The sequence below is a fragment of the Sphingobium cyanobacteriorum genome, from assembly GCF_030580935.1.
Classification (GTDB): Bacteria; Pseudomonadota; Alphaproteobacteria; order Sphingomonadales; family Sphingomonadaceae; genus Sphingobium; species Sphingobium cyanobacteriorum.
The window spans coordinates 1-57,671 of sequence record NZ_JAUQOM010000010.1 but is presented as its reverse complement, the minus strand read 5'-3'; the positions used below and the strand labels follow the sequence as shown (position 1 = coordinate 57,671).

Here is a 57,671-nt window from a genome sequence, read left to right as displayed (position 1 = left end):
AGCGCCAGCGCATGGGCCGCCCGCTCACCCTCCACCCGATTGTCGGACGGGTGCAGGACCAGCCCTGCGCGCGGCGCGACCCGCGCGACATAGGGGATGTAGCCGACCACATCGGTCGCCTGCGCCAGCGCCACCGTCACCTCCGGCGTCACCAGCGCTTCGTCGCCCGGTCCCAGCCCGGCAATGGCCAGCCAGCCGCTCATGGCCGCCGCCCCTGACCATGGATCAGCAGGATCGAGAAATAGGGGGTCACGCTGTCCGCCTTCAGCAGCGGCGTCACCTTCTGTTCCGGCATGGCGGCATGTTCGACCAGCCATGCCTCCCCCTCGCGCCCGGCGGCGGCCACCGCACGGCGCAGCTTGGGCAGGTTGCGGCCGATCTTCATCACCACCAGCGCATCGGTGTCGGCGATGCGGCGGACAAGATCGGCTTCGGGCAGCGTCGCCATCAGCACCGTCAGCACATCGTCGCCCCATGTGATCGGCGCGCCGCTGGCGGTCCAGGCACCGGCCATGCCGCTGATCCCCGGCACGATCCGCACCGGGACCACGCCGGTCAGGCGGCTGTGCAGGTGCATGAAGGAGCCGTAGAAAAAGGGATCGCCCTCGCACAGCACGACTACATCTTCTCCGCCTTGCGCCAGGGCGCTCAGCCGGTCGGTGCAGTCCGCGTAGAAGGCGGACAGGGTGGCATTGTAACGCGGATCGCGCAGCGGGATTTCGGTCGTCACCGGATATTCCATGGCGATCTCGACCGCGTCCGGCCGCAGCATCCCCTCCACGATGCGGCGCGCCTGGCCGGGGCGACCAGCCTTGCGGAAATAGGCGATGTGGCGCGCGCCGCGCACCAGCCGGTCGGTGCGCACGCTCATCAGATCCTGCGCGCCGGGGCCAAGGCCCACGCCATGGATGGTGCCGGGCATGATGCTCATTCCGCGTGGCTCGCCAGTGCATTGATCGCCGCCACGGTCATGGCGCTGCCGCCCAGGCGGCCTTCGACGATGCAGCAGGGAACGGGCTGCGCTTCCCACAGCGCGGCCTTGGATTCGGCAGCGCCGACGAAGCCGACCGGGCAACCGATGATGGCGGCGGGGCGCGGGCAGCAGGGCTTCGCCAGCATGTCGAGCAGATGGAAGAGCGCGGTCGGCGCATTGCCGATCGCCACCACCGCACCGGCCAGATGCGGCCGCCACAGGTCCAGCGCGGCGGCGGAACGGGTGGTGCCCAGGGCGCGCGCCAGTTCGGCCACCGATGGCGCGCCCAATGTGCAGATCACCGGATTGTCGGCGGGCAGGCGCGCCCGGGTCACGCCCTCCGACACCATGCGCACGTCGCACAGGATCGGCGCGCCCTGCGCCAGGGCGCTGCGCGCAGCCGACGCGAAGCCAGGGGAAAAGCGGATATGCGGGGCCAGGTCGACCATCCCGGCAGCATGGATCATGCGGACCGCGACCGGCTCCTCCTCCGGCAGGAAGCGGTCCAGTGCCGCCTCCGCCCGGATGATGGCGAAGGACTGGCGATAGATCGCCGCCCCGTCGCGTTCATAGACATGCGGCATCGGGCACTCCCAGAAGATCGAGGATGGCGGATCGGTCAAGACCCGCCTGTTGCGGTGGCGCGGCGGCGCTGGCGTTGCGGGCAAGGTCGTAGCGGCCCTCGCGCCCGGTCAGGCAAAGATCGGCGGGGGCTGCGCGCGCGCAGCCCTTGGCGCAGCCGGAGACGTGGAGACGGCCGGAAACATGCGGCGCAAGGCTGCGCGCCAGTGCGCGGGTTTCGACGGTGGCTTGCGGGCAACGGGGCTGGCCGGGGCAGGCATCGACGCGCAACAGGGGATCGCTGGCGTCGCGCAGCAACCCGTCGATCGCGTCGCCCGCGCTGCCTTGCACAATCAGCGTCCGCCAGGGCGTCAGGCGCAGGGCATGGGGGGCAAGCCGGGCCAGCGTCGCTGCCGCGACCTGGCCAAAGGGCGCGCCATAGACGAAGCCGAGCGGATGGCGGCCCGGTCGAACCGGCGCGGTCGCTGAGGCGGGTGCGATGTCACCCTGCGCCCAGTCGGGCAAGGGCGCGGCGTGGCGGGCCATGCGCCCCGCTTGCGCGCCACCGCTGGCGACGAACCAGTGCGCCAGCGCGATCAGCGCGTCGACGGCTTTGTCTCGCGTTACGGCTATGCCGGTGGAGCGACCGTCAGCGCGCAGGATCAGCCCGCCCGTTGCGCTGCGTTCGATGCGGAAATCGCCTGCTTCTCCGGCAAGGCGACGCGCCATGCCGGCGTCGATCAGAAAGCCCGTCTTGGCCGGCAGGTCGGGCAGTTCCGCCAGCCGTTCCGCCAGTTCCCCGGCGATCCGCGCACTATCGTCGCCCGATTGCCAATCGGGCGCGATCAATAAGGCACGGCGCGATTCCAGCACGGGATCGGCATGGACAAGGCCCAAAGCGAACAACCGCGCAATCAGCGACTGCCAGCCTTGCGCGCTGACACCGCGAAGCTGGAGATTGGCGCGGCTGGTGAGGTCGATCAGGCCATTGCCATGTGCCATCGCCGCGTCGCACAGGCCCGCCAGTTGCCCGCCATCGATCCGCCCCAATGGCGGGCGCACCCGCACCAGCAGGCCATCGCCCGCCGTCATCGGATGCCAGGCGTCGGGGCACCAGCCCTTGATCAGGCTCATGGTGCGGGCTCCAGACTGGCGAGGATCGAGTTGCGCCGGGTCCGCCAGAGGCCGGCGGCGTGGAGCGCGGCGAAGCGCGCCTCCATCGCCGCCAGCGCGCCGGGATTGGCATCGGCAAGGAAGGCGCGCACATCCGCGCGGCCCAGCGTCGCGTCATGATAAAGGTCGAACAGATGGCCGGGCACCCCGCCCGCCAGATGCGCAAAGGCGCCCAGATGGTCGAGCGTCGCCGCCAGTTCGGCGCCACCCCGGAAACCATGGCGCATCATACCCGCCACCCAGCCGGGATGCGCCGCACGGGCGCGGACGATGCGGGCGAGCTCCTCGTTCAACGGCCGTGCCACCAGCCGCGCGGGATCGCGCGCGTCCAGGTGATAGAGCGCCGCCTGGCCACCGACCACCGCCTGCGCTGCGGCGAAGCCCGCTTCATGCGCGGCATAGTCGGCAGCCAGCAGCAGGTCGGTTTCGGGCAGATCCTGCGCATGGACGAAAGCGTCGGCCGCCGCGACCCGCGCGCGCAGGCCGGCTTCGTCCCGCTTGTCGACATCGACCGCGTGACTGGAAGCCGCGAGCCAGGCGTCTCCTGCCGCGCGGCGCGCCTGTGCCGTGTAGATTTCGGCCGCGTCACCCATGTTGAGGCCATAATCGCCCGGCTGCGGGCCATAGACGCGCGCGGTCGGCGCGGTGCCTGCGAAAGGATTCCAGTCGCGCGGCTCATCGCGGGCGCACAGGGCGCGAACCGCCTGGCCGAACAACAGCGGCAGCATCGGAAAGGCGTCGCGGAACAGACCGGACACGCGCAGCGTCACATCGATGCGCGGCCGGTCAAGCATCGCCAGCGGCAATATGTCGATCCCCGTCACCCGTTCCGACGCATGATCCCAGACCGGCTGCACCCCCAGCAGATGCAGCGCCATGGCATAATCCTCGCCCGCCGTCCGCATCGTCGCCGATCCCCACAGGTCGACCACCAGGCCCCTGGGATAGTCGCCCTGATCCTGCAAATGGCGGTGGAGCAGTTCCTCGGCCAGACAGATGCCCTGCGCATGGGCGGCGCGGGACGGGACGGCGCGCGGATCGACCATGTAGAGGTTGCGGCCGGTCGGCAGGACATCGGCCCGGCCGCGATGCGGCGATCCCGACGGGCCGGGCGCGATCCGTCGCCCGTCGAGCGCCGCCAGCAGCCCGGCCCGTTCCGCCACGCCCTGCGCACCCCGGCCGAAAATGTGCAGCCCATCGCCATATTGGCTGTCCTTCACATCGCACACGAAGCGGTCGATCCGGCTGATCGCTTCGGCCGGCGAAAGGGCATCGTCCAGCGCCAGTTCGGTATCCAGACCAAGCGCATGTGCTTCGTCCTGTATGTCCGTCTGCAACCGCAGGCGCCGGGCCGGGTCGAGGCCATCGGCATTGGAAAATTCGTCGAGCAGCGCCTCGATCCGGCCCAGACCCGCGCCCTGCCGGGCGGGGGCGAGTGGCGGCGGGGCATGGCCGATCGTCACCGCGCAGATGCGCCGCTTGGCCTGGGCCGCTTCGCCCGGATCGTTGACGATGAAGGGATAGAGGAGCGGCGTTGGCCCGATCAGCGCTTCGGGCCAGCATTTGTCGGACAGCGCGACCGCCTTGCCCGGCAACCATTCCAGCGTGCCATGCGCGCCCATATGGACCAGCGCGTCGATGCGCTGCGCGCGCAGCCAGAGATAGAAGGCGACATAGGCATGGCGCGGGCAGCGCGACAGGTCGTGATAGCCGTCCGCCCGGTCATGGTGCAGGCCCCGTTCGGGCTGGAGCGCGACGATCATCGCGCCGCGCCGGATGGCCGCGAACCGAAAGATACCATCGCACGCATCGGGGTCTTGTTCGGGCGGCCCCCATGCGGCGTGCAGATCCTCCTGCAAAGCGGCGGGCAATGAGAGCAGCGCGCGGCGATAAGCAGTAACCGGCCAGTGCAGATGCGTCGTCTGGAGATCGGCAACCAGATCGCCCGCAGGCGCGACCGCATAGCCGGCGTCGGCCAGATCGTTCAGCATCGCTGCGGCTGATGCGATCGCGTCCAGCCCGACCGCATGGGCCATCTGATGCGCCTTGCCGGGGTAGGTGGACAGGATCAGCGCCAGTCGCCGCGCCGCCGCCGGGCGCTGGCGCAGGGCCACCCACCCGGCGACCCGCTCCACGATCGCGGCGATCCGCGCCGGATCGGCCCGGTGCGCGCCGCGGGAAAATTCCAGCGCCGGGTCGCGCGCCTGCGCTTCCTTGAAGCTGGCGACGCCTGCGAACAGCCGCCCGTCGACTTCGGGCAGCACGACATGCATGGCAAGGTCAGCGGGCGACAGGCCGCGCGCGGATTCCTGCCAGGCCTGCTGCCCCGATGTCGCCAGCGCCAGTTGGAATACCGGCACGCCCGCGCCATCGAGCGGCGTCGCGCCATCCCCGCCCCGCGCCGAAAAGGCGGTGGCATTGACGAGCGCGGCGGGCGCAAGCGCCTGTACCCAGCGCGCGATCCAGCCGCGTATCGCGTCAGGCTTGAGCGAAGGCGCGAACAGGCCGAGCAGGTCGAAGCCGCGCGCGGCAAAAGCGTCGCGCAACGCCTCGAACGGCCGGGTGTCCATGGCAGTGAGATAAGAGCGGTAGAAAATCAGCAGGATGCGCGGCCGCTTTGCCGTCAGGGCGAAGGCCGCCGGGCAGGTCATGTCGCCATCCCACGCCCCGATCATTGGCAAGGGCGCGACCGGGGCGGCCGGCCCGTCCAGCCCCGCCGCGCGCGCCAATACGCCCAGCGCCGCCTGCGCCGCACCCGCGCCGCCCTCGTCACATAGTCGCGCCAGTTCCCGCAGCGTCGCGACCGGCACGGTGGAGGCCGCATCCAGCCGCGCATCAGGCCGACCGTCGCCCGGCAGCACCGCCAGCGCGATGCCATGCGTGCGCACCAGCGCCTCGACCTGTTGCAGGCCATAGCTCCAGTAGGACGCCCCCCCGATCAGCCGGATGAGGATCGCCTTCGCGCCGCGCAGCGTCCGGTCGATATAGGTGTCGACCGACAGCGGATGCGCCAGCGCCGACAGGTTGGCGAGGCGCAGGGTCGGCAGCGCGCCCCGCGCCTCATGCCATCCGGCCGCACATGCCGCCAGATCGCTGTCCGAAAAGGACAGCAGCACAAGATCGGCGGGCGCCTGCCCCAGATCCTGCGGGGCAGACGCTTCCTCGATCCCGTGGGTTTCGCGGAAGATGACGTGCATGCCCCGGTCAGCCCTCCAGCGCGGCCCGGATCGCAGTGGCGTCGATGCGGCCCTGCTCGGCGATCACCACCAGCGCGGTGGCGCGCGCTTCGCCGGCACGCCAGGGCCGGTCATATTGGTGGCGCACCCGCGCGCCGACCGCCTGCACCAGTAGTCGCATCGGCTTGCCCGCGACGGCGGCATAGCCCTTGACCCGCAAAATCTGTCGATCGCGCGCCAGTCGCTCGATCCGGGCAGCGAGGGCAGCGGGATCGGCGATCTCGCCCAGCGTCAGGACGATGCTGTCGAAATCCTGATGCTCATGATCGTCTTCGCCGTCATGATGGGACGGGCGGGCCGCCAGATCATCCTCCGCCGCCGCGCCCAGTCCCAGCAGCACCCGCGGGTCGATCACGCCGTCGACCAGTTCGATCACCGGCAGCGGCCGGGGGGTTTCGGCGGCGATCACCGCGCGGGCGGCGGCAACGCCCTGCGGCCCGGCGAGGTCCGCCTTGGTCAGCAGAACGATGTCGGCGCAGGCAAGCTGGTCCTCGAACACTTCCGACAGGGGCGTTTCATGGTCGATGCCGGGATCGGCCAGACGCTGTGCCGCCAGCGCATCGAGATCGGGGGCGAAGCGGCCGTCCGCCACGGCCTCCGCATCGGCGAGCGCGATCACGCCATCGACGGTGATGCGTGACCGGATCGCCGGCCAGTCGAACGCCCTGAGCAGGGGCTTGGGCAGCGCCAGCCCGGAGGTTTCGATCAATATATGGTCCGGGCGCGGCTCCAGCGCCAGCAGCGCCTCGACCGTGGGGATGAAATCGTCGGCGACGGTGCAGCAGATGCAGCCATTGGCCAGTTCGACGATATTGTCCGCCGGGCAATCGGGGATGGCACAGCTTTTGAGGATATCGCCATCGACCCCCAGCGTGCCGAATTCATTGACGATCACCGCCAGCCGCCGCCCACCGGCATGGCGGATCAGATGGCTGATGAGCGTGGTCTTGCCCGCGCCCAGAAAGCCGGTGACGATCGTGACCGGCAGCTTGGCCAGATCGGCCATATCCCTATCTCCCGCGCGCCGAGCGACGACAGGCAGGGGCTTGCCGACGCCCCTTGCAGGGCGCCAGCCGGCGCGCGACGACGGGCGGGCGCGACGGCGCCCGGCATCCGCGACCGTGCAGCCCCAGCCGCACGATTTCGTCGCTCAGACGGAAGAGTTACCGTGCCGCGGCCATCCCCTGGACCAAGGCAAGAGCGACCAGACGCCGGCAGGTCTCCTGGCTCGCGGGTCAAGGCTTGATGCACGCCTTCCCAGACCTGACGGTCCAGTGGCTGCCCTTCCCTATGGAAGAGCCTGTGCATCGCGCTCGCCGCTTACAGTTGCAGGGACAGCCGTGGAATCGAGGGGGCAGGCCCCTCTCACCACATTCCCATTGAAGCCCCTTCCGGGGCACCGGCGCGATCTATGGGCACTGCCCTAGAGCAAATGAAAGCGGAAGCCAATGGCGTTCATGCGGGCATCCGCACCTCGATCTCGTCGAAGCGTTTCCAGCGGTAGATGGCGAAGCTCAGCAGCCAGCAGAGGATGAACAGGCCGATGATGGCAAAGCCCAGGCTGTTGAAATGCGCACCCAAATCCGCCGCGATCCGCCAAGGCGCGCCCTCCAGCTCCAGCCGTTCGCCGATCAGCGCCATCGTTTCGATCCCGCCGATCAGGATCGCGACCAGTGCGGAAATGAGGGTGATGGTGATGTTGTAATAGAGTTTGCGGATCGGCCTGACGAAGGCCCATTCATAGGCGCCCAGCATCACCACCCCATCGGCCGTATCCACCAGCGCCATGCCGGCGGCGAACAGGGCGGGCAGCACCAGGATCGTGCCGATGGCCATCCCGTCCGCCGCCTGGGCGGCCGACAGGCCCAATATCGCCACCTCCGTCGCGGTGTCGAAGCCCAGCCCGAACAGGAAACCGAGCGGCGCCATGTGCCAACTGCGACTGACCAGCCGGAACATCGGCCGGAACAGGCGGGCCAGCAACCCGCGACTGCCAAGCAGCAGATCCAGATCCTCCTCGACATAGGCGCCGCCCGCGCGGACATGGGCGAAGCTTTTCCACACCGACCGCAGGATCATCAGGTTCATCGCGGCGATGGCAAAAAGGAACAGCGCCGATATGCTGGTGGCGATCAGGCCGCCAATCTGGCGATAGTCATCGAAGCGCGCCAGCGCGCTGGCGGTCAGGGCAATGGTGACGGAGGCGATCGCGATGATCGCCGAATGGCCGATCGCGAACCAGAAGCCCACGGTGATCGGCCGCTGCCCATCCTGCATCAGCTTGCGCGTCACATTGTCGATCGCGGCGATATGATCGGCATCGACCGCGTGACGCAGCCCCAGCCCCCAGGCAAGCAGGGCTGTCCCCAGCATCAAGGGCTGGGCATGGAAGATCGCGATGGCCCAAAGCCAGATGGCGATATTGGCGGCAACCAGCGCGGCCATCAGGCCGGTGATGCGGCGGCGCAGGCGCGGTGCTGGTGTGGCAGAAAAATCAGTCATGGCCATATATCCCGGCGTCTTGCGACAGGACGGGGGCAGCGCGCATCGACCGGACGCCATCGGCGGCCGACGCACGGGTGCAAGGCGGCCCCCGCCGCTCCTTCGTCGCTCAGACGGAGTTCACCGTGCCGCGGCCATCCCCTGGACCAGGGCAAGAGCGACCAGACGCCGGCAGGTCTCCTGGCTCGCGGGTCATCGCTTGACGCATGGCCTTCCCAGGCCTCGCAGGATTTAGCGTCCGGCCCAGTGGCTACCTTCCTTCTTTCAGAAAGGCGTATGCGTCGCGCTCACCGCTTACAGTTGCAGGGACAGCCGCGGATTTGGGCCTTGGGAAAAGCCCGCACCGCATTCCCGTTTTCAGCCCCTTGCGGGGGCACCGGCGCGATCGATGGACGACAGGTGAAACCCGCCGTCCGTCGATCCGCATAGCGTCGCCGCGCAGGCCTGCCAAGCACTCTTCCCTTCGGCCCCGCACGGCCCTAGGCTGGGTGGCAAGGCGAAGAGGAGCGGATATGAAGGCGATGCTGGGGGCGATTGCGGGCCTGTGTCTGGGCCTGGGCCTGTTGCCGGTGCTGGCGGAGGCGAAGCCCGTCACCGATTGCCCGCTGCGCGATGCGCCTTTTTCGATCCGGTCGCCGATCATCGACATTTTGCTCAGCCCGGCCGCGAAGGCGTTGGCGGAGCAGAGCGTGCCGGAAATCTACACATCTCTGCCACCGCACTTCTTTTCGACCCAGACGCCGACGTTCGCATCGATCCTGACAATGGAGGCGGTCGCGCGGCGCGAGCGACTGCCGGCCGATCGCATGGCAAGACTGGACGCGGCGTTGCGCATGCTGCCTGTCGGCGCGGCCGACCGGCGCGCGCGCTGCGCCCGCTATGATGACGATCGCCCGGCCTTCACCCTGCCCAAGGGTCAGCCACGCCTGCTGCTGTTCGAAAAGATCACCGGCTTCCGCGACGGCCCCTCGGTCGAGGCGGCGCGCGCCGCATTTCAGGCGATGGCGCAGCGCAAGGGCTGGGCACTGGTCGTGACCGACAAGGGTGGCGCGATCAATCGGGCGACGCTGGGCCGGTTCGACGCGGTGATCTGGAACAATGTCAGCGGCGACGTGCTGACGCTCAGGCAGCGCGCCGCGCTCAAGGGCTTTGTCGAGCGTGGCGGCGGCTTCGTCGCCATGCACGGGTCGGCAGGCGATCCGTCGACCTTCTGGGACTGGTATGTCGACGGGCTGATCGGCGCGCGGTTCGCCGGCCATCCGATGAAGCCGCAATTTCAGGATGCCAAAGTCGTGATCGAAGCGCGCGACCATCCGATCGCGGCGGGGCTGCCCGCCGACTGGGTGATGAACGACGAGTGGTACAGCTTCACGAATAATCCGCGCGCGGGCGGCGCGCATATCCTCGCAACGCTGGATGAGCGCAGCTATGCGCCCGGCGCGGACCTGACCATGGGCGATCATCCGATCGCCTGGACCCGCTGCGTGGGCAAGGGGCGCATGTTCTACGCAGCGATCGGCCATCGGCCCGAAACCTATGCCGATCCCCATTATGGGGCGATGCTGGACAATGCGGTCGGCTGGGCGACGACGCGCAAGGGCGCCTGCTGACCCGGTCAGCGATCCGCGTCGGGCTGCGCCGCAGGATGGGCGGCGGCGAAGGCGGCAAGCGCACCAGCCGCCGCCCCGGCCGCGACCAGCGCAGGATAGGGCGTCAGGTCGAGTGCGAACCGCTGGGCATTGTAAAGCTGGGGCACCAGATGGCAGTCGGCGACCGTGGGCGTGTCGCCAAAGCAGAAACCCCGGCCGTGGCACGCGACCATCTGTTCCAGCGCGGCGAAACCATCGCCGATCCAGCGGCGGACCCACTGGTCGATCTCGTCCTGGCTGCGCCCCATGGCCTTGAGCGCGCGCAGCACCCGCAGGTTGCACAGCGGATGGATGTCGCAGGCGATGATCGCCGCCATCGCGCGGACAATGGCGGCATCGGCGGGATCGGCGGGCAACAGCGCCGGGGCGGGCCAGCGCATCTCGATCCATTCGATGATCGCCGGGCTTTCGATCAGCACCTGCCCGTCAGCCTCCAGTGCCGGCACCAATCCATGCGGTGCGATCGCCAGATAGTCCGCCGCCCGCTGCGCGTCCTGGCGCAGGTCATGGCTGACCTGTTGATAAGCGATACCCTTCAGGTTGAGCGCGATCCGTACCCGATAGGCAGCGGAGGAACGCCAATAGCCGTGAAGGACAAGGCCGCTCATGCCGGCATGATCCGCGCGTGACATGCGCCAAAGCCGATCGACGCAAAGCCCGGTGCACTGGCGCTCGCTTTCAGGATGATCTCGTCGCCATCCTCCAGGAACGTCCGCGTTTCGCCGCCTGGCAGGGTAAGGGGTTCGCGCCCGCCGGCCGACAATTCCATCAGGCTGCCATAGCCGTCCCGCTCCGGCGCGGAGATGGTGCCGGTGCCGAGCAGGTCGCCGGGATTGAGGTTGCAGCCATTGGACGCATGATGGGTGACGATCTGATGCACGGTCCAGTACATGTTGCTGGCGGGGCCGATACTCAGGCGATGGGGCGCATCGCCCCGATCCCGCATCGCCGCGGTCAGGATCGATACCTCCAGCGTCAGCGCCAGCGCGCCATGGCCCTGATCCGCTTCGTCCCACAGATAGGGCAAGGGCGCGGGATCGCCCTGCGGCCGGGGGGGCTGGGCCAGGCGGAAAGGCGCCATCGCTTCGGCTGTCACCACCCAGGGCGAAATGGTCGACTGGAAATTCTTGGCGAGGAAGGGGCCGAGCGGCTGATATTCCCAAGCCTGGAAATCGCGCGCCGACCAGTCGTTGAGCAGGCAGAAGCCAGCGACATGATCGGCCGCCTGCCCGATCGCAATGGGATCGCCCAGCGCATTGCCGGTGCCGATCCACACGCCCAGTTCCAGCTCATAGTCGAGCCGCGCCGACGGACCGAATAGCGGCGCATCGGCCTCCGGCGGCTTGCGCTGTCCCCTGGGGCGGCGAACCGGCACGCCCGATGGACGGACGGAGGACGCGCGGCCATGATAGCCGATCGGCACATATTTATAATTGGGCAGTAATGGATTGTCGGGCCGGAACTGACGCCCGATATTGTTCGCATGATGGATGCCGACATAGAAGTCGGTATAGTCGCCGATCCGGGCGGGCAGGTGCAGCGTGCACTCCGCCGCCGCATGGAGAAAAGGCGTCAGGCGATCAGCATGGGCGGGATCGGACAAAAGATCGCTTAACCGGCGGCGCAAGGCCTGCCGGTCGATCGTCGGCAGCGCCATCAGGGCATTGAGCGTGTCGCCCGAACAGGCGGATGCAGCCACGTCCGGCAGCATCCCGGCGCCCGCACAGGCCGCCAGATCCAATATGGCATCGCCGATCGCGACGCCGGGGCGCGGCGCCGTTCCCGTGGGCGAGAAGATACCGAAAGGCAGATTCTGGATCGGGAAATCCGCATGGCCGTCAGCACCCTCGACCCAACTGGTCCGCGCCGGATCATGGGTTTCGTCCGTCGTCCACCAGTTCATGCGTCGCCCTCCGGCAATTGTGCCTTGACGAAACCCGCCCAGCATTCATCATAATCCGCCTGCAACAAGGGCGTCGCCATCGCCCAGTCGCTGGCGACGAACGGCAGGCGGCTTTCGAACATGAAGGCCATCGTCGCCTCGATCTTCTGCGGTGTCAGCGCGGCCGCGACGGCCCGGTCATGGCTCGCCACATCGGGACCATGCGCCGCCATCATATTGTGCAGGCTTCCCCCGCCCGGCGCGAAGCCACCCGCCTTGGCATCATAGTCGCCGGTGATCAGGCCCATATATTCGCTCATGATGTTGCGATGGAACCAGGGTGGCCGGAACGTGTCCTCCGCCACCATCCAGCGCGGCGGGAAGATCACGAAATCGATATTGGCGGTGCCGGGCGTGTCGCTGGGCGCGGTCAGCACGGTGAAGATGGACGGATCGGGATGGTCATAACTGACCGTGCCGATCGTGTTGAAGCGGGTGAGATCATAACGATAGGGCGCGACATTGCCATGCCATGCCACCACGTCGAACGGGCTATGATCCAGCGTCGTGGTCCAGAGCCGGCCCTGAAATTTCTGGATGAGTTCGCACGGACGGTCGACATCTTCGAACACGGCGACCGGCGCCTCGAAATCGCGCGGGTTAGCGAGGCCGTTGGACCCGATCGGCCCCAGGTCGGGCAGACGGAAAAGCGCCCCGTGATTTTCGCAGACATAGCCGCGCGCCGCCCCGTCAGGCAGTTCGACCCGGAAGCGCACGCCACGCGGGATCAGCACGATGTGCAGCGGCGACACGTCCAGCACGCCCATTTCGGTCACGATCCGCAGCCGCCCGCTTTGCGGCACGATCAGCCATTCGCCGTCCGCGCTGACAAAGGCGCGATTCTCCATCGACCGGTTGGCGGCGTAAAGATGGACGCCGCACCCTGCCACCCCCGCGACATCGCCATTGCCAACACAGGTGACAAGGCCGTCGATGAAGTCGGTCGGCTGGCCTGGCAGCTCCGCCGGGTTCCAGCGCAGCCGATTGGGCGACGGCACCACCCCGGCAAAAGGCGCTGACCGCAGCAGGGGGTTGCCGTCATAGGGCCGGAACGGCGCATGACCCGCGCCCGGCCGCATCCGGTAGAGCCAGGTCCGCCGGTTTTCCGCGCGCGGGGCGGTGAAGGCGGTTGCGGACAGTTGCTCGGCATAAAGGCCAAAGGGCACGCGCTGCGGCGAATTGCGCCCGACCGGCAGCGCGCCGGCCACCGCCTCGCTTTCATGATGATTACCAAAGCCGGTCAGCATCGACGCTACGCTCCCCTTGCCTTCAGGCATCGACGCTGATGACGCCGCGCCGGATCTGGTCCAGCTCTATACTTTCGAACAGCGCCTGGAAATTGCCGTTGCCGAACCCCTCATTACCCTTGCGCTGGATGATTTCGAAGAAGATCGGGCCGAACATGTTTTCGGTGAAGATTTGCAGCAATATGCCTTCCTGCTCGACATCGCCGTCGATCAGGATGCGGTTCGCGCGCAGCCGCTCCAGATCCTCGCCATGGCCGGGCACGCGGCTGTCGACCAGTTCATAATAGGTTTCGATCGTGTCCTGCAACCGCACGCCGCGCGCGCGCAGCTTCTCGACCGTCTCGTAGATATTGGCCGTGGTCATGGCGAGATGCTGGATACCTTCGCCATGATAGTCGCGGATGAACTCCTCGATCTGGCTCTTGTCGTCCTGGCTTTCATTGAGCGGGATGCGGATCGCGCGGTCAGGGGCGATCATCGCCTGGCTGGTCAGGCCCGTCGCCTTGCCCTTGATATCGAAGAATTTCTGTTCCTCGAAACCGAACAATGTGCGGTAAAATTCGCTCCATACCCGCATCTGGCCGCGCCGTACATTGTGGGTCAGGTGGTCGAGCAGGTCGAGGCCCACATTGTTCGCCGCCTCCGCTTCGCGCCAGCCGGGAAATTCGGCCCAGTCGGCATAGGGGTCCGCGCCGTCGGCGATGAAATAGAGATAGGAGCCGCCAATCCCCTGGATCACGGTGTCGTCCTCCTGCGTCCGCTGCGCGCCATGGGCCAGCGCCCAGTCCATCGCGGCGACCGGATCGGCAACGCGAAACGCCATGGCGCTGGCCGACGGGCCATGAACGCCGCGAAATTCCGCCACTCGCCCGGCATCGTCGCGATTGAGCATCAAGTTGATGCGGCCCTGCTTGTAGCGGGTGATGTTCTTGCGCGGATGGCGGTGGGTGGGCACGAAACCCAATTGTTCGAACTGCGCCGCCATCGCCGCCGGATCGGGCGAGGTGAATTCGACAAATTCGAAGCCATTGAGGCCCAATGGATTATCGGTTGCGACGGTCATGGCAGTTCCTCTTGCATTTTATTCTGGGCATAGGCCTGTGTTCCGCGCGTATAAACGCGGTCGCCGGGCAGGATGGTGTCAGTGTCGAGATCGGGCAGGCCCTCAAGCCCCGCATAGAGCGGCGCGAAATCGGCTTCGATGGTGGCGCGCAGCAGATCTTCGAAACTGTCGATGACGAAATAGCTCTGCTGGTAATCGTCGATGCGATAGCGGGTCCGCATCAGTCGCCGGAGGTCGAATCCCAGCCGGTTGGGGGATGGATCATCCAGCGCGAACAGCGATTCGCCGTGCGAGGACACGATGCCCGCGCCATAGAGTTTCAGCCCGTCGGGCTGGGCGATCAGGCCGAATTCGACCGTGTACCAGTAGAGCCGCGCCAGCCGGTCGATCGCGCCCAGCGCGTCGGCGCGCAACCCGCCCTGACCATAAGCCTGCATATAATCGGCAAATATCGGGTTGGCGAGCAGGGGCACATGACCGAATACATCATGGAACACATCGGGTTCCTGAAGATAGTCGATCTGTTCGGGCGTGCGCAGGAAGCGGCCGGCAACGAAACGGCGATTGGCCAGATGCTCGAAAAACACGCGGTCGGGCACCAGCCCCGGCACCGCCACGACCTGCCAGCCGGTGCGCGCCATCAGCCGATCGGACAGTTCGGCAAAGTCGGGAATCCCCGGCTTCGTCATCCGCAATATCTCCAGCCCTTCGAGAAATTCGGGGGCAACCCGGCCGGGCAGCAGGGCGGACTGGCGCGCGAACAGCCGGTCCCACAACGCATGTTCCGCCGCGCTGTAGGATGCCCAGTCCTGGGGGACCGTCCAGTCTGCGGCAGCGCCGTCCGGGGCAAGGAGATCAGTAAGGGCCATAGCGGCATGATGCCATGCTGGCACAGAAATTACGTTTCAATCTTCACGAATTTTTCGCTATAAACGGAATATATCGATCAATTTTAGAGAATATATGAAACAGGAACGTCAACTGGATGAAGTCGACCGTCGCATCCTTTCCGCGCTTCAGGTGGATGGATCGATCAGTCATCAGGATCTGGCCGAACGGGTCGGCGCGTCGAGTGCGTCCTGCTGGCGACGGATCAAGGCGCTGGAAGCCGCCGGCATCCTCACCGGCACGGTGCGGCTGGTCGATCCGGCGCAGGTCGGGCGCGGGGTCAATGTGCTGTGCAACATCAGGATGCGCAGCCACGCGCTCGATGCGCGCAGCGCGTTCGAACGGTTCGTGGACGACCGGCCGGAAATCGTGGAATGTTTTTCCATGTCCGGGGAGTGGGACTATCTGATGCGTGTCGTGGTGGCGGACGTGGCCGACTATAACCGCTTCCTGATGCAGATTTTACTGGGCCACGCCTCTGTCGCGGGGGCCGCGTCGCATTTTGCCCTGTCGATGACGAAATATACGACCGCGATCCCGCTATAGGGTCATTCGTGGCGGAACAGGGTAACGATCTGGGCCGCGATCGCGGCGATCGAAAGACGGCCGGGCCGATACCAGTCGGCCGCATGATTAAGCTGGGACAGGAGAAGATTGCGATAGAGCGAGCGGTCGATGGCCGGCGGCAGGGGCAGTTGCGCCACCAGCGACTGGAACACCCGTTCGAACCGGTCGCGTCGGGCGATAAGCTGGTCGCGCACCGTTTCGGGCACTTCGCGAAAATCGTTCATCATCGGCAGCGTCAGCGAATCGGGCGCGAGCTGGATATCGAGCAGGGTGGCGCAGGCCGCTTCCAGTTTCGCCCAGGGATCGGCCTGCGCGGCGATCGCGCGGACGATCCGGTCCTCCGCAGCGTCGAGCGCGGCATTGTGCAGTTCTACGAACAGCGCATCTTTCGACTTGATATGATGGTAAAGCGAACCGCCGAGCACGCCGGCCTGTTCGCCAATGTCGCGCATCGACGTGCCGCGATACCCCTTGCGCGCGAACAATTGCGCCGCAATTTCGCATATCTGGCGACGGCGGCTGGAGCCTTCATCGCCAGCGGGAAGAGGGGCTGTGCTGTTGGTCATCGCGACAGGCGCTAGCATATCCCGAACCGGAATATCAGCCGTTTCCGGCAGACAACAACCGCTGGGCCTGCACCAGATGCGGGCGATCAATCATCTTGCCGTCCAGTTGCAGCGCGCCGGCGTCGGGATGGGCGGCAAAGGCGGCGACCACGGCGCGGGCGTGGGCCAGTTCGTCCGCGGTCGGGGTGAAGCCTGCATTGATCGTGGCGACCTGCGCCGGGTGGATCGCCATCATGCCGGTAAAGCCGTCGCGCCGCGCGCGGACGACATAATCGGCCAGAGCATCGGGCGCGTCGATGCGCGGGAAGACGGTTTCGATTGCGGGCACACGGGCGGCATGAGCGCCAAACAGGGTGAGCGAGCGGACCAGTTCATAAGGCGCCGTGTAGCGGCCATCCTCCTCCCGCGCGGTCGCCGCGCCAATTGCGGCGGGGAGGTCTTCCGCGCCCCAGGTGAGGCCCGCGAGATCGATACCGACGGCGGCGTAGCTGCCTAGCTGAAAGATGGCGGCGGGGGTTTCGGTGGCGATGGGCAGGATCGGCGGCGGACGGTCGCCGATCAGCGCCAGCAGCGCCATGACACTGGCCGCCCCTTCCGCCTTGGGCAGGACGATCCCATCGGGTCTGTGCGGCAGGATGGCGGCAAGATCGTCGGGCGTCAGGCCGGTATCGAGCGGATTGACCCGGACAAAGGCGGGCAAGATGCGTGGCCCGGCCAGCCATTCGGCAAGGGCTGTGCGGCCGCACGGCTTGCGATCGGGCCTGACCGAATCCTCCAGGTCGAGGATCAGCGCGTCGGCGCCGCTGGCCGCCGCCTTGGCGAAGCGATCGGGCCGGTCGCCCGGCACGAACAGCAGCGAGCGCAGCCTCATGCGTCGGACCGTTTGAGCAAGGCCATGCGCAGGCATTGGCAGACGATTTCGTCGCGCTGGTTGATGAGGCGATGGGTGAAGGTGACGATGCCGGCACCCGGCCGCGACTTGCTGGGCTTGAGGTCGGTAACTTCGCTTTCGCAGCGCATCGTGTCGCCGATGAAGACCGGATGGGGCATGACCAGCTTGTCATAGCCCAGATTGGCGACCAGCGTGCCCAGCGTCGTGTCGCCCACCGACAGGCCGACCATCAGCGCGAAGGTGAAGGTGCCGTTGACGAGAATCTGGCCGAATTCGCTGGCCTTGGCGGCTTCGACATCGAGATGCAGCGGCTGGGGATTGTGGGTCATCGTCGTGAAGAGAAGATTGTCCGTCTCCGTCACGGTGCGGCGGATGTCGTGGGCGATCGTATCGCCGATGGTCCACTGATCGAAATAGCGTCCGGCCACCCGTAACTTCCCTTCCCGAACTTTGCGCATATGCGCAGTATGAATTCTTCGAAAGTCCCGCGATTACAGCCCATTATAGCTGCCGAAACTTCTGTAGGACAGCGTAAAGGCGGGTTTTCAGTCCTCTGTCCGGTCGATCCGGGCAAGCAACGCGCCTTCGCTCACCTGCCCGCCTTCGGCCGCATCAAGCTCGGCGACCGTGCCGTCGAAGGGCGCGACGAGGCTATGCTCCATCTTCATCGCTTCGAGGGTGAGGAGTTTCTGCCCCTTGGTCACGCTGTCGCCCGCCGCAACCGCGACCGCGATGATGCGGCCGGGCATGGGCGAGAGGATCGCGCCGTCGGAGGCGGCGGCGCTTCCTGCGCCATCGGTGCGATCCAGTGATATGCCTAGGCTATGCCCCTTCTCCGTAACGAGAATGACGCTTGGCGCAGCTACCGACGCATAGATATCCTCCCGATGGCAGGGCGGGATAGCGACCTCATATCGCTCCCCGGCGGCGCGGAGCCGGACCCGCTTCTCTGGACCGGCATTGAGACGAAGTCCGTTCAATCCTTGCAGCTTGCCGCCGCTTTCCGCCAGCATCAGGGCCGCTTGCTCCAACATCGCGCGTGATGGTTCTGACGGAGGGACAAGATCATCCAGATGATCCGCGATGAAGGCGGTCGTCACGGCCGCTACGGCAAAGTCGGTATTCGTTACGCAGCGATGAAGGAAACCGGCGTTGGACTTTACCGGCCAAACTGCCAGCCCTTCCAGCTTCTGTGCCATGAGGGCAATCGCATTGCTTCTTGAATCGGCGTGCGTGATAATCTTGGCGATCATGGGGTCGTAAAATGATGAGATGACCGACCCCTGTTCCACGCCCGTTTCAATGCGAACATAGTCTTCGGGAAAGTTGCATTGCTCAAGGCGCCCGGTGCTGGGCAGGAAGCCGGATGCAGGATCTTCGGCATACAATCGCGCTTCCATTGCCCAGCCATTGATCGACAGATCTTCCTGCGCCAGCGGCAGCGGTTCGCCCGATGCGATGCGCAACTGCCATTCGACCAGATCGACGCCCGTGATCTCCTCCGTCACCGGATGCTCGACCTGAAGCCTTGTGTTCATTTCCATGAACCAGATGCGGTCGGCGCGCAGTCCTTCCGATCCGTCGGCGATAAATTCGATGGTGCCCGCGCCGACATAGTCCACCGCCTTGGCGGCACGGACGGCGGCGGCGCAGATCGCTTCGCGGGTGGCTTCGTCCATGCCCGGCGCAGGGGCTTCCTCGATCACCTTCTGATGGCGGCGCTGGAGCGAGCAGTCACGTTCGAACAGATGGACGACATTGCCATGGGTGTCGCCGAACACCTGCACTTCGATATGGCGTGGATTGGTGATCCATTTTTCCAGCAGGACATGGTCGTTGCCGAAGCTGGACGCGGCTTCGCGCCGGCAGGAGGCCAGCGCGTCGGCGAAGTCGGCGGGGCTGTCGACCTTGCGCATCCCCTTGCCGCCGCCGCCCGCGACCGCCTTGATAAGGACGGGGTAGCCGATGGCGTCGGCTTCGGCGGTGAGGCGTTCGAGGCTCTGGTCGTCGCCCAGATAGCCCGGCGTGGTGGGCACGCCAGCGGCCTGCATCAGTTGCTTGGCGGCGTCTTTCAGCCCCATCGCGGTGATGCTGGACGGATCGGGACCGACCCAGATGAGGCCCGCGTCGATCACCGCCTGGGCGAAGGCGGCGTTTTCGGACAGGAAGCCATAGCCCGGATGGATCGCCTGTGCGCCACTGGCCTGGGCGGCGGCGATGATGCGGTCGCCGACGAGATAGGATTCGCGCGCGGGGGACGGGCCGATATGGACGGCGTCGTCGGCGGAACGGACATGGAGGGCGTTGGCGTCGGCGTCCGAATAGACGGCGATGGTGCGGATGCCGAGCGCGCGCGCCGTGCGGATGATGCGGCAAGCGATTTCGCCGCGATTGGCGATGAGGAGGGACTGGATCATGGCCTGGCTCCGATCATTCCTCCCCGAGCTTGTCTCGGGGAGGGGGACCATGCGAAGCATGGTGGAGGGGTATTTGTCTGATGTTCAAGGATTCCGCGCCGAAGGCTAAAACAGGGACGACGCGAAAAGCGCGACAGTTGCGTCGGACGATGACCTTGCCAGAGGTTTTGGTATGGCAGGCTTTGCGGCAACGCCCATCGGGATTGAAGTTTCGCCGACAACATCCAAGTGGCCCCTACATTCTCGACTTCTATTGCAGTGATGCGCGACTGGCGATTGAGGTGGATGGGGAAGCGCATAATAGGGCCGATCGACCGAGCATTGATGCTATGCGCGACCAGTGGCTTGCAGAGCGTGGAATAATGACTTTGCGCGTATCGGCCAAACAAGTTCTGGACGAGTTGGATGCAGTTGTTCGCTTGATCATGGCTGAGGTGTTGGCGCGCCTGCCCCTCCACCATCCGGCTGCGCCGGACGGTCCCCCTCCCCCAGACAAGCTGGGGGAGGAATTTTAAGGACGTGTCCACCCTCACCCCGATCACATCCTGAACACACCGAACTGCGCGCGGTCGGGGACCGGGGCGTTCAGCGTGGCGGCGAAGGCGAGGCCCAGCACGTCGCGGGTCTGGGCGGGGTCGATGACGCCATCGTCCCACAGGCGGGCGGTGGCATAATAGGGGTTGCCTTCATCCTCGAAGCGCTCGCGGATCGGGGCTTTGAAGGCTTCGGCTTGTTCCGCGCTCCATTGGTGCGCGTCGCGGTGAACGGTCGCCAGCACGCTGGCCGCCTGTTCGCCGCCCATGACGCTGATGCGCGCATTGGGCCAGGTGAAGAGGAAGCGCGGGCCATAGGCCCGGCCGCACATGCCATAATTGCCCGCGCCGAAGCTGCCGCCGATCAGCACGGTGATCTTGGGCACCTGCGCGGTGGCGACGGCGGTGACGAGCTTCGCGCCATTCTTGGCAATCCCCTCCGCCTCATATTTGCCGCCGACCATGAAGCCGGAGATATTCTGGAGAAAGAGCAAGGGGATACGCCGCTGGCAGGCGAGTTCGATGAAATGCGCGCCCTTCAAGGCGCTTTCACTGAACAGGACGCCGTTATTGGCGAGGATCGCGACCGGCATCCCCCAGATATGGGCGAAGCCGCAGACGAGCGTGGTGCCGTAGAGCGCCTTGAATTCATGAAATTCGCTGCCGTCGACGAGCCGGGCGATGATTTCGCGCACATCATAGGGGGCGCGGACGTCCTGGGGAATGATGCCGTAGAGGTCGGTCGCGTCGAACCTAGGCGGGCGTGGATCGCGCAGATTGAGGTCGGGCTGGCGATCGGGCTGCAATGTCGACACGATATCGCGGACGATGGTGAGCGCGTGGTCGTCATTTTCCGCGACATGATCGACCACGCCGGACTTGCGGCCGTGGAGGTCGCCGCCGCCCAGATCCTCCGCGCTGATGACTTCGCCCGTCGCCGCCTGCACCAGCGGCGGGCCGGCGAGGAAGATCGTGCCCTGATTGCGGACGATCACGGTTTCGTCGGACATGGCGGGGACATAGGCGCCGCCCGCGGTGCAACTGCCCATGACGCAGGCGATTTGCGGAATGCCGCGCGCGGACAGGTTCGCCTGATTATAGAAGATGCGGCCGAAATGGTCGCGGTCGGGAAAGACTTCCGCCTGGTTGGGCAGGTTCGCGCCGCCGCTGTCGACCAGATAGATGCAGGGGAGATGGTTTTCGAGCGCGATTTCCTGCGCGCGCAGATGCTTTTTGACGGTCAGGGGGTAATAGGTGCCGCCCTTCACCGTGGCGTCGTTGCAGCCGATCATCACCTGACGACCGGACACGCGGCCGATGCCGGCGATCAGGCCCGCGCCGGGGACTTCGTCGCCATAAAGGCCGTTCGCGGCAAGCTGGCCGATTTCGAGGAAGGGCGCGCCGGGATCGAGCAGGCGTTCGACCCGGTCGCGGGGGAGCAGCTTGCCGCGCGCCGTATGCTTGTCGCGGGCGGTGGCGGAGCCGCCCTGCGCGGCGGCGGCGACCTTCGCGCGCAGTTCTTCCGCAAGGGCGCGATTATGCGCGGCGTTGGCGCGGAAGGCTTCGCTGTCGGACGCGAGTTTGCTGTCGAGGACGGGGGCGGTCATGCGCCGATCAACTCGCGGCCGATGAGCATGCGGCGGATTTCGTTAGTGCCCGCGCCAATGTCCAGCAGCTTGGCGTCGCGCATATAGCGTTCGACCGGCCAGTCCTTCGTATAGCCCGCGCCGCCGAGCGCCTGCACCGCTTCGAGGGCTACCTTCATGGCGTTTTCGGATGCCAAGAGGATAGCGCCAGCCGCATCGAAGCGGGTCGTCCTGCCGGCGTCGCAGGCTTTGGCGACGGCATAGACATAGGCACGGGCGCTGTTGAGCGCGACATACATGTCGGCGACCTTGGCCTGCATCAACTGGAACGTGCCGATCGGACGCCCGAACTGCTTGCGATCGCGAATATAGGGGATCACCGTATCAAGGCAGGCCTGCATGATGCCAAGCTGGATGCCCGCCAGCACGGTGCGTTCATAGTCGAGGCCCGACATCAGGATGCCGACGCCGCCGTTGAGCGGCCCCATGATATTCTCCTCCGGCACTTCGCAATCGTCGAACACCAGCTCGGCGGTGGGGGAGCCGCGCATCCCCATCTTGTCGATCTTCTGGCCGATCGAAAAGCCCTTCATCCCCTTTTCGATCAGGAAGGTGGTGATGCCCTTCGACCCTTCCCCCGTTTTGGCATAGACGACCAGCGTGTCGGCATAGGGAGCATTGGTGATCCAGTATTTCGTGCCGTTGAGGATGTAGCGATCACCCTTCTTTTCCGCCTTCAGCTTCATCGAAACGACGTCGGACCCCGCCCCCGCCTCCGACATGGCGAGGGAGCCGACATGCTCGCCGGAAATCAGTTTGGGCAGGTAGCGCGCTTTCTGGTCCGCATTGGCCCAGCGACGGATCTGGTTGACGCACAGATTGGAGTGGGCGCCGTAGGACAGGCCGATGGATGCGGAGGCGCGCGCGACTTCCTCCTGTGCGACGACATGCTCCAGATAGCCAAGGCCCAGGCCGCCGTCCGCTTCGTCCACGGTGATGCCGTGCAGGCCGAGCGCGCCCATGTCCGGCCAGAGGTCGCGCGGGAACCAGTCCTTTGCGTCTATCTCCGTCGCCAGCGGGGCGATGCGGTCGGCGGCGAAGCGCGCGGTGGTGTCGCGGATCATGTCGGCAGTCTCGCCCAGGGCGAAATCGAAATCAGTCATGGCGTCTCTCCTGCCTCGCCTGTTAGCGGCCATTACTGCTTTTGAAAAATTGAACCTTCCTCAACAAGTCCATTGATACTATCTATGATATAAGACCGCCATGCTTGATCGCTACCTCCTTCGCTATTTCCTCGCCGTGGTCGATCAGGGCAATTTCTCGCGCGCGGCAGGCCATTGCAACGTGTCCCAGCCCACCCTGTCGGTCGGCATTGCCAAGCTGGAGCGGGCGCTGGGCCAGCCCCTCTTCATCCGGTCGAACCAGCGCGTCGAACTGACCGACGCGGGATCGCGCTTTTTGATCCATGCCCGGCGGATCGAGCGCGAATATAATCTGGCGCAGCAATCCATGGGACTGACGGGCGCGATGCCGGCGCTGCGGATCGGGGTGCTGGGCAGCATTCCGGCCGATCCGGTCGCCGCCGCGATCGCGCAGACCCGGCCAGGTGACAGCTATCGCTTCGAACTGTTGTTCGGCAGCGAACGGGAATTGACCGGGCATCTGGCCAAGGGACGGATCGACCTGGCGCTGACGCTGGTGGACCGTGGAGCGGATCGTTTCGCCGAGCGGTTCATCTATGCCGAGGGCTATGGGCTGGCGATGGCGGCCGGTCATCGGCTGGCCGGCGCACTGGCCATCGATGCGGCGGAACTGGCCAATGAGGTGATGATCGTGCGCCGCCATTGCGAAGCGCTGTCCGACACCAGCCGCTTTTTCACCGAGCGCGGGGTGCGTCCGCATTTCTCGCTGCGGTCGACCAATGACGAACGGGTGCTGGCGATGGTCGCGGCCGGGCTGGGCATCACGGTCATGCCCGACAGTCACACCCATCCCGGCGTCACCCGGCCGCGCCTGACCGGATTCCAGATGCAAAGACGGATCGGCTGGATCGCAACGCAGACAGCCGAACCGTTGCTGGCACAGCCTGTGCCGCTGATGTCCGCGCTGGAGGAAAGGCTGACGGCGCTGCGCGGCTAGCGATGTTTTGACAGATTCTCGATTGTCCGCCGTCGAAGTGGAAAGAATGACGATAGCAATGCTTGCCAGGACGGATTTCCAATCTCCGGCCCTTGATCACACCCGATGGCAATCCCCCCCTGCCCGATAGAGGATGGTTCAGCGGCCACGCCCCGGCTGGTTCCCTGATTCACGGAAAACAGCCGAATGCTGATCCGCACATAGACAATGTCATATATTTTACGGTGACGGGAGCTTATACGTTACAGTTCGGCATATGACGTACACGCTATTATACGCGCTGCCCAGGCTCGGCATGGCGGCCGATCACATCGACAAGGGGTTCACCGGTACGAACCGGGATCGCCCCTGTCTCGACCAAGCGTTGCATGGCTATATCCTCACAGTGCCCGAACGCGAACGCCACCCTCATTCCATGTCTGACGGGCAAGCGACAATTAATAAAAGTACATTTTATGAACGGATCAGCCGAACCGATACAATCATCCATCTCGATTTTTCGAAGGCAAAGTTATCCATCTTCGAAGGGTGTCGCTTCGATTTTGATCAACCTATCGCATTGGTCAATTTTATCGGAACGATCCAATGAAGCTGTATCTTTCGTCATTCCTGCTCGGCAATGACCCTGCCCCCTTGATCCGGATGGCAGGAAACAACGCACGATGCGCCCTCATTCTTAACGCACTCGACAATGCTCCGGAAGCTCGCGAACAGTTCCGATCCAGCCAAACGACCGTTATGTCAAAGCTGGGATTTTCGGTGAAAGAGCTCGATCTTCGGTCCTACTTCACTTCCAAGGATCAACTTGCCAGTGACCTGAGGGCATTCGACATGCTTTGGGTGAATGGAGGCAATGCGTTCATCCTGCGTAAGGCAATGCGGCAAAGCGGGTTGGACATGCTTCTTCCAACGTTGCTGGCTCAAAAGCGGATCGTCTATGCCGGCTTTAGCGCGGCCGCGGTCATCGCATCGTCCGATCTCCGGGGGCTTACCCCATCGGCAGCATCATACGAAGCGCTGAGCGGGTACAATGATGGTCTGATATGGGAGGGATTACAAATCATCTCTGCGGCCATCGTCGTTCACTACGATTCCGATCATCCGGGCCGTGACCAGGCCGCTGATGAGGCCAGATACTACCAGCAAAACAACATTCCGCACCGACTGTTGCGGGACGGCGAGGCATTGGTCATCGACGGGAGTAGTGAGTTCGTGGCTGGATGGCCTGACCGTGTGAGTTAATGCTGATGAACGATAGCAATCACCGCTGACATATACAGTGATCCGTCGGACAGATCGCTTGTCGAATTATTTCATATTTTCTGGATTATTTCTCGGCTTTCACTTTCAACGATTTGGTCGTTTCGCACCTGATAAACCTTCATTTGTGCGCGATACTGTTTCCTGACAGTCCAGAGTATCAGTAATGATCAAGCGCGTGGTTGGTGCCAAATGTTCTGATGACAGCAAATATGGCCTGTCGGCCACCATCTCTGCGAAGGGCGGGCCTTGCGTGATGGTTGGCGATTGTCGATTGTCAGGTCGCCCGAACCGGCTCAACCTCGCTCAACCATGTGTCGGCTTCGGCAAAATTGTCATAGACGCCGCACTCCAGCGCCTGAACCGTACGCAATACCTGCCTGCGCACGAGCGGCGAGCAGATGATCATGGCGTTGCGCACAAGCGGCAGAGTCATGCAGAAATGCCCGAACTCGACATTATTCTCCACCACCGCCGGGGCCTGGGGCACCCAGCCCGACATATCGTCGAGCAGGGTGAAGGCGCCATGGCTGACGGCCAGCTTCTTCGTGTAACTCTTGAATGCGGCGATCGCCTCATCGGATTCCGCCTCGCTCCAGAAGCCGGTATATTTGATATGAAGCCGGCCCTTGACCTGGTCGAATGTGAAATCCAGCATAGCTTACTCCTGGCCGTCGGTCCGGCTGTGTCGCACATTCCGATGATCATTACAAAAACGGGCGCCTGCGGTTATTATCCCGCAGGCGCCCGGCCATATGCAACTGAAAATAGAGCATTCAGGCCATTCAGAAGCTCTTTTCGATATTGAAGCCCATCGTGCGCGGCTGGGTATAGTTGAACCAGAAGGGATTGAAGGTGGTCTGGTTATTAAAGCCGCCGCCGGTCAGGCCACGCTTGTTGGTCAGGTTCTGGATGAACAGGTTGATCCGCCAGTCGTCGCCCTTGATGCCGCCAGTCAGGTCGAAGCTGGTATAGGCGGGATATCTCTGGCGCAGGTCCGCCTGCGCCGCGGACGGCACGAACTCACCCTGACGGAAACCCACATAGCTCATCGCGATATTGGCAAAACCTGTGACATTGGCGCTCAGCGGGAATTCCTGATTGGCGGACACACGGCCCGACCACCGACTGGAGAAGGGCAGGCGATCGCCCTTGGCCGCATAGACTGCGCTCAGTTCCGTGAAATCCTCACGCAATGTCGCATCGGTATAGGCACCCCATGCGGTCAGGGTCAGGCCCTCGGCAGGCCGTGCCTCGAACGACATTTCGACACCCTGGCTGCGCGCCCGGTTGGCATTCGCATTATAGTTGAACGTGCCGGCCGGCGCCACCTGCGTGACCTGAATATCCTTCCAGTCGATATAATAGAAGGACACGTCATAGGACAATGTCTTGTTCAGCAGGTCGCCCTTCGCCCCGATTTCATAGTTGGTCGTCTTGTCGGGGCGATAATCGCACGGAATGCCGACATCGCATGTGGCGTTCGGGCCACCGGGGCGATAGCCGGTCGCGATCCGCCCATAGACCATGTGGTCGGGCGAAATCTTGAAGCGCGGGGTGAAATGATAGGTCAGGGCATGGCCCTTCGACCGCGGATTGGAGAACAGCCCTTCAGCCGGCCCGAAGAAGGTCCATTCGCGATGATTGAGCAACTGCCTGTTTTCGCTGTAGCGCAGGCCGCCTTGCAGATCGAACTGATCCGACAGGCGGACCACCAGATTGGTGAACCCGGCATATTCCTTGAACGTCAGATTGTCGCGCCACAGGATCGGCAGGCCATAGCTGGTGCCGTTCGTCGCATCGGTCGCAAAGGTCTGGATCGAATATTTGGTGGCTTCATGGGTGTAGAATCCGCCCACGATCCAGTCGATATTGTCGGTGATCGGCGTCGCGATACGAATTTCCTGCGAGAATTTCTTTACGCGATAGTCCTGGCGCAGCACCGTGGCCCACTGATCCACGCCCGCTTCGGGGAAGAGGTCAGGCCAGATCCCGGTTAGCGCCGCCGCGGAAAAATCGACCGTGTCATAATTGTCGCTGATCGAAAAGGCGGTCAGCGATGTCAGTTCTGCATTGCCGAGCGATGCGTTGATGACCGCGCTGTACATCTGGTTCTTCCAGCGGCTGGGGCCGGTGCCGAACTGGTTGGTCTGCTGGTAACGCGACCCCAGACGGGAGTCGACATCGGACGATCCATAGATTTTACGGTCCTGGATCAAGGCACTCAGCTTGATCGAGAAATCGTCCGATGGCTTCCAGATGCCCGACAGCCGGCCACCGGAAACGCGCACCTGATTGACGTTGCGCTGGCCGGTGACGACATTGTCGAGATAGCCCGGATCTTCGCGTGTGAAGGCGCTCGCACGCACGGCGAAGGTTTCGCTCAGCGGCACATTGATCGCGCCCCTCAGATTATAGCCGACATCATCACCCGACCCGCGAATGATATTGAGGCCACCGCCGATCGTGCCGCTGAATTCCTGGGTCGACGGATCGACCGTGACATATTTGACCAGGCCGCCCATGCTGCTGGCGCCGTAGAGCGTGCCCTGCGGTCCGCGCAGCACTTCGATCCGGGCCAGTTCGGTCGGGTCAAGATCAGGCGCGCTGCCGAACAGGCCCGCAAGGCCAGCGGACGAACCATAAGGAATGTCATCGATCGTGTAGCCGACGACGGGATTGCCCGTGGCCGGGCCGGTCGTGATCCCACGAATGGACAGGTTCGCGCGATTATTCTGGAATTGCAGGTTAAGTCCCGGCACGCTGGAGAAGAAGTCCTGCGCCTTCAACTGGTTATTTTCGATCAACGTGTTCGCCGTGACGGCCGTCACAGGGACAGGCACATCTTGCAGGCGCTCTTCGCGCTTCTGCGCGGTAACGATGATTTCCGACCCAAGGCTGCTGGAACCACTTTCACCCTGCGCCTGCGCAAAGGCGGTGGCGGGCGTCAACATCAAACCCAAAGCGGTCAGTCCCCCGACCGACGCCGAAGCCATGATCGCGGCCCGTATGCGATGACTATTCATTTCTGCTCTACCCTTTCCCCGTAACATCATTTTGTTCTTCCTGCTGCATCATGGGGGTCGGTCTGTCGCCGACGCCTCCCTCTTGTCTGCCCATCCATATTCCGCTTTGCCGCAGGAAAAGGATGGCCAATTCATCCGTTATTCTTGCCCTTTGATCATTATATGAAGTATTATAACCGCATGAATCCCATTTTCATGGCATTTTCATCATAGGCATATGATATATATCAATCATTGAATATTGCATGATTATTCCATATTCATAATCGAATATTATCGAATATGAATGGGTTATACTGTATAATTCCATCAATTGTACATATTGGTACCGTTGATTGAATATCCATTCCTCCTGACCACCCAATGCTGATCCTTTCACCATTAGCATTTCGGTAAAGTAGGGCTGATTGCAGGTTGGGCCAGCAATGTTGTAAAACTGGCCATCGCCTGTGCGACCATCCATCCGCAGGCCATGCGCCAGTCGCCGCGGCGCGGATCAATGTGGCCGGAGCGCAGCCGCGGCGCATGCACGACATGGGCGACCATATCCGAGCGTCCGTTTGGGCTGTCGACGGTGAGGCGGTGGATCAGCCAGCGTCCTGATCAAGAGATCGATCCGCCGGAGAAGGCGGCGTCCCCGGACACGGCGGAGAGTTGAACCGGCTGTGGCGGGAGAACGACCTTCTCCACCAGGAATGGGACATAGCGAAGAAGGCCACGGCCCTTTCGCCAGGGGAAGCCGGCGATGCGGTTCCAGATCGTCGACAAGGCGAAGAGAATCGTCTCCGTCCGGCGTCTCTGCCAGCTTTGCGGCGTCAGCCAGAGCGGAATTGTGCCTGGAAAGGCCGGGTATCAGCGCCCGGCAGCAAGAGGCCATGGTGCGGCGTACCCATGTCCGTCCTGCGTTTGCGCTTTCGGACGGCAGCTATGGGCAACTGTTACGACACGGCCATTGTGGCTTACATGCCGCAACGCCGATCATGCGTCAGCGAAGAAAAGCGGGCTGCGCACATATGCGCAGCCCGCTTTCCGCAATCGTCAGAACTTGACGCCGGCGCGTACCCCGTAGGTGCGCGGTTCTTCGATATAAACCAGCGCGCCAAGCCCGGAAGTGGCCTGGGCGATCGTGATCTCATTCTCGATATTCTGAGCGAAGGCCTGAACATAATAGCGCTTGTCGGGCGCGTTATATGTCAGGGTCACATCCGACTTGGTATAGGATGGCTGACGATATTGGCCAAGGATCGCCAGATCCGCCAGATAATATCCCGAACTCAGGCGCGTCCGCACGCCTGCGTCGACCTGACCCCCATTCGCCAGCGGGAAGGCGTGGGTATAGCTGGCCATGACGATATGTTTGGGCGCGCGATCGAGTGGCAGGCCGGAGAAATTGCGGGTCACTCTATCCTGGCCACCCAGGGCATTGGGCACCAGCACCGAGGCGACGAACGAGGTGTAACGTGCGTCGGTGTAGGAATAGGATAGATTGACCGTATCGTTCCGGCTGGGCTTCAGCGTGGCCTCAACCTCGACCCCGTCGATCTTGGCTTTCGCAGCGTTGCTGGTCAACGTCATCGGGGTCGGCCGGATCACCGCCTGGTTCACCTGAAGATTATTATAGTCATAATGGAAGGCGGCGATATTGAACCGGAATGCGTCGGAGATGCGCAACTTCGCGCCGACTTCATAGGCCGTCAGGGTTTCAGGTTCATAATATAGCTGATCGGTGGTCAGGCCGCAGGTGGGGCCGGTGCCGACCTCGCAACCGGGGTTGAACGATCCGGCCTTGTACCCGGTCGATACCGACGCATAGAACAGGCCCAGATTGGGCGCGTCATAGTCAATGCCGGCCCGCCAGGTTGCCTTCTTGAAGCGCCGCGCGGCATTGTTTTCTGCCAGGACGCAGCGCAACTGGCCGCAGAAGGATGAGGCCACGTCCGGGAAGTCCGCGAACTGCGCGCCCTGCCATGACTTCTTGTCATCGGTGTAGCGAATGCCGCCGGTCACATGCAGGTCTGGCGTGATGTCATAGGTGATCTGGCCAAAAGCGGCCCGCGAACTTGAAAGCGACGGGCGCGAATAGATGCCGAAGCCCGATGCCGTCGGGGACACGAAGCCGGCGAGCGGCTGGCCGAGGACGGTTTCGATGGTCGTCTTTTCGCGGAAATAGTAGATGCCCGCCTGTCCGTGCAACGGACTGTCCTTGCCAAAGGCGAGCCGCAGTTCGTGGCTCTGCTGTTCGGGCAGAGTGCCATCCTGATCGGTCTGATTATTGCCGATGACGAAGATCGTGTTGTAGGTGGCATCCAACTCGGTCCGGCGATATCCGCCGAGATAGGTGAGTTCGACCGGCCCGGCGTCATAGACGAATTCGCCCATGATGCTGTACGTCTTGTTATTGGAGCGGCCCTGGATCGTCGGCGAAAATTTGAGAAGGCGCCGCTCCTTCGCCGATCCGCCGATAAAGACGGGATCACGCCCGACCGTCACGGTCGACATGTCGTAGAAATTGTCCAGCGTCACATAGCTTGCGGACGTGGCGATCGCCTTGGACTGGGAATATTCGCCCCGGATCACGAATGACAGGTTCCCCGTCGTGCCGCCGAACGACAGACGCGCCGAAAGCGTATCACGCAACGGTCCAGACTTGACGGTCTGCGGACCCGACAGGGTGAAATAGGGATCCTGGCGCTGATAGTTGACGGCCGCACGAATACCAAGGCCGTTGCCCAGGCCGACATTGACCATCGCGGTGTCGTTGGTGGTGTTGAGATTGCCGTAGCTTCCGTCCAGCGAGGCTTCGAACGTGTCTTTCGGACGTGCAGAGATCGCGTTGATCACGCCGGCCGTCGTGTTGCGACCATATAGCGTTCCCTGCGGGCCACGCAGCACTTCCACGCGCTCCAGATCATAATAGGCGGCGGTCAGGCTCTGGGGGCGCGCGATGTAAATCCCGTCCAGCAGGAAGGCCGCCGAGGGATCGCCCTTTTCGGCGACATCGGAACTGCTGACACCGCGGATCGAAACCAGAACGCCATTACTGCCCGATGTCAGCGACACGTTGGGGACAAATTCGGTCAGCCGGCGAGCATCGGTTATGCCTGTCGTCTTGATGTCGTCGCCACCGATGGCGCTCAGGGTGATCGGCGTCTTGGACAGCAAAGTCGATTGACGCAGGGCAGTGACGATGATGTCGCCATCCTGCGGGCTGACACTGCTGCTACCCGTGCTGGCGTCCTGCGCCAATGCAGGCGATGACAGGGCGATGATCGACGCAACGCAGGCCATATGGACAAGCTTCATTATATTTTCCTCCCGTTGATTTGCGGTGCCATCCCTCGATGCAACCGTGTTTTTGTCAGATTGTAGCGCGACGATACGCGGCCCCGGTTTCGCGCCCCTGAGACGCTGTCCGGTTTTGGATTGGGCGAGTCATGCGCTGCGCCTGCGCCGATGCAGCGACACAGGCGGATACGCTCATCCTCCCGACGCGGCGGACGGCGAACAGGTAAAAAGGTGCATTGCCGGAATCGGCGGAGTGGCGAACGGACGGAATGGCAGAGGCGCAGGGGGAGCGGCCCCGAATACGCGGCCACCATGCCGACAACATATGGGCCTGGCGCAAGAACCATATCCCTTCCTCTCCTGCGGCAAGAGCGGGTGCACGCCCGATCATGCCATGTTTGTGATCTTATTTGATCTTATATGAATATTTATGATCATATATGATCATAAATAGCGATAGTCAATCCAGTCTCGCGGCAAATGGCAGAGATCGGCATGCCTCCCGGCGCCCCCCCCCCCTTCCGGCACGGCGGCTCAAGCGGCGATGGTGGGCGGGATAGGCAACACCGGAAAACTGAGGCGAACCATGTCTCGAAACCGGCATGGTCGCGTCAACGGCACCCCATAGGCAAGCCCATGCCTCCCACTCGCGCTTACTCGCATATCCGTCAGATTGGCGCGACCATGCCGCTAACCAAAAATCGTCAAAACCTCGCCGCTATGATCATTTATATCTTGCGACCATCTACCTAAGGCCATATGCAAACGCTGTCAAGACAGCGCTGTCAGATTCACGATGTGCTGGCTTTGACCGGATTTTCAACGGGCGCCTGCGACCCCGATGGTGGTCGAATGATGTGCCGGACAAACAAGGATGAGGGACTATGACGCAAATTTCGGGTCGGCAGGGTCTGGATTACATTTTGACGAGCGCGGAGATCGAGCAGTTCCACCGCGACGGTTATGTAACGCTGCGCGGGGTTTTGAGCGAAGATGAGCTTTTGGGTATCGAACCCGACTTCGACTCCTTCATCCGAGGCGAGGTGCCGGGCATGGGCCGGGATTTCTGCGACATGTCAGGCTCCTACGATCGCAGCTTCGAAGACTATAATCTGGTCAATGCCGTACTGCCCCGCAAATATCGGCCGTCGCTTCAAGGCAACATCTTCGAGCAGCGCTCCGCCTCCATTGCCCGCCAGCTTCTGGGCGAAGATGCGACGCTCGACTATGACCAGTTTCTGGCCAAGCGCCCTGCCAAGCCGGACGCCGTATTTACATGGCATCAGGATCTGGGATATTGGCCCACCGGCGCGCCGGAACCGCTGACCGCGACGTGCAGCCTGGCCCTGGACGACGCGGATAGCGAAAATGGCTGCCTGAAAGTCGTTCCCGGTTCGCACAAGCAGGGCCTGCGGCCGCACCAGCCCGTCGCCGGGACGGACCGCGACACATCCCACATTTTGAGCATCGCGCTGACGGAGGATGATCCGGTCGTGGAGCTTCCGCTCAAGCGTGGCGACATTACCGTGCATGACGAGATGATCGTCCATGGATCGGGCGGCAATATATCGCCAGTGCGGTGGCGCCGGACCTATATTGCGGCTTTCCGCAGCAAGGCTTGTGTCGCGTATGAACGGTCGATCGGCTTCACCCATTCGCACAACGACAGGATTCAGTGGGAAACGCACCTGGCCGCCCTGACCAAATGAGTCGGCAGGAAAGCGCCGTCACGCATTGGGGAGGCGCCCTGCGGCATGACGGCTTTTGCGGGGCGATCGGACAGGTCCTGCGAACGCCGCAGGGCGGCCTATAGCGTCCCGTCCTTCATCAGAGTCACGGCGTGATCGGCGGCGCGCGCGGTCATCGCCATATAGGTCAGCGAAGGGTTGACGCAGCCGGCCGACGCCATCGCGCCGCCATCCGTGCAAAAGAGGTTGGGCACCTCATGCGCCTGGTTCCATCCATTCAGCACCGATGTCCTGGGATCGCGGCCCATGCGCACCGTGCCCATCTCGTGCACGGCGGAACCCGGAGCGCTGACGCCGCTGGCCTGGCTGACGATGGTGCCGCCCGCCGCCTCCAGCAGCGCGCGGCCGTCCGCCGTCATCTGCCGCGCCATCTTCTCTTCGTTCGGGCCGAACGCGCAGGCGATATGCGGGATCGGCATGCCCCACTGGTCCCGGCCTTTGCCCAGCGTCACCCGGTTGTCGGGATTGGGCAGCATCTCGCCGAAGCCGCCCATCATCGCGACCCAGGGACCGATCCGGCGGCCCTGATCCTTGAGCGCCGCGCCCAGCCCCGGCGTCTGCGCCTGCGGCACGCTGCTGGCCCGCATGATCTGGCCCGAAAAGCCATAGCCGCGCGCGTAACCATCCCCGTCCTCGACGAAGTTGCGGTAGCGCGGAATATACAGCGCGGCGGGTCTGCGGCCCTTGTAATAGCTGTCCTGCGGCCCCGGAACGGTCGCGATCGTCAATGGGCCCAGCAGATGGTCCATCAGGTTGCGGCCCACCTGATCGGACCCGTTGGCGAGTCCGTTGGGATGCCGGGCATTAGCGGAATTGAGGAGGATGGCGGCGGAATTGATCGCGGATGCGTTCAGGAAAACGACCCGCGCCTCATAGACCCGGCCGACCTTCGTGTTGCGATCGATCACGCGGACGCCGGTTGCCCTGCCGGTCTTGGGATCGGTGATGATCGAATGGACGATCGCATCGGTCACGAGGGTCAGATTATTGGTCCGGCGCGCGGCGGGCAAAGAACTGGTCAGCGTGGAATGCATCGCGCCAAAGCTGCATCCGCGATCGCAGATGGAGCGATTCTGGCAGGTCGAGCGGCCCAGTTCCTCATGCCATGGCTGCGCGACGGACAGGTTGGCCGTGCGGCCGATGATGACCTTGCGCCCGTCCCACTTGGCCTCGACCGCCGCCTTGAACTGCTTTTCGCCGTCATTGAGTTCGAAAGGTGGCAGGAAATGCTCACCATCGGGCAACTGCGCCAGTCCGTCACGCGATCCGGCCACGCCGATGAATTTTTCGATCCTGTCATACCATGGGGCAAGGTCGGCATAACGGATCGGCCAGTCGCACCCATGGCCATCCTTGGCATTGGCCTCGAAATCCATCTCGCACAGGCGAAAGCTCTGCCGCCCCCACATGATCGACCGACCCCCGGTATGATAGCCCCGGATCCAGGAAAAGCTGCCGCCATCGGCCGTCGTGTAGGGATGTTCGCTATCCTTGACCCAATAATGCTTGGTGGCCGCGCTGAAGGCGTAACACTGGCTTTGGACGGGATAGTCGCGCGCGATTTCATCCTCCGGCACGCGCATGCCGTTGGCGAATTCCCACGGCATCACCATGTCGGTGTAATCGGTCGACGGATCAATGTCCCGCCCCCGTTCGAGCATGAGCACCTTCAGCCCTGCCTCGCACAATTCCTTGGCTGCGATGCCGCCGCTCATGCCGGAGCCGATCACGATCACGTCAAACATGCATAAAGCTCCGGTTCAAAACAGCCCGCCGCTGGCATAGGGGCGCATGCCGGGCGTGATTTTCAGAGATGGCACCCAGGCGCCGGGCACATGTTCATAGACCTGCTCCTGCGTCATCCCGATCTCGCTGATATAATAGAGCGAGAGGACCAGCCCCTTGAGCGTCAGCCAGCCGGGATTGACCACCGGCGGTGGCAGGAGGATGCCAAGCACGCCGCTGGATTTGACCACGGCAGTCGTATCGGGCGCCAGCGAATCGCGATCATAGGGCAGGAGCAGCGATTGCCGGGCACCGGCGTCCAGCGCGGCGAACCCCCTTCCCTTCGCCTTTAAGGCCAGCGCGTCGATGTCCGCGATAACCCCCGTTACCCGGACGCGCGTGTCGACCGAGGCCCAGCTTGCCAGCATGCGGTCGATCTGTTGCGGCACAGCAGCGCCGACCGCGCCGGGCGTGTCTGTCGCGGGGATCACCGTATCGGCGATGGCTGACAAGGTGGCCAGGCGGGCAGCAGTGAGCAACCCCTTCGCTTCCGCCGCGGGCGAAGCGAACGCCTCGACCGGCAGCGACGCTGTGCCGAGCAAGGCCGCAATCTGCGCCATGGCGGCCCGGCGATCGATCGAGAATATATCAATCATGCTTCTGTCCCATATGCTTGGGGCGGAAGGCTGCTGGTCGCACCCGCCACCACATGGCGTGAATGCCCGGCACTATCCGCCAATGCCCAGCAGCTTGTGCAGCACGCCCCTATCCGTTTCCGTGCCGGCGAAATCGTCGAACGCCTTTTCGGCCTTGCGGATCATATGTCGGGTGATGAACGGCGCGCCCTCTGCCGCACCCTGTTCGGGATGCTTGTAGGCACATTCCCATTCCAGCACGGCCCATCCATCGTAGCCATGATGCGTCAGCCTGGTGAAGATGCCGGTGAAGTCCACCTGCCCGTCACCCAGGGAGCGGAAACGGCCGGGCCGCTCCGTCCAGCCGGAATAGGAGCCATAGACACCTGCCCGTCCGTTCGGGCGGAACTCGGCATCCTTCACATGGAAGCATTTGATGCGATCATGGTAAAAGTCGATGAACTGGAGATAGTCGAGCTGTTGCAACAGGAAATGGGAAGGATCGTACAGGATGTTCGCGCGGGGATGGTTGTCGACCGCGGCGAGGAAGCGTTCGAACGTCACGCCATCGTGCAGGTCTTCGCCCGGATGCAATTCATAGGCGACGTCCACGCCATTGTCGTCGAACACATCCAGGATCGGGCGCCAGCGCCGGGCGAGTTCGGCAAAGCCTTCCTCGACCAGGCCGGCGGGGCGCTGAGGCCAAGGATAGACCATATGCCACATCAATGCGCCGGAGAATGTCGCATGCGCCGTGCAGCCGAAGCGACGGCTCGCCTTTGCCGCCAGCTTTGTCTGTTCGACCGCCCATTCGGTCCGCGCCACAGGATTGTTGTGCAGCACAGGTGGCGCAAAACCGTCGAGCAGGACATCATAGGCGGGATGCGCCGCGACAAGCTGGCCCTGCAAATGGGTCGAAAGCTCTGTCACTTCGACGCCATTTTCGGCACAGATGCCCTTCAGCTCATCGACATAATCCTGGCTCTCGGCGGCAAGCGCCAGATCGATCAGCCGTGAATCCCAGGTCGGAAGCTGGACCCCCTTATAGCCCAGCCCGCCCATATAGCGGGTGATCGCGTCCAGCGTGTTGAACGGCGCCTGAGCCCCGGCGAATTGCGCCAGGAAAATAGCCGGCCCCTTCATCGCCGCTTCAACATGGCGAGATAGGCGATCACGGCCCGACGTTGCGCCGCATCGGGCACGCCGATCACCATGCGGGTGCCGGGAACGGCCTTTGCGGGTGCGGCAAGGAACGTGTCAAGCTGCGCGGCGGTCCAGACCAGTCCGGACGCCTTCAACGCCGCCGAATAGGGGAAGTCTGCGGACGCCGCGCGCCGACCGACCACGCCGACGAGGCCGGGCGCAAGTTTCGTCGTCGCTGGCGGTGCGCCGTGGCACATCTGGCAGCGCTGTTTGTAGAGGGCAGCGCCATCGGGGGTTGGCGCAGGCGCTGCGATAGCAGGGATCGCAAACCCCATGGTCGCAAGTCCTGTCAGCAAGAGAGAGAGTTTCACCGCTGTTCTCCAGACATATCTTCCACCAATTCGACCCAGGAGCCGCCACGACGGCTCGATTCCAGGCTGGCGCGCAAAAATTCCATGCCGCGCAGGGCATCGGCGATAGTGGCAAACCCCGGTTCGCCGTCCGCGCGCCGACCGCGCACATGCTCGCCAAACGCGCGATAGATGTTGGCGAATGCCTCCAGATAGCCTTCCGGATGACCGCCCGGCGTGCGCTGAACCGCAAGCGTAGCGGGACTGAGATAGGCCCGACCCGCGCCGGCATGCCAGATTTCCGTCGGCCGGTCGCGATATCCGACGCGCAGCGTGGTCGGCTCTTCCTGGCGCCAATGCAGGCCCGCTTCATCGCAATAGATGGAGATGGCAAGGTCGTTACTGTCGCCCACCAGGACTTGCGACGCGATCAGCGTGCCCTTGCCCCCGCCGGACAAATGGAACAACGCCGCGCCATCATCATCAATGCGCCGCCCCGGCAGCATCGTGAGTTCGGCGCATAACCGCGTGATCCGTTCGCCCGTGACATATTCCACCAGATTGGCGGCATGGGTGCCGATGTCGCCGAACGCCCCTGCATCGCCAGCTTGCGATGGGTCGACGCGCCACGCGGCCTGCTTGTTATTGTCGAGATCGGCGGCGCGGCTCAGCCAGTCCTGCGTATATTTGACGGCGACCCGCCTGACCTTGCCGAACCGCCCGGACGCGATAAGGTCGCGCGCCTGCTTGACCATCCCGTAGCCGGTATATGTATGGGTGATGGCAATGCGCCTACCCGTCCTCGACGCGGCCTGCGATATTGCGTGCGCGGCGTTGAGGCTGTCGGCCAGCGGTTTGTCGATAATGACATCGAACCCTGCCTCCATCGCGGCGATCGCGGGCGCGGCGTGGACATTGTTGGGCGTAACGATCGCAACGGCCTCCATCCGCAAATGCGGCGGCAGGAGAAGCTCGCGCTCCAGCATCTCCATCCATGATCCGTAGGCGCGATCGTCAGGCAGGCCGATGTCCGCGCCGGATGCACGAGCCTTGTCCGGGGTCGAGGACAAGGCACCTGCCACCAACTGCCAGTTGCCGGCAATCGCGGCGGCTGTGCGATGCACCCCGCCAATGAACGCGCCGCTGCCGCCGCCGATCATGCCGTAGCGCACAGGCCCACAGATGGGTGCGCCAGATCGCGCATCCTGGTTCACCCAATCCGCGCCTGTTTCACGATGCGCGCGATCCTCATTTTCTTGCACTGGCAAACTTCCTCTCCTGCATGGCCAGGCATTATTCCGGCGTGCAAAACGCCATCGGCCATGGTGCTAGCGGCGCTCTATCTTGGGCAGATGATCGATAGGTTCGATGGTGATGTCGCGGAAATAGGCCTCGCTTCCTTCCGATTGCAGTTGGATACGCCCGGAGGTCAGGGGCACAGGCTTGCCCGCTTCATTCTTCGTCATCAGGTTGCGCGCTTCCAGAACCGGCACACCGTTCACGACATGGATCGACCGATCGCCAAAGGTGTAGAGATCCAGTATGTTCCATTCGCCCATCGGCTTTTCGGCATCGACATTGGCATCGACGTTGAACGCAGGGAAGGCCAGGGGCTGGAGCCGTCCGCCCGGCATATAGCGGCGATAGGGATAGGGAATGCTCTTGTCCTGCGCGACCTCCACATCTGCATTCACCCGCCAGTCGACGCTGTCATAGGGTTGGGGCGCGTTGTAATCACTGACGGCCAGCAACATGCCGATCGAACGCGGCATGATCTCAAATTCCATTGCGGGCATCCAGGAACCGAGCGCTGCACCATATTTGCCATGCGAATGATAGAGCAGGCCATTGTTGCGCGGAAACGGATACCAGCTATTGGCGCCCCACTTGAATTGCAGGCGAAGATGGTAGTTGCTGTACGATCTCTTCGACAGCAAGGCGCCCAGGATCTTGCCGCTGACATGGATGGCGGGGCGCCCGTCCTCCTGAACGACACGGAATACCCCGGTCATATCCTTGTTCAGTCCGATCGGCTCCCCCGTCGGCCCGGTGAACGTGCTGATCGCATCGGTATAGCCGAGCCAACTGTCCCACCCCTTGAGGTCACGGCCATTGAAAAGCGAAACGGGCGCCTTCGTCGGTCGGGGAAGATCGACCAGTGCGAGACGGCCCTGCTGAAGCGGCGGATCGCCAGCGACGATGCGCTGCTGCTCCGGCGTTGATCCGTCGGGCGGTCCACCCGCCGCCATGGCGGTGTTCGCCGTCGCAAGCAGCAGGGTGCAGGCGGTCAGGACATTGCGGATGGTCATCTCGCGATTTCTCCCAAGGAAGCAAAATTCGGGCATTCTGGCGCGATTGCTTAGTCGGCCCAGCGCTTTGCGTGCACAAAGCAGGTTGATGTCGGCCGCGATCCAAGCCGCATGCCGACGCCGTGACAGCATCAATCTCCCAAAACATGTCCCGACTAGCTATGCATTTCTGGCAACGCTGTCAATTTTGCCGTCGACGATTTGTGCGGGCCGCTGTGGCAATTGAGTATGCCCGACCCATCCCTTGATCTGGCATATGCTTATGGCGTCGGGTGGGCTGCGGGCGGCGCCGCGGAATCGCGTTCGATCAATCGGTACGGCAGCGTGAGCACCTGCGGGCCGTTCCCGCTGCGGTCCAGCAGCATCTGCGCTGCGGCATAGCCCATTTCCTCGATCGGCTGATAGATCGTCGTCAGGTTGGGCCAGGCCGATTGCGCCATCCAGCTATCGTCGAAACCGCAGACGGACAGGTCGCGCGGCACGGTCAGTCCCGCCCCCAGCGCCGCGACCATGGTGCCGACCGCCGAATCGTCATTGGTCGCAAAGATCGCGCTTGGCCGCGCTGAACCGGCCAGCAGGCGCTCGCCCGCCTTCACCCCTCCATGGACGGTGAACCCGCCTTCGGCCTGCGGCACCTGCCCTTCGAAGCCCAGTTCTGCAAGCTTGTCGAGAAAACCCTGTCGGCGCATGAGCGCCGCACTCAGGCTTTCCGGGCCGGTGACAAGGCCGAAGCGGCGATGTCCCAGATCCCAAAGATGCTGCGCCACCAGCGCGGCGGCCCCGGCATCGTCCATCCTGACGCTCTGGGCGCGATCCAGCATGATGTTGGGGCCGATCCTGACATATCGCACCTTGGCACGTTCGAAGGATTCCAGCACGCGCGTGTCATCGGCGAGCGGTGGCGTGAGAATGAAGCCGTCGCACCGGCTGTTGCGGAGCATCGCGGCGAGCGACCGTTCCAGTTCGTCGCCCGTGCCAGTCGAATCGATATGGTCGAGCCGCATATGATAGCTTTGCTCGACACAGGCCCGATACACGCCCCGCTGCACCTTTATCGTGTAGTTCGGACTGGGATTGTCGATGAGCAGCCCGATGATGAAGGCGCGGGCACCGGCCAGCGAGCGCGCCGCCATGTCCGGCACATAATGCAGCGCGGCGATGGCGGCGGATACCTTGTCCCGCAATTTCTGCGAGACATGCGGTTCGCCATTGACCACGCGCGATACGCTCTTGATCGATACGCCCGCCATCCGGGCCACATCCTCGATCGTCGCACGGCCGCTGCCGCTTTTCTGTCCTGGCGTATCCATGCGCGCGTTATGTGCGGTCCGGGGGCGTCTTGTCACGGCATTGTTGCGTGCCGTGCGATGCGACGATGACGCCCCTGCTCGCGGACCAATACGGACATGCGTGCGGCAGCGCCCACCCCGCCCTTGTTCCCGGAGATCGCTTAAGCGACGACCTTGCTCAAAAAGGCATAGGCGTTGATGACCGCCTGCATACGCTCATGCTCGAACGGCGGGTCCTGTTCGATATAATAATGCGATACGCCCGCCGCCTCCGCCGCGGGAAGCAGCGTCTTCCAGTTCTGGATACCAGACCCGGCTTCCGCCGGATCCTGCTGCATCGTGAAATTGGGCTTGGTGCTTGCCTTGATATCCTTGACGTGCAGCGCCTGGACGCGCCCGCGCAGCCTTCGCAGCTCTGCGGCCGGATCGATGCCCGCCGCCGCCACCCAGCCCACGTCCAGTTCGATGCGGACGAGTGCGGGATCGGTTTCCCCCAAGATGATGTCCCAGCCCCGCACACCGTCCGCGAGCGGCTGGAACTCCGCATTGTGGTTGTGGTATGCCAGCGAAATGCCAAATGGCCGAAGCGCTGTGGCACGTTCGTTCAGAAGGTCCGCAGCCTTTTTCCAATAATCCGGCCCGGCTGCTTGCATGGCGGCCGCAACGGCCAGGCCCAGATTGCCTTCCTTGGGAAACACAAAGCCTTCGGGCGTCGGCGCGGAGGGCAGGACCACATTCCTGATACCAAGCGCATTCATGGCGTCGGCGATTTGCTGCGGCGGGCTTGACAGCGTGATCGCATCAGTGGTGAACGGGCCAGGCACGAACAGGTGCATCGACGTGAACTTGACGCCCGCGCGATCGGCGGCGGCGCGCAGGTCCTTGGGGGACCGCTTGAAGAAGCCGGGCAGTTCCAAGTCGGTAATGCCCAGTTTTGCAATCCGGGCCAGCGTGCCGTCCAGATCCTTCTCGATGGCATCGGCAACGGTGTAGAGCTGAAGGCCGATGGGTTTGCCGATGCGCCGGAAAAAGGGGCGCGGCGTGGCGGCCATCAGGGGATTGCTGGGCATGGCGGTCAATCCCGTGGCCGCCAGGGCGAAAAGGGCCGAGCGACGGCTAAGGTGCATGTGCAATCTCCCCTGATCGTTCACAGGCTCTGATATCGCGAAAGCGTGGCCTGATACTGCCGTCATCGCACAATAGTCAGCGCTGTCAATATTGCATTTGCTGGGATATCCGATAGCAGCCATTATTGCTTCGACGGTCAAGCCGGACTATGCCGCGCATGGCTGTTCCCGTTCCTGAACCAAGGGCTGCCTATGTTTGTCCACATCTTCACCTTCCGCTGGAAAGACGAGGCGACCCCTGCCGACAAGCAGCGGGCGGAAGCGGCCATCCGCCGCTTCGATGGACAGATAGACGGTCTGGTGTCGCTGATGCTCGGCGAGAATCAGTCGTCCAAATCTGCCCAATTCACGATGACCGGCATCATGATGTTTGCAAGCCATGATGCATTCGAGCGCTATGTGGACCACCCATTGCACGCTGCATTGCTGGAATGGCTGGTGCCCTTGATCGATGCATTCGAACTTGATTTCGAGAGTCAGGATACGCCCTGAAAACTGGCCAGCCAGACCGGACGGGATGGCCGGCGAAGCGTAGAAATGATCGAATTTGCTTGATCTTCACGGGGCGCGTCGCCATCACCACGCGATGCATGCAAGTCAGCGCCAGGCCCTGATCCTCCAGCTATTGGGCGAACGGGGTTTTGTGTCTTTCCGGGATCTCGAAGTGCAGATCAGCGGTTCCCAGGCAACCATCCGGCGCGACCTCGAAAGACTGGCGCAACAGGGCAAGCTCGTCCGCCTGCGGGGCGGGATAACGGCAATAGCGCAGGATATGGAGGCCGGGCCGTCCCCTGCCACCCTGCCCCCCCTGGCTGGCGTCCCGTTCCATGAGAATGTGTCGCGCAACCGCCAGCAAAAGGAGGCGATCGGCAAGGCCGCAGCCAACCTTTGCTCCCCTGGCGAAGGCGTGATGATCGACGGCGGATCGACCACGTTGCAAATGTGCCCGCATCTGGCCGGCCTCAACCTGCAGGTGCTGACCAACTCGCTGCACATCGTCGCCGCGCTGATCGGGCAACAGGGCACCCGCATTCTCGTGCCGTCAGGGGCCGTGTTTCCAGAACAGAACATCATCCTGTCCGTGTTCGGCGACGATGGCATGCCGCGCTTTCACGCGCCAAAGCTGTTCATGGGCGCGGCGTCGGTCGGGCCGCAGGGCCTGATGCAGGCGGATGTCGTGCTGGTCGCGGGCGAACGCCGCTTTATCGAGCGCGCCGATACGATCATCATCATGGTCGATTCCACGAAGTTCGACGGTCCTTCGGGCAATGTGGTCTGTGCGCTGGACGAGGTTGATACCATCATCACCGATGCTGGGCTTTCCGACGCCACGGCCCAGATGCTGGAACGGGCCGGCGTCAACCTGATCGTCGCCGGATAGCAGTCGCTCACGCGGCTGCTCCGGTCCCGCCCTCCCGCGATCGGGCAGTGATCAGACGATCCCGGCCCCCAGCCCCACCGGCTTGCGCTCCTGCGCCTTGCGGTCGCGATACCGGCTCTGCCGATACACCGCCAGCATGTCATAGACGCCCCCCGCCTCGACCCGCGCCCTGGCCAGGATCGGGGCAACGTCGATATTGTAGGCGCGGCGCAGCGCCTGGAACGCCATCATCGTGTCATTGCGTTCCTGCGCATCGTGCAGCGATACGCGGTCGACGAGGCTGGCCTTCACGAAGCATTGCGCGATCGTTTCGGCGGAGGAGAGCATCGATTCGATCGGGTCTGTGACATTGTGCGACTGGTCGATCATGTAGCTTGGCCGAAATTCCCCGCGTGGGTTGGCCTCCGCTTCCGCCAGTTCGTTGAACACCAGGAACAGTTGGTGGGGGTTGATCGACCCGGAATCGAGATCGTCATCGCCATATTTGCTGTCGTTGAAGTGAAAGCCCCCCAGCTTGCCGAAACGATGCAGGCGGGCCACGATCTGCTCGATATTCACGTTCGGCGCATGGTGGCCCAGGTCGACGAGGCATTTGGCCTTCGGGCCCAGTTCCTGCGCGGCGAGGAAGGATGATCCCCAATCGCTGATCACGGTCGAATAGAAAGCCGGCTCGAACATCTTATGTTCCAGCAGCATCCGCCAATCGTCCGGCAGGGCCGCGTAGATCTGGCTCGCGGCCTCCAGATAGCGGTCCAGGCTGCGCGTAAAATCCTGTTGCCCCGGAAAATTGGTGCCGTCGCCCACCCAGACCGTAAGGTCGGACGACCCCAGTTGGCGGCCGATCTCGATACATTCGATATTATGTTCGACCGCCTGCGCGCGGGCGCCGGCGTCCTGCGCTGCCAGCGATCCGTTGGCATAGCTGTGCGCCAGGCCGACCTGGTCCTGGAACGTGTTGGAATTTACCGCATCCCAGCCCAGCCCCAACGCGGCCGCTTCGTCCCGCAACGCCTGGTAGTCGCTCACCTTGTCCCACGGGAAATGCGGCGACACGCGCGGGGTCAGCCGCGATAGCTGGTTGATGACGGAACAATCTTCCAGCTTTTCGTGAATGTTCGTCGGTTCACCGGGGATGGGGAACTTGGCAAAGCGGGTGCCCCCCCGCCCGGCGCCCCACGACGGCACCGCCACGGTAAAGCCCGCCACGCGGTCCTTGATCGCATCAATGTCGACACCCGAACGCGCCAGTTTGCGGGCAAGGGCATCATAATCCTCGGCAAGGATATCGGCATGCGCCGCATTATGCTCTTCGATCAGCTCGGCTGAAATGGGTCGGTTCATCAGACTTCCTGTCCCGTCTTGCGTGCGGGCGTCATGGCCCGCCATGGTTCTGGTTCGCCGTACCAGCGATTGCGCCGGCACGCCTGCGTCCATGCGTCAGCGTGTAAAGGCCTGCACGTTGCCCGCGTCGACATTGATCATGTTGCCGGTCGACTTTGCCGATGCGTCCGATCCCAGCCAATAGGCAGCTTCCGCAATATCTTCCGGCAGCACGTCCCGCTTGAGCAGGGAGCGATTGCGATAATGTGCTTCCAGTTCGTCGCCAGGGTCGATCTTGTTGGACGCGGCGCGCTCCTTGCGCCAGTCGCCGCTCCATATCCGGCTGCCGCGTATCACGGCATCGGGGTTGACGATGTTGACGCGGATGCCGTCCGGCGCACCTTCGAGCGCAAGGCAGCGTGCCAGATGATTGGCAGCCGCCTTCGCCGATGCGTAGGCGGAAGCGCCCGCAGCCGCCGCCACGGCATTTTTCGACCCGATGAACACCACCGACGCGCCGCCCTGCTCCTTCATGCGCCTCAATAACGGCCAGGCGTGCTTCGTCGTCAGGAAATAGCCCTTCGCCAGCACATCATAGTTGCGATTCCACAGGTCCAGCGTGGTCTGCTCGATGGTGGCGGACGACGCGATGCCTGCGTTGGCGACCAGAATGTCCACGCCGCCGAACTCACGGGCGGCGTAGGCGAACGCGGCCTCGACCTGCGCCTCGTCCGTCACGTCGCAGCCGATGGCGCGCACCACGTCCTGGCCGAACTGTCCGGCCAGTTCCGCGCGCACCTGTTCGGCCGCCGCCATGTCCCGGTCCGCCAGCACCACGCAGGCTCCATCACGCAGGAAGCGCGTCGCCGTCGCTGCGCCGATTCCTCCCGCGCCTCCGGTCACGAGCGCGATCCGGCCAACCATCGGCTTGGGGGCAGGCATGCGTTGCAGCTTGGCCTCCTCAAGCAGCCAATATTCGATATCGAAGGCTTCCTGTTCATCCAACGCGATATAGTCGCCGATCGCCTCGGCACCGCGCATCACGTTGATCGCGTTGCCGTAGAATTCGCCGGCCAGCCGCGCAGTCGTCTTGTCCGTGGCAAAGGTGATCCGCCCAACGCCGGGCACCAGCACGACGACCGGGTTGGCGTCGCGCATGGCGGGGCTGTTGGGCCGCCTGCACCGCTCATAATAGGCGCCGTACATCGCCCGATAGGCGGCCACCTGTTCAGCCAGATAGGCGTCGTCCTGCAAGCGCGCGGGATCAAGCATGAGCGGCGCGATCTTCGTCCGCAGGAAGTGATCGGGACAGGAGGTGCCCAGGGCGGAGAGACGTTCGAAGTCGACCGATCCGACAAATTCCAGCGCGGCCGCATCGTCGGAGAAATGGCCGAGCTTGCGCCGCGCCCCGGTCATGAACCCGCGCAACCGGGGCATCAGGTCGGCGGCGATCGCCGCCCGATCCGGGTTGGCGGCCACTTTCCGCCCACCAAAGGCTGGCCGGCCGGCCAGACGATCGTTCAGATAGGTCGCCGCGTCCGCGATCAGTTCGATGGTATGTTCGTAGCAGGCCTTGGCGCTGTCCGCCCAGCAGATGATGCCATGACCGGCGAGCATGACGCCTTCGACGCCGGGATTGGCGGCGACGAAATCGCGCAGCATGACGCCCAGCGTATAGCCCGGCCGCTTCCACGGCAGCCAGCCGATCCGGCCGCCCCAGATCGCCTGCGTCGCCGCCTCGCCGCCTGACGAGGCCGCAAGGGCGATGATCGCATCCGGGTGGACATGATCGACATGGGCAAAGGGGAGCAGCGCGTGCAGCGGCGTGTCGATCGAGGCGGCGCGGCTGTTCAGATTGAAGGTGCAATGCGGCAGATAGCCGACCATCTTGTCATCGTCGTCCGGCCCGGAATAATGCGCTTCCAGCCCCAGAAGCCGGTCCTGATAAAGGGTGGAGAAGCCGTCGAGCTTCATCGAGCCGATATCGCCGCCCGATCCCTTGACCCACAAGACCTCCACCTCTTTGCCGGACAGCGGATCGGTTTCGATCAGCTTGGCCGAGGTATTGCCGCCACCGAAATTGGTGACGGTCAGGTCCGACCCCAGCAGGTTGGAGCGATAAAGGAGCAACTCGGCCGGGCCAAGCGTCGCCGCGAGCGCGTCGTCCCAACGGCTGGTGGGCACGGCAAAGGGGATTGCGGCGATAAGCTTGGACTCAGCGTTCATGACATCCTCAACACAATTGGCGGCACTTGCTCCCGCCGCGTCAGCCTCTATCCTTTTTACTGGAAATGATCAAGAATGATTGATAGTGATCGAATTTAAGAAATGAGAGAGAGGAGGAAGCGCCTTGGACACCGGCGTCACTGTCGTCATTGACCTGGGCAAGACGCTGAGCAAGGTGAGCCTGTGGGATCGCGCCGGCCAGATGCTGGACCGGCAGGTACGCCCGAACCGCCCGATCATTGACGGCGGTTTGCGCCGGCTGGACGCCGACGGGATCGGCGACTGGCTGATCGAGTGCCTGTCCCGCTACAGCGGCCATCCGGTCCAACGCATCATCCCGGTCGGCCATGGCGCAGGCGTCGCGGCGCTGATCGACGGTCGCCTGGCCTTTGCCCCGCTCGATTATGAGCAGGCGATTCCCGACGACATACTGGCGGCCTATCGGGCGGAACGCGATCCCTTCGCGATCACAGGATCGCCCGCGCTGCCTGCGGGGCTTAATATCGGCAGCCAGCTTTACTGGTTGCAGCACCTGTATCCCCGGCAGATGGCAGAGGCCACGCTGCTGCCCTGGGCACAATATTGGGCCTGGTTCCTGACCGGCCGCGCGGTGAGCGAAGTCACCAGCCTGGGGTGTCATAGCGATGTGTGGTCCCCTGCGATCGCGCGCTTCTCGCCGATGGCCACCCGGCTGGGCTGGGCTGATCGCTTCGCCCCGCTCGTCGGTGCAGGCGATATCGTGGGACCGATCAGCGATCGCGTGGCGAACGCGACGGGACTTCCCGCGGGCGTGTCGGTCCTGGCGGGATTGCATGATTCCAATGCAGCCCTGCTCGCTGCCAGAGGATATGCCGGGATCGACGGACAAGAAGCGACCGTCCTGTCGACAGGCACATGGTTCATCGCCATGCGCCTCACCCCGGATGAGTTGGACCTTGCAGCCCTGCCGGAGGCGCGCGATTGCCTGGTCAATGTCGACGCCTATGGCAGCCCCGTTCCCTCAGCGCGTTTCATGGGCGGACGCGAGATCGAAACGGTGATCGAGATCGACACCCGACAGGTGGACATCAAGCCCGACCAGCCCCTGCTGCGCGCCGCCGTGCCAACGATATGCGCGAACGGTTCAATGATCCTGCCGACGCTGGCGCCGGGTGCCGGCCCTTTCCCGCACGGTCATGCGGACTGGGTAAACCGGCCGGACGACTGGATCGAGCGGCGCGCCGCCGCCTGCCTCTACGCCGCCCTCGTCGCAGATGTATCGCTCGACCTGATCGGGACGCGAGAGCAGCTTTTGATCGAGGGGCGGTTTGCCGCGGCGGAGGTATTCGTCCGGGCGCTCGCCAGCCTGCGGCCGGATCTGCGGATCTATATCGCAAATGCGCAGAATGACGTGTCCTTCGGCGCGTTGCGACTGATCAACCCGGCGCTGCGCCCCGACGGGCAGTTGGTGCGCGCCGAACCGCTGCCATGCGATCTAGGCACCTATCGCCATGCTTGGCGAGCGGCCATCGCGGATCGCAACGGAGGGCCACGGGGATGATCACCGCCTCGATCGCCGATTTCAGCAGAGCCGCAATATCTATTGCCATGGCGCTGACGGGAACAACCCGCATCGCCGATATCGACCGGACCATTCTGGCAGGGAAAGCCTGAACATGACTGCTGTAACGCATACCGACACCATGACCGGCAAGGAACATTGGCGGAATACGATCATCGCCGGACTGGCCAACTATATCGATGCGGGGTCCATCGTGTCGGGTTCCGTCGCCCTGGCGCTGTGGAAAGAGCAATATGATCTGTCCGACAATTTCATCGGCCTGATCGGCGCCTTTTCCGCCAACGCGATCTCCGCTGGCGTCGGTGCGCTGATCGGCGGTCGCCTGTGCGACATCTTTGGCCGCAAGAAAATCTATCAGTTCGATATGCTCTTTTATGCGTTCGGCATGCTGTTTCTGATCTTCGCGGCCGCGCCGTGGATGATCATCACCGGGTTCCTGCTCGTCGGCCTGGCGGTGGGCGCGGACATTCCCGCATCCTGGTCGCTCATCGCCGAACAGGCACCCGACCATAAACGGGCGGCTCATTCCGGGGTCGCGCAGATTCTCTGGTATCTGGGGCCGGTCGCCATCCTTGCCGCCGCCTATTTCCTCAAACCGTTCGGCATCGACGGCGTTCGCTGGCTGTTCATCCACCTCGCCACCCTGGCGCTCGCCCTCACCTTCCTGCGATCGAGGATGCGCGAATCGGAACGCTGGGAGGAAAGCGCGGCAGCGGCGGAGGCGACCGGAACGGTGACGGGCTGGTCCGATGTCCTGGCCCCCCGCCATCTGGCCGCGATACTGTATCTCGTGACGATGTACGGGATGTGGAACCTGTGGGCTGGATATAACGGCTTCTTCACCCCCTATCTGATCGCGCAGAACAACCTGCCCGAATGGGCCGAGACGGTGGTGCCGGCCAGCTATTTCCTGGTCGGCATGCTGTCGATCTTCTTCGTCTTCATGCGTCTGGCCGATCGCGTCAACCAGCGTGCGCTATTTGCCATTTCCGCCATTCTTCACGTCGTCGGGATGATGGTGCTGGCGATTTTCGGCTTCACCCTGACGGCCGTTATCATCCATATAGTCATCATGGGTGTCGCCGGCGGCTTTGGGGCACAAAGCTTCTTCCAGCTATGGAGTTCCGAACTGTTCCCGACCGCGATCCGATCGACCGCCCAGGGACTGGCCTTCGCGATCGTGCGTATCGGTCTGGGCATCTGGAGCCTCGCCGTGCCTGCGCTTGCCGCGCGCAACTTCACCGAACTGGCCTGGATCCTGACCGGCTTCCTGGTGATCAGCGGCGTTGTCGGCGCAATCTGGGCACCGCGCAACGAGGGCAAGTCGCTGGAGCAGCTAGCGGCGGACTCGGCCAAAATCTCCACATGATCATTCTCGCCGCCCCCATCTTCATGGCGCGCGGAAGCAACGCAGACCTGATTGTAAAGGCCCGGACATGACATTCTCTCTAGACCGCCGCCACGCCTTGCTGGGAGCGGCCGCAACATTGTTATCCGCCACGTCGGTGACAGCGCGCGACGCCCTCAAGATGCCGGACGGCGCGGGGCCGCTCACCCCTGGCTGGCTGGCGGCGCCGACGATCCGCTTGTGGCGGGGCCTTCCACCCGGCGGCCCGGCCCATATCCCGTCCAAGCCCGCATCCTGGGGGCCGAGCTTTGCAAGGGGGGTCAGCGACCCGGAGTTGCGCGTCTTCGTGCCACGGACACCCAATGGCCGCGCCATGCTCATCATCCCCGGCGGCGGCTACACGGCGCTTTCCCTTCGCGGCGAGGGCAGCGACATTGCCGATGCCCTCACGGCTGCGGGCTACACCGCATTTGTCCTCGTCTATCGCCTACCCGACGAGGGCTGGCAGAAACGCGCGGACGTGCCGCTGCAGGACGCCCAGCGCGCTATCCGTCATGTTCGATCACTGGCCGGGCGCTACGGCTATGCGGCCGAAACCGTCGGCGTGCTGGGCTTTTCCGCGGGCGGACATCTCGCGGCCAGCCTGCTCACCGGGTTTGCCGAGCGGGTGTACACGCCGCGCGATCAAATCGACAGCCTCAGCGCCCGCCCGCATATCGCTGGCCTGATCTATCCGGTCACGACGTTGCAGGCGCCCTATGGCCTGCCATTTGTCACCGACGCCCTTTTGGGTCCGGCGGCGCCCCCCCAGTTGATCCGGCAGCGCAGTCCGCTCGATCATGTCGCACAGGACACGCCGCCCGCCTTTCTGGCGCATGCCTTCGATGATCAGACGGTGCCCTATCAGAACAGCGTCCTGTTCGCCGACGCGATGAAGGCCGCGTCCCGCCCCGTGGAACTTCATCTCTTCGAAGAAGGCGGGCATGGATTTGGGGTTGGCCCTTCCAATGCGCCGGCGGGCCAGTGGATGAACCTGTTCACGTCATTCCTGGACCGCCACTATTGAACAGCCCACACGCCCCAATGATCGAAATAGAATAGATTTGATTGAAAACGATTTTTAGCTGGGGCATGTTGCCTTTGACAAGCCTGAATGATGTGAGAAAAGGGAGAGTGCGGATGGCTCGCGCGACGCGCTATTGGATGGGCATACGCTTTTGCGCGCTCACGATGCTGGCAGGGCCGGTCGCGGCCGACACCCTCTCCGATCAATTTGCGACCCCGCCGCAATCGGCCCGCCCGCGGGTCTGGTGGCACTGGATGAACGGCAATATCACCGAGGAAGGCATCAAGCTGGACCTGGAGTGGATGGCCAGGGTCGGCATCGGTGGCGTGCAGAATTTCGACGCGCAGCTTGCAACGCCGCAGGTCGTCGACAAGCGGCTGGCCTATATGACGCCCGAATGGAAACAGGCCTTCCGGTTCGCCGCCCGAACCGCCGACACGCTTGGGCTGGAACTGGCCATCGCCAGTTCGCCGGGCTGGAGCGAAACCGGCGGTCCGTGGGTTCAGCCCCAGGACGGCATGAAAAAGCTGGTCTGGTCGGAAACCGACATCGTCGGCGGCCGGCGGTTTACCGGCAAGCTGGCACCGCCGCCGGTCGTCACCGGCCCGTTTCAGGACATGACGAACCCGCCCAGCCTGCTCACCACGATGCGGGGCGCAGGTGAAAAACAGGGGCCGTCCTTCTATCGCGATATCGTCACGATCGCCTATCGCGACAGCGGCAAAGCGTTGCCCATGCCGCGCTACTCCACGTCGTCGGGACAGACCGACTTTGCCACGCTCACCGATGGCCGCTACGCCGAAGGCATCGAGATCACGTCCGGCACGGCCGATGATCCGGCCTGGCTCCGGGCGGATTTCACGCAGTCACAGGTGGTGCGCTCGGCCACGCTGTCGCTATCGTCCGAACGCAAATCGAACGAAGGGCCCTTCACGCCCATCCTGGAAGCGAGCTCGGATGGCAAGACCTTCCGTGAAGTCGCCCGCTTCGCCGGGACCAGTCCGCGCAGCACCGTCAGTTTTCCGGCAGTGACCGCAACGGCGCTTCGTATCCGTTTCCGGCATAACGCCCCCACCTATCCCATTCCTTCCCCCTGGGCAGCCGGAGTGGACCTTTCCCCGGTGGCCGCCCTGTCCGGCAGCGTTCCGAAAACGCTGAAGGTTACAGAACTGGCGTTCCACGCCGAACCACGGGTCAATCGGTCGGAGGAAAAGGCGGCCTTCGCGCTTGCCCCCGATTATTATGCGATAGAAACCGCGCCAGGCAACGGCCCACGTCTCGCCGACATGGTGGACGTGAGCGACAAGGTCCGGTCCGATGGCACGCTCGACTGGACGCCCCCGGCCGGGCGCTGGAAAGTCTTGCGGTTCGGCTATTCGTTGATCGGGACGGAAAATCACCCGGCCACACCCGAAGCGACGGGCCTGGAAGTCGACAAATTCGATGCGTCCGCCGTCCGCCGCTACATCAACACCTATCTCGACAGCTATGTGCAGGCCGCCGGTCCCGACCTGATCGGCAAGAATGGCGTGCGCGCGATGGTGAATGACAGCATCGAAGCGGGCGCCGCCAACTGGACGGACGGCCTGCTGCCGGAATTCCAGCGGCGCCGGGGATATGACGCCACACGCTGGCTGCCGGCGCTGACGGGCGTGATCATCGACACGGCCGCCCGCACCGACGCCTTCCTCTATGATTTCCGCAAGACGCTCAGCGAGCTGATCGCGCAGGCGCATTATGGCACGCTGGCCGAGGAATTGCACAAACGCAATCTGATCCATTACAGCGAAGCGCTGGAAATGTACCGTCCTTCCATCGGTGACGACATGGCGATGCGGCGCCATGCGGATATCCCGATGGCGGCCTTGTGGGTGTTCGACACGCAGAAGCCAGGGCCGGACCCGCGCCTGATGGGCGACATCCGTGGCGCCGCCTCCGTCGCCCATGTCTATGGCCAGAACATCGTCGCCGCCGAATCGCTGACGTCGAGCATGCAATATTGGTCTTATGCCCCGGCCGACCTCAAGCCGATGATCGACCTGGAGTTCGCGCTGGGGGTCAACCGGCCCGTCATCCACACGTCGGTCCACCAGCCGGTCACGGAAAAGGCGCCCGGCCTGTCGCTCTGGATATTCGGACAATTTTTCAACCGCCAGGATACATGGGCGGAGATGGCGAAGCCGTGGGTCTCCTACATGTCGCGCAGCGCCTATATGCTGCAACAGGGCCGTTTTGCTGCGGATGTCGCCTATTTTTACGGGGAAGAGGCGCCGCTGACCGCGCTTTACCAGGACAAATTATGGGCCGATGTGCCGGCGACGACCGGGATGGATTATGTCAACGCCGATGCGCTGGTCAACCAGCTTGCCAATGACGGTGCGGACATCGTGGCGCGCAGCGGCGCACGGTACAAGCTGATCTTTCTGGGTGGCACCAGCAGACGGATGACGTTGCCCGTGCTGCGAAAGCTGGACGCGCTGGTGCGCGGCGGCGCAACCGTGGCGGGCATGAAGCCCACCGGCACCCCCAGCCTGTCCGACGATGCCGCCGAGTTCGCCCGAATGGCCGACCGGCTATGGGGAGGGGACAGCGGGCGCGGACGGATCATCGAGGCGGCCGATGTCAACGCCGCTCTGGCGGCGCTGAAGCTCGTTCCCGATTTCGACCATAGCAAGCCGTCACCCGACACGCATGTTATGTTCGTTCATCGCACGCTGCCAACGTCCGACATCTATTATTTCACTAGCCGCTCCGGCCATCAGGAAAAGCTGGACCTGCGTTTCCGAACGGTTGGCATTCCCGAATATTGGGATGCGGAGACCGGCCGCTCCACGCCCCTGAGCTATCGGATCGAAGATGGTCGCACGATCATACCCATGACACTGGAGCCCCGGCAATCCGGCTTCGTGGTCTTTCGCGGGGGGCAGGACGTGCCACCGTCCCGAACCGTCGCGGCGTCGCAAAGGCGGATGCTGACCTCCATCGAAGGAGATTGGGACGTCAGCTTCCAGCCGGGGCGCGGGGCGCCGTCGGGGACTCGATCGCTGCCTGCGGCCGACTGGTCGGCCAGCAGCGACGCCGGGACGCGCTATTTTTCCGGCACGGCGACCTACCGGAAAAATGTCTCGCTGCCGGCGGATGCCTTTGGCGCGGGCAAGCGCATCTATCTCGACCTCGGCAAGGTCGGCGACGTCGCCGAGGTGCTGATCAACGGCAAAGCGGCTGGGATCGCCTGGAAAGCGCCCTATCGGCTCGACGTGACCAAGTGGGTTCAGCGCGGCCGCAACAGCCTTGAAGTGCGCGTCGCGAACCTGTGGGTCAACCGTCTCGTCGGCGATGCCCAGCCCGGCGCGAAACCGATCGCCTACACCACCATGCCGACATACACCGCCGACGCGCCGCTCCGGCCTTCGGGCTTGATGGGGCCGGTGCGTATCGAACTGGAAACGCCCTGATCCCCGTCGGGGGCGAAACATTCTGCACGGCATTTCGCGTCATCAGGGTGATCCGCACCATCATCCGGGCGATTGCCCTGATTGCGATCAGCAAGCGCCGGAAGTTCTTGATGTTTAGGAATGTCGCGGCCGCCCTCAAAGACTGACGAAGAGAACGCACCGCATTTGCCCCTTTTGGGTTTGGGGGCGGCAGGCGCGATGGGGCTGGCGTCGCCGATGGCGAGATTGGGAGCGTAAACTTTCCACGTGTCGGCGCTGTTGCGGGCGTTGTGGACTTTGGAGGGGATGGCGAGCAGGCTGCCCTCGATCCGCCTATCGCTGCCGGTCAGGCCGTTCGTCTCCGCGATCATGTACCAGAAGCTGGCGTCGCCCCACAGCGCCAGGGCGATCCCCTCCAGCGTGTCGCCAGCCTGTACGGTGTAGCTGGACGCAGTACGATCCTGCCCACCCGGCAGCAGCCTGTGAAGTTGCAAAGTTCACACCGTCGCAGGGCGCATATTTGTGCGGTTGCGGGATGGCGGTGGCGTTTTGCAAAACGGGCGACGTGCTTCACGCGGAGGCGCGAGGACGCGGCGGGAATGGTGCGGAACTTCGCCACGTTCGTTCATGGCGCATGTGAGGAATTTGAGCGAAATTTGCGGGCGACGGGCGCGGTTGTGCTGTCGGGCAAGGGGGCGGACGATGGGAAGGAGCCGGAGCGAGGATAGCAGCGACGGGGCGTGCAGGACAGGGCGCTCAGCAGTCGGCGGTGGACCCGGACAAGGCGGGGTCGAGCCGGGTCACGATCAGCGTGTCGCCCTCGCGCACGAAGTCCAGCCCCGCCACAAGCTGGTCGCGCTGAGCGACCGATAACGCCTGTTCGCTGAACAGTTTTTGGCAACCCGTTGCAACAAGCCCACTTCCTGCGCCTCCAGCCCCGCAACCTGCTCGACCGTCGACGTTCTGGCATAGCCGATCAACATATCCGCACCTCGATCCCTGAAAGATCGAGCCTAGCCGAGTGCCGGGTGCGGTCCAGCATGATTAGCGCATCGCATTGATATTATTGATCTATTCTCATGAGGCCCAAGAGGCGGTGATAATCCGCCTCAATGATCCCCGCACCCCCCTTGCGAGACACATCGCCCGCGTGCCGTCCAGTCTCACGGCAGCAGGACCGTGCGAGGCACTTTCGGTAATCTACAAGTCTTCTCCAATCCTCTCCAACTCATCACGCATTTTAGCAGAAAATCTTACGATCTGATCCTTATCAAATCCGCAATATGTTGGAAGAGAAGGCACTGGAACATTTTGTGCTAAGGCTGCTCCGCATCTAATTATGTAACGCAGTTCATCAACGCTGATATTAACCTGAACCGTGCTTTGTTCATTCATTTTATTACCTTCCGTTCGGAACGGGGTCATACCCTGGCAGTCGTGCATTTCGCGGCACTTGCGAATTTAGGTAGTTCTCCCATCCAACACCGTAATCTGGCCGAAATGCAGTGACCTCACCTCTTGATCCGCTGATTACGATAGTTCTGGTTGTTTCATCTAAGTAATATTTTGTTCCATCCGATGCGCATCTGGTCGGAGTGGCTGGGTTGCTTACAATTTTTTCCACAAAATTCTGGAACTGTGCCTTCGTTCTGATCCCCAAGGGAGCAAACTCGCCACCTGCCAGATGTTTTGCAAGAGCATGGCCGTTTGCAACTTCCTCGGCAAGAAGTTGCGGCCCCAGACGCGCGCCGTTTGCTGCACTGGCAGTGCCCAGATTTTCTGTGATGATGATACCAGTATCAACGGTGGCAGCGGTTCGGCCTCCAACAGTCAATAGGCTACCTGCCCCTCGCAGCGCCGGAGCCACGATAAGTGCATCGCCAAGGAGTTCTCCTTTGGTAATTGGCGCGGTATATCCAGCGGCAGGGCTATCAAATCCGACATAGGACGACATTGGGATGCCGCCAAAGATATTTGTTCCGAAAAAGCGATCGATCCTGTCACCAATGCTGCGCCCTTGTTTTAGTGCCTCATCCTTCAGGTCGCGTGCCGTAACAACTATGTCAGCGAAATACTGTTCTTCGGGGCTTGGCCCTTCGGTTCTGCTGCCTGTGCTTGCCTGAGCAAACTTCCCTGATCGTTTCGGGTCGCCATTTCCAGCCACAGCGTCTGCTGCCAAGTTCCCAACCGTATTGCCTATAATACTTGGCAGCGATGACATGAGTGTGTCGCCGAAGCTGTTGCCGGCGATGAGCGATTCCCCTGCGGCGGCGGCGATGCCACCTGCCATGCCGGAGACAAATTGCTGCCCACGGCTGGCCCAGCGCGAGGCAGCGTCTGCAAATGACCGGCCTATCACGCTGCCTATGCCCGCCCCTATGCCCGCGGTGGCCACGCCTGCCCAGTTAAACTTGCCTTGCAGGCCAGTTGCGACACCGATGCCCTGCGTCGCAATGCTCGATACGATGCCGCGACCGGCGGACGCGAGCCACCCCCCTCCGAACAAACCATCTGTCCCGGTATTCAGGCCCAGCATATTGCCCTTAGGTCCGATGCCTGCGGTGATACCCCCAGCCAGCGCAGAGAGAGCAAAGCCCTTCAAATCGAACTTGCTCTGCAGGCCAGTTGCAAGACCCACCGCCTGGCTTGCCGCACTGCCCAGTGCACCGGCTATCAGACCCTGACCGAAGATTACACTGGTTCCAGCCGTCGAAGGCAGCGCGATGATTGTCACCGCCACCGCGATGGCGACAAGCATGATCTGTCCGAACACCCCGCACTTGGCCTTCTTCGGCGGTTTGGCGGCGGAGGGAAACAGGTCGCCTATCGCTTCATTGGGATCATAGACGCGATAGGTGTCGGCGTTGTTGTGGCTGTTGTGCACCTTGTTGGGGATGATGATGCTCATCCCCGCCACCAGATCGTTCGAACTCGACATGCCGTTGACGTCGGCAATCAAGTACCAGTAGCTCGCGTCGCCCCAGACGGAAAGCGCGATGCTCTCGAAGCTGTCGCCGGACGCGACGGTATAGCGGGCACACGCCTCCTCATAGGAGAGGCCGTTGATCGGGTCATAGCTCTGATCGAAATCGGCATAGGGGACGGCGCTGTCCAGACCACCCCGGAAGGCCCCGTAGAGGCCCGCGCCATCGTTGCGCTGGTCGATGCAACGCCTTGCCATTCGCCGGAATTGGCAGATGTTTCGTTGGCGTTATAATAATAGGTTGAGATGCTGCCCCATGTTCCATCGGAACGAACGGATGTTACTACATCCGAGGAAACCTGGCTTTCCAACACCCGCCAGTTCGGTGAAGATGCGGGGGAACACCCCCAGGCGGCTCCAACGCCGCGCTTTACGGCGAGTTTGGCAGGGTGCGTTTGCCTGTATCGAGGGGGTGTTGTTTGGCGGGGCCTGGAGCAAATCCCTGTTGCGTTTGCGTCGGGGCTTTTTTTGCCGTGATGTTTTTGTTTGCGGTGGAGCGCAAAAAACCCGCCTTGCGGGCG

The 57,671-nt window shown here is 63.4% G+C and carries 48 protein-coding genes and 2 riboswitches (1 of these 50 running past the window's edge); of the genes, 13 read left to right on the top strand and 35 right to left on the bottom strand.

Features of this window, described 5'->3' with window-relative positions; genetic code table 11:
* The 7 genes from cobJ to Q4610_RS16535 form a co-directional block, all read right to left on the bottom strand.
* Positions 1 to 203, bottom strand: partial view of a precorrin-3B C(17)-methyltransferase gene (cobJ, locus tag Q4610_RS16565; protein WP_304537082.1) — the start only. 547 nt of this gene lie to the left of the window's left edge; only the first 203 of its 750 coding nucleotides appear in the window; the start codon lies at positions 201 to 203; the stop codon falls past the left edge of the window.
* Entirely contained in the window at positions 200 to 922 is a 723-nt protein-coding gene (gene cobI, locus Q4610_RS16560; RefSeq protein WP_425262581.1) for a precorrin-2 C(20)-methyltransferase, read from the bottom strand. Before cobI ends, cobJ begins: the two co-directional genes overlap by 4 nt.
* A gap of 5 nt (positions 923 to 927) precedes the next feature.
* Complete coding sequence (locus Q4610_RS16555) at positions 928 to 1,557, bottom strand: precorrin-8X methylmutase (RefSeq protein ID WP_304537080.1); 630 nt, start codon at positions 1,555 to 1,557, stop codon at positions 928 to 930.
* Positions 1,541 to 2,668 (bottom strand): cobalamin biosynthesis protein CobG, encoded by a 1,128-nt coding sequence (locus tag Q4610_RS16550; RefSeq protein WP_304537079.1) that lies wholly within the window; start codon positions 2,666 to 2,668, stop codon positions 1,541 to 1,543. Before Q4610_RS16550 ends, Q4610_RS16555 begins: the two co-directional genes overlap by 17 nt.
* The gene (cobN, locus tag Q4610_RS16545) at positions 2,665 to 5,904 is read right to left on the bottom strand and encodes a cobaltochelatase subunit CobN (protein WP_304537078.1); all 3,240 of its coding nucleotides are present in this window, start codon (positions 5,902 to 5,904) and stop codon (positions 2,665 to 2,667) included. The genes Q4610_RS16550 and cobN overlap by 4 nt, the downstream gene beginning before the upstream one ends.
* Positions 5,905 to 5,911: 7 nt before the next feature.
* Positions 5,912 to 6,949 (bottom strand): cobalamin biosynthesis protein CobW, encoded by a 1,038-nt coding sequence (gene cobW, locus Q4610_RS16540; RefSeq protein WP_304537077.1) that lies wholly within the window; start codon positions 6,947 to 6,949, stop codon positions 5,912 to 5,914.
* A 190-nt stretch (positions 6,950 to 7,139) separates the two neighbouring features.
* A riboswitch (cobalamin riboswitch) is annotated at positions 7,140 to 7,362 on the bottom strand.
* 36 nt (positions 7,363 to 7,398) lie between these two features.
* Complete coding sequence (locus tag Q4610_RS16535) at positions 7,399 to 8,445, bottom strand: HoxN/HupN/NixA family nickel/cobalt transporter (protein WP_304537076.1); 1,047 nt, start codon at positions 8,443 to 8,445, stop codon at positions 7,399 to 7,401.
* Between the two features lie 153 nt (positions 8,446 to 8,598).
* A riboswitch (cobalamin riboswitch) is annotated at positions 8,599 to 8,841 on the bottom strand.
* Between the two features lie 116 nt (positions 8,842 to 8,957).
* On the opposite strand from Q4610_RS16535, the gene Q4610_RS16530 reads away from it, so the two are divergent.
* Positions 8,958 to 10,055, top strand: coding sequence for a ThuA domain-containing protein (locus Q4610_RS16530; protein WP_304537075.1), 1,098 nt, complete (start codon positions 8,958 to 8,960; stop codon positions 10,053 to 10,055).
* A 5-nt stretch (positions 10,056 to 10,060) separates the two neighbouring features.
* Here Q4610_RS16530 and maiA read toward each other — a convergent pair whose 3' ends face one another.
* From maiA to phhA, 5 genes are read right to left on the bottom strand one after another with little or no spacing between them, the layout of a single operon-like run.
* On the bottom strand, positions 10,061 to 10,702 hold the full coding sequence (maiA, locus tag Q4610_RS16525; protein WP_304537074.1) for a maleylacetoacetate isomerase: 642 nt from the start codon (positions 10,700 to 10,702) through the stop codon (positions 10,061 to 10,063).
* Entirely contained in the window at positions 10,699 to 11,997 is a 1,299-nt protein-coding gene (gene fahA / locus Q4610_RS16520) for a fumarylacetoacetase (protein WP_304537073.1), read from the bottom strand. Before fahA ends, maiA begins: the two co-directional genes overlap by 4 nt.
* Positions 11,994 to 13,313, bottom strand: a complete 1,320-nt coding sequence (hmgA, locus tag Q4610_RS16515) for a homogentisate 1,2-dioxygenase (protein WP_304537072.1) — start codon at positions 13,311 to 13,313, stop codon at positions 11,994 to 11,996. The genes fahA and hmgA overlap by 4 nt, the downstream gene beginning before the upstream one ends.
* Positions 13,306 to 14,346 carry a 4-hydroxyphenylpyruvate dioxygenase gene (gene hppD / locus Q4610_RS16510; RefSeq protein ID WP_304537071.1) on the bottom strand — a complete coding sequence of 347 codons (1,041 nt, stop codon included), beginning with the start codon at positions 14,344 to 14,346 and terminating at the stop codon, positions 13,306 to 13,308. Before hppD ends, hmgA begins: the two co-directional genes overlap by 8 nt.
* Positions 14,343 to 15,215, bottom strand: coding sequence for a phenylalanine 4-monooxygenase (gene phhA / locus Q4610_RS16505; RefSeq protein WP_304537070.1), 873 nt, complete (start codon positions 15,213 to 15,215; stop codon positions 14,343 to 14,345). Before phhA ends, hppD begins: the two co-directional genes overlap by 4 nt.
* Positions 15,216 to 15,309: 94 nt before the next feature.
* Here phhA and Q4610_RS16500 point away from each other — a divergent pair, with 94 nt between their 5' ends.
* The gene (locus Q4610_RS16500; RefSeq protein ID WP_304537069.1) at positions 15,310 to 15,780 is read left to right on the top strand and encodes an Lrp/AsnC family transcriptional regulator; all 471 of its coding nucleotides are present in this window, start codon (positions 15,310 to 15,312) and stop codon (positions 15,778 to 15,780) included.
* 2 nt (positions 15,781 to 15,782) lie between these two features.
* Here Q4610_RS16500 and Q4610_RS16495 read toward each other — a convergent pair whose 3' ends face one another.
* From Q4610_RS16495 to Q4610_RS16480, 4 genes are all read right to left on the bottom strand, one after another.
* Positions 15,783 to 16,367: a TetR/AcrR family transcriptional regulator gene (locus Q4610_RS16495; RefSeq protein ID WP_304537068.1), complete on the bottom strand. Its 585-nt coding sequence runs from the start codon at positions 16,365 to 16,367 to the stop codon at positions 15,783 to 15,785.
* A gap of 34 nt (positions 16,368 to 16,401) precedes the next feature.
* Positions 16,402 to 17,238: an HpcH/HpaI aldolase/citrate lyase family protein gene (locus tag Q4610_RS16490; protein ID WP_304537067.1), complete on the bottom strand. Its 837-nt coding sequence runs from the start codon at positions 17,236 to 17,238 to the stop codon at positions 16,402 to 16,404.
* The gene (locus Q4610_RS16485; RefSeq protein ID WP_304537066.1) at positions 17,235 to 17,687 is read right to left on the bottom strand and encodes a MaoC family dehydratase; all 453 of its coding nucleotides are present in this window, start codon (positions 17,685 to 17,687) and stop codon (positions 17,235 to 17,237) included. Before Q4610_RS16485 ends, Q4610_RS16490 begins: the two co-directional genes overlap by 4 nt.
* Positions 17,688 to 17,804: 117 nt before the next feature.
* Positions 17,805 to 19,676 carry an acetyl/propionyl/methylcrotonyl-CoA carboxylase subunit alpha gene (locus Q4610_RS16480; protein WP_304537065.1) on the bottom strand — a complete coding sequence of 624 codons (1,872 nt, stop codon included), beginning with the start codon at positions 19,674 to 19,676 and terminating at the stop codon, positions 17,805 to 17,807.
* Positions 19,677 to 19,756: 80 nt separating this feature from the next.
* Between Q4610_RS16480 and Q4610_RS16475 the strand changes: the two genes are divergently transcribed.
* Positions 19,757 to 20,191 (top strand): endonuclease domain-containing protein, encoded by a 435-nt coding sequence (locus Q4610_RS16475; RefSeq protein ID WP_304537064.1) that lies wholly within the window; start codon positions 19,757 to 19,759, stop codon positions 20,189 to 20,191.
* A 23-nt stretch (positions 20,192 to 20,214) separates the two neighbouring features.
* On the opposite strand, the gene Q4610_RS16470 is transcribed toward Q4610_RS16475, so the two are convergent.
* Positions 20,215 to 21,816: a carboxyl transferase domain-containing protein gene (locus Q4610_RS16470; protein WP_304537063.1), complete on the bottom strand. Its 1,602-nt coding sequence runs from the start codon at positions 21,814 to 21,816 to the stop codon at positions 20,215 to 20,217.
* Complete coding sequence (locus Q4610_RS16465; RefSeq protein ID WP_304537062.1) at positions 21,813 to 22,958, bottom strand: isovaleryl-CoA dehydrogenase; 1,146 nt, start codon at positions 22,956 to 22,958, stop codon at positions 21,813 to 21,815. The genes Q4610_RS16470 and Q4610_RS16465 overlap by 4 nt, the downstream gene beginning before the upstream one ends.
* A 100-nt stretch (positions 22,959 to 23,058) precedes the next feature.
* Between Q4610_RS16465 and Q4610_RS16460 the strand changes: the two genes are divergently transcribed.
* From Q4610_RS16460 to Q4610_RS16450, 3 genes are all read left to right on the top strand, one after another.
* Positions 23,059 to 23,934 carry a LysR family transcriptional regulator gene (locus Q4610_RS16460; RefSeq protein ID WP_304537061.1) on the top strand — a complete coding sequence of 292 codons (876 nt, stop codon included), beginning with the start codon at positions 23,059 to 23,061 and terminating at the stop codon, positions 23,932 to 23,934.
* A gap of 295 nt (positions 23,935 to 24,229) precedes the next feature.
* Positions 24,230 to 24,523 carry a hypothetical protein gene (locus Q4610_RS16455; protein ID WP_304537060.1) on the top strand — a complete coding sequence of 98 codons (294 nt, stop codon included), beginning with the start codon at positions 24,230 to 24,232 and terminating at the stop codon, positions 24,521 to 24,523.
* Entirely contained in the window at positions 24,520 to 25,176 is a 657-nt protein-coding gene (locus Q4610_RS16450) for a Type 1 glutamine amidotransferase-like domain-containing protein (RefSeq protein ID WP_304537059.1), read from the top strand. Before Q4610_RS16455 ends, Q4610_RS16450 begins: the two co-directional genes overlap by 4 nt.
* Positions 25,177 to 25,471: 295 nt before the next feature.
* Here Q4610_RS16450 and Q4610_RS16445 read toward each other — a convergent pair whose 3' ends face one another.
* From Q4610_RS16445 to Q4610_RS16430, 4 genes are all read right to left on the bottom strand, one after another.
* Positions 25,472 to 25,852, bottom strand: a complete 381-nt coding sequence (locus Q4610_RS16445; RefSeq protein WP_304537058.1) for a hypothetical protein — start codon at positions 25,850 to 25,852, stop codon at positions 25,472 to 25,474.
* A 127-nt stretch (positions 25,853 to 25,979) separates the two neighbouring features.
* Entirely contained in the window at positions 25,980 to 28,220 is a 2,241-nt protein-coding gene (locus Q4610_RS16440; RefSeq protein ID WP_304537057.1) for a TonB-dependent receptor, read from the bottom strand.
* 381 nt (positions 28,221 to 28,601) lie between these two features.
* A complete protein-coding gene (locus Q4610_RS16435) occupies positions 28,602 to 28,766 on the bottom strand; it encodes a hypothetical protein (RefSeq protein WP_304537056.1) in 165 nt (54 codons plus the stop codon).
* Between the two features lie 492 nt (positions 28,767 to 29,258).
* A complete protein-coding gene (locus tag Q4610_RS16430; protein ID WP_304537055.1) occupies positions 29,259 to 31,523 on the bottom strand; it encodes a TonB-dependent receptor in 2,265 nt (754 codons plus the stop codon).
* An 866-nt stretch (positions 31,524 to 32,389) separates the two neighbouring features.
* Here Q4610_RS16430 and Q4610_RS16425 point away from each other — a divergent pair.
* Positions 32,390 to 33,214: a phytanoyl-CoA dioxygenase family protein gene (locus Q4610_RS16425; RefSeq protein ID WP_304537054.1), complete on the top strand. Its 825-nt coding sequence runs from the start codon at positions 32,390 to 32,392 to the stop codon at positions 33,212 to 33,214.
* 98 nt (positions 33,215 to 33,312) lie between these two features.
* On the opposite strand, the gene Q4610_RS16420 is transcribed toward Q4610_RS16425, so the two are convergent.
* From Q4610_RS16420 to Q4610_RS16385, 8 genes are all read right to left on the bottom strand, one after another.
* Complete coding sequence (locus Q4610_RS16420) at positions 33,313 to 34,998, bottom strand: GMC family oxidoreductase (RefSeq protein ID WP_304537053.1); 1,686 nt, start codon at positions 34,996 to 34,998, stop codon at positions 33,313 to 33,315.
* A 15-nt stretch (positions 34,999 to 35,013) separates the two neighbouring features.
* A complete protein-coding gene (locus tag Q4610_RS16415; RefSeq protein ID WP_304537052.1) occupies positions 35,014 to 35,634 on the bottom strand; it encodes a gluconate 2-dehydrogenase subunit 3 family protein in 621 nt (206 codons plus the stop codon).
* 72 nt (positions 35,635 to 35,706) lie between these two features.
* Positions 35,707 to 36,756: a sugar phosphate isomerase/epimerase family protein gene (locus tag Q4610_RS16410; protein ID WP_304537051.1), complete on the bottom strand. Its 1,050-nt coding sequence runs from the start codon at positions 36,754 to 36,756 to the stop codon at positions 35,707 to 35,709.
* Positions 36,753 to 37,127, bottom strand: coding sequence for a c-type cytochrome (locus tag Q4610_RS16405; protein WP_304537050.1), 375 nt, complete (start codon positions 37,125 to 37,127; stop codon positions 36,753 to 36,755). The genes Q4610_RS16410 and Q4610_RS16405 overlap by 4 nt, the downstream gene beginning before the upstream one ends.
* Positions 37,124 to 38,368 (bottom strand): Gfo/Idh/MocA family protein, encoded by a 1,245-nt coding sequence (locus tag Q4610_RS16400; RefSeq protein ID WP_304537049.1) that lies wholly within the window; start codon positions 38,366 to 38,368, stop codon positions 37,124 to 37,126. The genes Q4610_RS16405 and Q4610_RS16400 overlap by 4 nt, the downstream gene beginning before the upstream one ends.
* 66 nt (positions 38,369 to 38,434) lie before the next feature.
* Positions 38,435 to 39,415, bottom strand: coding sequence for a 3-keto-disaccharide hydrolase (locus Q4610_RS16395; protein ID WP_304537048.1), 981 nt, complete (start codon positions 39,413 to 39,415; stop codon positions 38,435 to 38,437).
* A gap of 260 nt (positions 39,416 to 39,675) precedes the next feature.
* Positions 39,676 to 40,725 carry a LacI family DNA-binding transcriptional regulator gene (locus Q4610_RS16390; RefSeq protein WP_304537047.1) on the bottom strand — a complete coding sequence of 350 codons (1,050 nt, stop codon included), beginning with the start codon at positions 40,723 to 40,725 and terminating at the stop codon, positions 39,676 to 39,678.
* A 140-nt stretch (positions 40,726 to 40,865) separates the two neighbouring features.
* On the bottom strand, positions 40,866 to 41,774 hold the full coding sequence (locus tag Q4610_RS16385; RefSeq protein ID WP_304537046.1) for a sugar phosphate isomerase/epimerase family protein: 909 nt from the start codon (positions 41,772 to 41,774) through the stop codon (positions 40,866 to 40,868).
* A 249-nt stretch (positions 41,775 to 42,023) separates the two neighbouring features.
* Between Q4610_RS16385 and Q4610_RS16380 the strand changes: the two genes are divergently transcribed.
* Entirely contained in the window at positions 42,024 to 42,323 is a 300-nt protein-coding gene (locus Q4610_RS16380; RefSeq protein ID WP_304537045.1) for a Dabb family protein, read from the top strand.
* A 94-nt stretch (positions 42,324 to 42,417) separates the two neighbouring features.
* Positions 42,418 to 43,212: a DeoR/GlpR family DNA-binding transcription regulator gene (locus tag Q4610_RS16375; RefSeq protein ID WP_304537044.1), complete on the top strand. Its 795-nt coding sequence runs from the start codon at positions 42,418 to 42,420 to the stop codon at positions 43,210 to 43,212.
* Between the two features lie 51 nt (positions 43,213 to 43,263).
* Here Q4610_RS16375 and Q4610_RS16370 read toward each other — a convergent pair whose 3' ends face one another.
* A complete protein-coding gene (locus Q4610_RS16370; RefSeq protein ID WP_304537043.1) occupies positions 43,264 to 44,553 on the bottom strand; it encodes a sugar isomerase in 1,290 nt (429 codons plus the stop codon).
* 96 nt (positions 44,554 to 44,649) lie between these two features.
* On the bottom strand, positions 44,650 to 46,758 hold the full coding sequence (locus tag Q4610_RS16365) for a bifunctional rhamnulose-1-phosphate aldolase/short-chain dehydrogenase (protein WP_304537042.1): 2,109 nt from the start codon (positions 46,756 to 46,758) through the stop codon (positions 44,650 to 44,652).
* Between the two features lie 124 nt (positions 46,759 to 46,882).
* Between Q4610_RS16365 and Q4610_RS16360 the strand changes: the two genes are divergently transcribed.
* From Q4610_RS16360 to Q4610_RS16345, 4 genes are all read left to right on the top strand, one after another.
* Positions 46,883 to 48,298, top strand: a complete 1,416-nt coding sequence (locus tag Q4610_RS16360) for an FGGY-family carbohydrate kinase (protein ID WP_304537041.1) — start codon at positions 46,883 to 46,885, stop codon at positions 48,296 to 48,298.
* A gap of 115 nt (positions 48,299 to 48,413) precedes the next feature.
* Positions 48,414 to 49,688: an MFS transporter gene (locus tag Q4610_RS16355; protein WP_304537040.1), complete on the top strand. Its 1,275-nt coding sequence runs from the start codon at positions 48,414 to 48,416 to the stop codon at positions 49,686 to 49,688.
* Between the two features lie 67 nt (positions 49,689 to 49,755).
* Positions 49,756 to 50,733 (top strand): alpha/beta hydrolase, encoded by a 978-nt coding sequence (locus Q4610_RS16350; protein WP_304537039.1) that lies wholly within the window; start codon positions 49,756 to 49,758, stop codon positions 50,731 to 50,733.
* A gap of 113 nt (positions 50,734 to 50,846) precedes the next feature.
* On the top strand, positions 50,847 to 54,188 hold the full coding sequence (locus Q4610_RS16345; protein WP_304537038.1) for a glycosyl hydrolase: 3,342 nt from the start codon (positions 50,847 to 50,849) through the stop codon (positions 54,186 to 54,188).
* On the opposite strand, the gene Q4610_RS16340 is transcribed toward Q4610_RS16345, so the two are convergent.
* The 3 genes from Q4610_RS16340 to Q4610_RS16330 form a co-directional block, all read right to left on the bottom strand.
* Complete coding sequence (locus Q4610_RS16340; RefSeq protein ID WP_304537037.1) at positions 54,098 to 54,661, bottom strand: LysM peptidoglycan-binding domain-containing protein; 564 nt, start codon at positions 54,659 to 54,661, stop codon at positions 54,098 to 54,100. The genes Q4610_RS16345 and Q4610_RS16340 overlap by 91 nt on opposite strands.
* Positions 54,662 to 55,367: 706 nt before the next feature.
* Complete coding sequence (locus Q4610_RS16335; RefSeq protein WP_304537036.1) at positions 55,368 to 55,562, bottom strand: hypothetical protein; 195 nt, start codon at positions 55,560 to 55,562, stop codon at positions 55,368 to 55,370.
* Between the two features lie 4 nt (positions 55,563 to 55,566).
* Entirely contained in the window at positions 55,567 to 57,348 is a 1,782-nt protein-coding gene (locus Q4610_RS16330) for a LysM peptidoglycan-binding domain-containing protein (protein ID WP_304537035.1), read from the bottom strand.
* Positions 57,349 to 57,671 lie beyond the last annotated feature (323 nt).

Excerpts from the sequence above, each read along its gene's own strand:
- Q4610_RS16345 (WP_304537038.1), top strand. The coding sequence starts at position 50,847 with ATGGCTCGCGCGACGCGCTATTGGATGGGCATACGCTTTTGCGCGCTC.
- Q4610_RS16475 (WP_304537064.1), top strand. The coding sequence starts at position 19,757 with ATGTTCAAGGATTCCGCGCCGAAGGCTAAAACAGGGACGACGCGAAAA.
- phhA (WP_304537070.1), bottom strand. The coding sequence starts at position 15,215 with ATGGCCCTTACTGATCTCCTTGCCCCGGACGGCGCTGCCGCAGACTGG.
- Q4610_RS16355 (WP_304537040.1), top strand. The coding sequence starts at position 48,414 with ATGACTGCTGTAACGCATACCGACACCATGACCGGCAAGGAACATTGG.
- Q4610_RS16450 (WP_304537059.1), top strand. The coding sequence starts at position 24,520 with ATGAAGCTGTATCTTTCGTCATTCCTGCTCGGCAATGACCCTGCCCCC.
- Q4610_RS16415 (WP_304537052.1), bottom strand. The coding sequence starts at position 35,634 with ATGATTGATATATTCTCGATCGATCGCCGGGCCGCCATGGCGCAGATT.
- Q4610_RS16480 (WP_304537065.1), bottom strand. The coding sequence starts at position 19,676 with ATGATCCAGTCCCTCCTCATCGCCAATCGCGGCGAAATCGCTTGCCGC.
- Q4610_RS16430 (WP_304537055.1), bottom strand. The coding sequence starts at position 31,523 with ATGAAGCTTGTCCATATGGCCTGCGTTGCGTCGATCATCGCCCTGTCA.
- Q4610_RS16425 (WP_304537054.1), top strand. The coding sequence starts at position 32,390 with ATGACGCAAATTTCGGGTCGGCAGGGTCTGGATTACATTTTGACGAGC.
- cobI (WP_425262581.1), bottom strand. The coding sequence starts at position 922 with ATGCCCGGCACCATCCATGGCGTGGGCCTTGGCCCCGGCGCGCAGGAT.
- fahA (WP_304537073.1), bottom strand. The coding sequence starts at position 11,997 with ATGAACTGGTGGACGACGGACGAAACCCATGATCCGGCGCGGACCAGT.
- Q4610_RS16470 (WP_304537063.1), bottom strand. The coding sequence starts at position 21,816 with ATGACCGCCCCCGTCCTCGACAGCAAACTCGCGTCCGACAGCGAAGCC.
- Q4610_RS16330 (WP_304537035.1), bottom strand. The coding sequence starts at position 57,348 with ATGGCAAGGCGTTGCATCGACCAGCGCAACGATGGCGCGGGCCTCTAC.
- Q4610_RS16365 (WP_304537042.1), bottom strand. The coding sequence starts at position 46,758 with ATGAACGCTGAGTCCAAGCTTATCGCCGCAATCCCCTTTGCCGTGCCC.
- Q4610_RS16350 (WP_304537039.1), top strand. The coding sequence starts at position 49,756 with ATGACATTCTCTCTAGACCGCCGCCACGCCTTGCTGGGAGCGGCCGCA.
- Q4610_RS16460 (WP_304537061.1), top strand. The coding sequence starts at position 23,059 with ATGCTTGATCGCTACCTCCTTCGCTATTTCCTCGCCGTGGTCGATCAG.
- Q4610_RS16490 (WP_304537067.1), bottom strand. The coding sequence starts at position 17,238 with ATGAGGCTGCGCTCGCTGCTGTTCGTGCCGGGCGACCGGCCCGATCGC.
- Q4610_RS16435 (WP_304537056.1), bottom strand. The coding sequence starts at position 28,766 with ATGGTCGCCCATGTCGTGCATGCGCCGCGGCTGCGCTCCGGCCACATT.
- Q4610_RS16550 (WP_304537079.1), bottom strand. The coding sequence starts at position 2,668 with ATGAGCCTGATCAAGGGCTGGTGCCCCGACGCCTGGCATCCGATGACG.
- Q4610_RS16455 (WP_304537060.1), top strand. The coding sequence starts at position 24,230 with ATGGCGGCCGATCACATCGACAAGGGGTTCACCGGTACGAACCGGGAT.
- Q4610_RS16440 (WP_304537057.1), bottom strand. The coding sequence starts at position 28,220 with ATGAATAGTCATCGCATACGGGCCGCGATCATGGCTTCGGCGTCGGTC.
- cobN (WP_304537078.1), bottom strand. The coding sequence starts at position 5,904 with ATGCACGTCATCTTCCGCGAAACCCACGGGATCGAGGAAGCGTCTGCC.
- Q4610_RS16500 (WP_304537069.1), top strand. The coding sequence starts at position 15,310 with ATGAAACAGGAACGTCAACTGGATGAAGTCGACCGTCGCATCCTTTCC.
- Q4610_RS16420 (WP_304537053.1), bottom strand. The coding sequence starts at position 34,998 with ATGTTTGACGTGATCGTGATCGGCTCCGGCATGAGCGGCGGCATCGCA.
- Q4610_RS16530 (WP_304537075.1), top strand. The coding sequence starts at position 8,958 with ATGAAGGCGATGCTGGGGGCGATTGCGGGCCTGTGTCTGGGCCTGGGC.
- Q4610_RS16395 (WP_304537048.1), bottom strand. The coding sequence starts at position 39,415 with ATGACCATCCGCAATGTCCTGACCGCCTGCACCCTGCTGCTTGCGACG.
- maiA (WP_304537074.1), bottom strand. The coding sequence starts at position 10,702 with ATGAGCGGCCTTGTCCTTCACGGCTATTGGCGTTCCTCCGCTGCCTAT.
- Q4610_RS16380 (WP_304537045.1), top strand. The coding sequence starts at position 42,024 with ATGTTTGTCCACATCTTCACCTTCCGCTGGAAAGACGAGGCGACCCCT.
- Q4610_RS16410 (WP_304537051.1), bottom strand. The coding sequence starts at position 36,756 with ATGAAGGGGCCGGCTATTTTCCTGGCGCAATTCGCCGGGGCTCAGGCG.
- hppD (WP_304537071.1), bottom strand. The coding sequence starts at position 14,346 with ATGACCGTCGCAACCGATAATCCATTGGGCCTCAATGGCTTCGAATTT.
- Q4610_RS16535 (WP_304537076.1), bottom strand. The coding sequence starts at position 8,445 with ATGACTGATTTTTCTGCCACACCAGCACCGCGCCTGCGCCGCCGCATC.
- Q4610_RS16370 (WP_304537043.1), bottom strand. The coding sequence starts at position 44,553 with ATGAACCGACCCATTTCAGCCGAGCTGATCGAAGAGCATAATGCGGCG.
- Q4610_RS16335 (WP_304537036.1), bottom strand. The coding sequence starts at position 55,562 with ATGAATGAACAAAGCACGGTTCAGGTTAATATCAGCGTTGATGAACTG.
- Q4610_RS16495 (WP_304537068.1), bottom strand. The coding sequence starts at position 16,367 with ATGACCAACAGCACAGCCCCTCTTCCCGCTGGCGATGAAGGCTCCAGC.
- Q4610_RS16390 (WP_304537047.1), bottom strand. The coding sequence starts at position 40,725 with ATGGATACGCCAGGACAGAAAAGCGGCAGCGGCCGTGCGACGATCGAG.
- cobW (WP_304537077.1), bottom strand. The coding sequence starts at position 6,949 with ATGGCCGATCTGGCCAAGCTGCCGGTCACGATCGTCACCGGCTTTCTG.
- Q4610_RS16375 (WP_304537044.1), top strand. The coding sequence starts at position 42,418 with ATGCATGCAAGTCAGCGCCAGGCCCTGATCCTCCAGCTATTGGGCGAA.
- Q4610_RS16555 (WP_304537080.1), bottom strand. The coding sequence starts at position 1,557 with ATGCCGCATGTCTATGAACGCGACGGGGCGGCGATCTATCGCCAGTCC.
- hmgA (WP_304537072.1), bottom strand. The coding sequence starts at position 13,313 with ATGCCTGAAGGCAAGGGGAGCGTAGCGTCGATGCTGACCGGCTTTGGT.
- Q4610_RS16385 (WP_304537046.1), bottom strand. The coding sequence starts at position 41,774 with ATGCCCAGCAATCCCCTGATGGCCGCCACGCCGCGCCCCTTTTTCCGG.
- Q4610_RS16465 (WP_304537062.1), bottom strand. The coding sequence starts at position 22,958 with ATGACTGATTTCGATTTCGCCCTGGGCGAGACTGCCGACATGATCCGC.
- Q4610_RS16445 (WP_304537058.1), bottom strand. The coding sequence starts at position 25,852 with ATGCTGGATTTCACATTCGACCAGGTCAAGGGCCGGCTTCATATCAAA.